Annotated in this window: 47 protein-coding genes and 5 pseudogenes (1 of these 52 running past the window's edge); 50 read left to right on the forward strand and 2 right to left on the reverse strand. The window is 39.5% G+C overall.

The annotated features are described in order from the left end of the window. The 30 genes and pseudogenes from G586_RS26730 to G586_RS24110 form a co-directional block, all read left to right on the forward strand. On the forward strand, positions 1-693 hold a 693-nt coding region (locus tag G586_RS26730; protein WP_026529046.1), incomplete at its 5' end, for a fibronectin type III domain-containing protein. Positions 694-1,013: 320 nt separating this feature from the next. Further along, on the forward strand, positions 1,014-1,457 hold the full coding sequence (locus tag G586_RS0119490) for a type II toxin-antitoxin system VapC family toxin (RefSeq protein ID WP_026529047.1): 444 nt from the start codon (positions 1,014-1,016) through the stop codon (positions 1,455-1,457). Continuing rightward, the gene (locus G586_RS24060; protein WP_035773734.1) at positions 1,457-1,684 is read left to right on the forward strand and encodes a hypothetical protein; all 228 of its coding nucleotides are present in this window, start codon (positions 1,457-1,459) and stop codon (positions 1,682-1,684) included. Before G586_RS0119490 ends, G586_RS24060 begins: the two co-directional genes overlap by 1 nt. A gap of 145 nt (positions 1,685-1,829) precedes the next feature. Beyond that, complete coding sequence (locus G586_RS0119500; protein ID WP_026529048.1) at positions 1,830-2,012, forward strand: hypothetical protein; 183 nt, start codon at positions 1,830-1,832, stop codon at positions 2,010-2,012. A 13-nt stretch (positions 2,013-2,025) separates the two neighbouring features. Beyond that, positions 2,026-2,349 (forward strand): annotated as a pseudogene (locus G586_RS0119505) (glycoside hydrolase family 9 protein); the annotation flags it as partial. A gap of 176 nt (positions 2,350-2,525) precedes the next feature. Beyond that, on the forward strand, positions 2,526-4,925 hold the full coding sequence (locus G586_RS26735; protein ID WP_196811655.1) for a histidine-type phosphatase: 2,400 nt from the start codon (positions 2,526-2,528) through the stop codon (positions 4,923-4,925). Between the two features lie 44 nt (positions 4,926-4,969). Beyond that, positions 4,970-5,245, forward strand: a complete 276-nt coding sequence (locus G586_RS0119515) for an acylphosphatase (protein ID WP_026529050.1) — start codon at positions 4,970-4,972, stop codon at positions 5,243-5,245. A 169-nt stretch (positions 5,246-5,414) separates the two neighbouring features. Next, a pseudogene (locus G586_RS27585) lies at positions 5,415-6,023 on the forward strand (PDDEXK nuclease domain-containing protein); the annotation flags it as partial. A gap of 24 nt (positions 6,024-6,047) precedes the next feature. Next, positions 6,048-6,548, forward strand: a pseudogene (locus G586_RS27590) (GNAT family N-acetyltransferase); the annotation flags it as partial. A 79-nt stretch (positions 6,549-6,627) separates the two neighbouring features. Then, positions 6,628-7,287, forward strand: coding sequence for a flavin reductase family protein (locus G586_RS24075; RefSeq protein ID WP_049946219.1), 660 nt, complete (start codon positions 6,628-6,630; stop codon positions 7,285-7,287). A 463-nt stretch (positions 7,288-7,750) separates the two neighbouring features. Beyond that, positions 7,751-9,325, forward strand: a complete 1,575-nt coding sequence (locus tag G586_RS24080; protein ID WP_051204953.1) for an RNA-binding domain-containing protein — start codon at positions 7,751-7,753, stop codon at positions 9,323-9,325. 116 nt (positions 9,326-9,441) lie between these two features. Next, the gene (locus G586_RS25385) at positions 9,442-9,699 is read left to right on the forward strand and encodes a hypothetical protein (RefSeq protein WP_026529051.1); all 258 of its coding nucleotides are present in this window, start codon (positions 9,442-9,444) and stop codon (positions 9,697-9,699) included. A gap of 60 nt (positions 9,700-9,759) precedes the next feature. Further along, positions 9,760-10,077 (forward strand): annotated as a pseudogene (locus tag G586_RS27140) (Wadjet anti-phage system protein JetA family protein); the annotation flags it as partial. 325 nt (positions 10,078-10,402) lie between these two features. Continuing rightward, positions 10,403-11,401 (forward strand): helix-turn-helix transcriptional regulator, encoded by a 999-nt coding sequence (locus tag G586_RS0119545; protein WP_026529053.1) that lies wholly within the window; start codon positions 10,403-10,405, stop codon positions 11,399-11,401. 105 nt (positions 11,402-11,506) lie between these two features. Next, positions 11,507-12,844 (forward strand): hypothetical protein, encoded by a 1,338-nt coding sequence (locus tag G586_RS0119550; RefSeq protein ID WP_026529054.1) that lies wholly within the window; start codon positions 11,507-11,509, stop codon positions 12,842-12,844. A gap of 152 nt (positions 12,845-12,996) precedes the next feature. Next, complete coding sequence (locus G586_RS0119555; protein WP_026529055.1) at positions 12,997-14,313, forward strand: DDE-type integrase/transposase/recombinase; 1,317 nt, start codon at positions 12,997-12,999, stop codon at positions 14,311-14,313. Continuing rightward, positions 14,306-15,109: an ATP-binding protein gene (locus tag G586_RS24090; RefSeq protein ID WP_196811657.1), complete on the forward strand. Its 804-nt coding sequence runs from the start codon at positions 14,306-14,308 to the stop codon at positions 15,107-15,109. Before G586_RS0119555 ends, G586_RS24090 begins: the two co-directional genes overlap by 8 nt. Positions 15,110-15,241: 132 nt before the next feature. After that, complete coding sequence (locus G586_RS0119565; RefSeq protein WP_026529056.1) at positions 15,242-16,081, forward strand: hypothetical protein; 840 nt, start codon at positions 15,242-15,244, stop codon at positions 16,079-16,081. Next, positions 16,038-17,411: a hypothetical protein gene (locus G586_RS24095; RefSeq protein WP_242832068.1), complete on the forward strand. Its 1,374-nt coding sequence runs from the start codon at positions 16,038-16,040 to the stop codon at positions 17,409-17,411. The genes G586_RS0119565 and G586_RS24095 overlap by 44 nt, the downstream gene beginning before the upstream one ends. 497 nt (positions 17,412-17,908) lie before the next feature. Continuing rightward, positions 17,909-19,177, forward strand: coding sequence for an AAA family ATPase (locus tag G586_RS0119575; RefSeq protein ID WP_026529057.1), 1,269 nt, complete (start codon positions 17,909-17,911; stop codon positions 19,175-19,177). Positions 19,178-19,180: 3 nt separating this feature from the next. Further along, positions 19,181-19,831 carry an RloB family protein gene (locus G586_RS0119580; protein ID WP_026529058.1) on the forward strand — a complete coding sequence of 217 codons (651 nt, stop codon included), beginning with the start codon at positions 19,181-19,183 and terminating at the stop codon, positions 19,829-19,831. Between the two features lie 11 nt (positions 19,832-19,842). Further along, complete coding sequence (locus tag G586_RS0119585) at positions 19,843-20,739, forward strand: nucleotidyltransferase domain-containing protein (RefSeq protein WP_026529059.1); 897 nt, start codon at positions 19,843-19,845, stop codon at positions 20,737-20,739. Between the two features lies 1 nt (position 20,740). Continuing rightward, positions 20,741-21,289, forward strand: a complete 549-nt coding sequence (locus tag G586_RS24100) for a hypothetical protein (protein WP_051204954.1) — start codon at positions 20,741-20,743, stop codon at positions 21,287-21,289. A gap of 240 nt (positions 21,290-21,529) precedes the next feature. After that, on the forward strand, positions 21,530-23,743 hold the full coding sequence (locus tag G586_RS0119595; RefSeq protein WP_026529060.1) for a hypothetical protein: 2,214 nt from the start codon (positions 21,530-21,532) through the stop codon (positions 23,741-23,743). Between the two features lie 766 nt (positions 23,744-24,509). After that, positions 24,510-24,857, forward strand: coding sequence for a plasmid mobilization protein (locus G586_RS0119600; protein ID WP_026529061.1), 348 nt, complete (start codon positions 24,510-24,512; stop codon positions 24,855-24,857). A 181-nt stretch (positions 24,858-25,038) separates the two neighbouring features. Beyond that, positions 25,039-25,455 (forward strand): replication initiator protein A, encoded by a 417-nt coding sequence (locus tag G586_RS24105; protein ID WP_051204955.1) that lies wholly within the window; start codon positions 25,039-25,041, stop codon positions 25,453-25,455. Then, complete coding sequence (locus G586_RS27145; RefSeq protein ID WP_242832069.1) at positions 25,448-25,813, forward strand: excisionase; 366 nt, start codon at positions 25,448-25,450, stop codon at positions 25,811-25,813. Before G586_RS24105 ends, G586_RS27145 begins: the two co-directional genes overlap by 8 nt. 118 nt (positions 25,814-25,931) lie before the next feature. Then, positions 25,932-27,128, forward strand: coding sequence for a site-specific integrase (locus G586_RS0119620; RefSeq protein WP_026529063.1), 1,197 nt, complete (start codon positions 25,932-25,934; stop codon positions 27,126-27,128). Between the two features lie 142 nt (positions 27,129-27,270). Beyond that, entirely contained in the window at positions 27,271-27,870 is a 600-nt protein-coding gene (locus G586_RS0119625) for a low molecular weight protein-tyrosine-phosphatase (protein ID WP_026529064.1), read from the forward strand. 155 nt (positions 27,871-28,025) lie between these two features. Continuing rightward, positions 28,026-28,763, forward strand: a complete 738-nt coding sequence (locus tag G586_RS24110) for a PHP-associated domain-containing protein (RefSeq protein WP_051204956.1) — start codon at positions 28,026-28,028, stop codon at positions 28,761-28,763. Positions 28,764-28,862: 99 nt separating this feature from the next. Here G586_RS24110 and G586_RS0119635 read toward each other — a convergent pair whose 3' ends face one another. Further along, positions 28,863-29,687, reverse strand: a complete 825-nt coding sequence (locus tag G586_RS0119635; protein WP_026529065.1) for a CPBP family intramembrane glutamic endopeptidase — start codon at positions 29,685-29,687, stop codon at positions 28,863-28,865. 229 nt (positions 29,688-29,916) lie between these two features. On the opposite strand from G586_RS0119635, the gene G586_RS24115 reads away from it, so the two are divergent. Further along, positions 29,917-32,466: an ATP-binding protein gene (locus G586_RS24115; protein WP_051204957.1), complete on the forward strand. Its 2,550-nt coding sequence runs from the start codon at positions 29,917-29,919 to the stop codon at positions 32,464-32,466. A gap of 55 nt (positions 32,467-32,521) precedes the next feature. On the opposite strand, the gene G586_RS0119645 is transcribed toward G586_RS24115, so the two are convergent. Further along, positions 32,522-32,815 (reverse strand): hypothetical protein, encoded by a 294-nt coding sequence (locus G586_RS0119645; protein ID WP_026529066.1) that lies wholly within the window; start codon positions 32,813-32,815, stop codon positions 32,522-32,524. Positions 32,816-33,142: 327 nt separating this feature from the next. Between G586_RS0119645 and G586_RS0119650 the strand changes: the two genes are divergently transcribed. The 19 genes and pseudogenes from G586_RS0119650 to G586_RS0119740 all read left to right on the forward strand — a co-directional run. After that, a complete protein-coding gene (locus G586_RS0119650; protein WP_026529067.1) occupies positions 33,143-33,619 on the forward strand; it encodes a DUF2975 domain-containing protein in 477 nt (158 codons plus the stop codon). 109 nt (positions 33,620-33,728) lie between these two features. Beyond that, a complete protein-coding gene (locus G586_RS0119655) occupies positions 33,729-33,944 on the forward strand; it encodes a helix-turn-helix domain-containing protein (RefSeq protein WP_026529068.1) in 216 nt (71 codons plus the stop codon). A gap of 84 nt (positions 33,945-34,028) precedes the next feature. Continuing rightward, a complete protein-coding gene (locus G586_RS0119660) occupies positions 34,029-35,615 on the forward strand; it encodes a DUF4153 domain-containing protein (RefSeq protein ID WP_026529069.1) in 1,587 nt (528 codons plus the stop codon). A gap of 207 nt (positions 35,616-35,822) precedes the next feature. Beyond that, entirely contained in the window at positions 35,823-36,266 is a 444-nt protein-coding gene (locus G586_RS0119665) for a hypothetical protein (protein WP_026529070.1), read from the forward strand. Positions 36,267-36,509: 243 nt separating this feature from the next. Further along, positions 36,510-37,076: a rubrerythrin gene (gene rbr / locus G586_RS0119670; RefSeq protein ID WP_035773736.1), complete on the forward strand. Its 567-nt coding sequence runs from the start codon at positions 36,510-36,512 to the stop codon at positions 37,074-37,076. Between the two features lie 321 nt (positions 37,077-37,397). After that, complete coding sequence (locus G586_RS0119675) at positions 37,398-37,772, forward strand: desulfoferrodoxin family protein (RefSeq protein ID WP_026529072.1); 375 nt, start codon at positions 37,398-37,400, stop codon at positions 37,770-37,772. Between the two features lie 1,125 nt (positions 37,773-38,897). After that, positions 38,898-39,722 (forward strand): hypothetical protein, encoded by an 825-nt coding sequence (locus G586_RS25395; RefSeq protein ID WP_051204958.1) that lies wholly within the window; start codon positions 38,898-38,900, stop codon positions 39,720-39,722. 1,027 nt (positions 39,723-40,749) lie between these two features. After that, positions 40,750-42,744, forward strand: a complete 1,995-nt coding sequence (locus tag G586_RS0119685; protein WP_026529073.1) for a 2-isopropylmalate synthase — start codon at positions 40,750-40,752, stop codon at positions 42,742-42,744. 69 nt (positions 42,745-42,813) lie between these two features. Next, positions 42,814-43,251, forward strand: coding sequence for an SCP2 sterol-binding domain-containing protein (locus G586_RS0119690; RefSeq protein ID WP_026529074.1), 438 nt, complete (start codon positions 42,814-42,816; stop codon positions 43,249-43,251). A 168-nt stretch (positions 43,252-43,419) separates the two neighbouring features. Beyond that, positions 43,420-44,826, forward strand: coding sequence for an NAD(P)/FAD-dependent oxidoreductase (locus G586_RS0119695; protein WP_035773738.1), 1,407 nt, complete (start codon positions 43,420-43,422; stop codon positions 44,824-44,826). A gap of 29 nt (positions 44,827-44,855) precedes the next feature. Next, on the forward strand, positions 44,856-45,929 hold the full coding sequence (locus G586_RS0119700) for a peptidylprolyl isomerase (protein WP_207640732.1): 1,074 nt from the start codon (positions 44,856-44,858) through the stop codon (positions 45,927-45,929). Positions 45,930-45,946: 17 nt separating this feature from the next. After that, positions 45,947-46,990, forward strand: a complete 1,044-nt coding sequence (locus G586_RS0119705) for a right-handed parallel beta-helix repeat-containing protein (RefSeq protein WP_026529077.1) — start codon at positions 45,947-45,949, stop codon at positions 46,988-46,990. 16 nt (positions 46,991-47,006) lie between these two features. Then, entirely contained in the window at positions 47,007-47,750 is a 744-nt protein-coding gene (locus G586_RS0119710; RefSeq protein WP_026529078.1) for a nucleoside/nucleotide kinase family protein, read from the forward strand. A gap of 224 nt (positions 47,751-47,974) precedes the next feature. Further along, a complete protein-coding gene (gene htpG, locus G586_RS0119715; protein WP_026529079.1) occupies positions 47,975-50,092 on the forward strand; it encodes a molecular chaperone HtpG in 2,118 nt (705 codons plus the stop codon). 597 nt (positions 50,093-50,689) lie between these two features. After that, positions 50,690-51,388 (forward strand): annotated as a pseudogene (locus G586_RS24125) (ABC transporter ATP-binding protein); the annotation flags it as partial. Between the two features lie 275 nt (positions 51,389-51,663). After that, complete coding sequence (locus G586_RS0119725) at positions 51,664-53,151, forward strand: efflux RND transporter periplasmic adaptor subunit (protein WP_026529080.1); 1,488 nt, start codon at positions 51,664-51,666, stop codon at positions 53,149-53,151. A 25-nt stretch (positions 53,152-53,176) separates the two neighbouring features. Continuing rightward, positions 53,177-54,394, forward strand: a complete 1,218-nt coding sequence (locus G586_RS0119730; protein WP_026529081.1) for an ABC transporter permease — start codon at positions 53,177-53,179, stop codon at positions 54,392-54,394. A 34-nt stretch (positions 54,395-54,428) separates the two neighbouring features. After that, a complete protein-coding gene (locus G586_RS0119735; RefSeq protein ID WP_035773740.1) occupies positions 54,429-55,646 on the forward strand; it encodes an ABC transporter permease in 1,218 nt (405 codons plus the stop codon). A gap of 197 nt (positions 55,647-55,843) precedes the next feature. Beyond that, positions 55,844-57,671: the 5' portion of a DUF5717 family protein gene (locus tag G586_RS0119740; protein ID WP_026529083.1), read on the forward strand. It continues 1,754 nt past the right edge of the window; the window shows 1,828 of its 3,582 coding nt (coding positions 1-1,828); its start codon is at positions 55,844-55,846; its stop codon lies beyond the right edge, outside the window.

Genomic DNA, 57,671 nt, shown 5'->3' on the forward strand with positions numbered 1-57,671 from the left:
GATATCACTAATCCTACGCAAAATGATACTGAATCTTCTTCAGTAAATACTAGCGAAGAAGATAATAATGATACAACCAATAATGTAGGTTATGTCACCACTGATCCTTCACAAGATGAAACAGAATCATCTACGGTGAACGATAACGAAGATGTTAGTAATAGCGACTCATCTAATGATAACGATAGCGAAAATACTACTAATAATGAGAACATAACTAACAATGCTGAAAGTGCAGATAATAATACTTCGCAGAATGACGCTGTATCTGCTACGGAACCTACTAATCAAAGCAATACTAATACGGGTACTTCAAGTAATGCTACGGAAGATAGCGCCAATTCTACACAGAAGGACGTAACTCCGGATTCAACAACTGCTGAAAAAATAGACAGTAGTTTAAAAACAAGTAAGGTATCAAAGATTTCTGCCGGAAATAAATCAATCACGATTAAATGGAAAAAGCAGACAAAGCAAGTAAGTGGTTACGAGATACAATATAGTACTGATAAGAATTTTGAAAATGATGTAAAGTCTCTGAATGTTAAAAAGAACACAAAAACATCTAAAACAATCAAAAAGCTCAAATCTGGTAAAAAGTATTATGTAAGGATTCGCACTTACAAAAAAGTAGATGGCAAGAAGGTTTATTCCAAGTGGAGTAAAACAAAGAGTGTGAAGACTAAGAAATAATTAAGATTGTGAAATGTGACTTCTCTTTTCGTATCGTGTGGTTGACACCGCTTTTGTAACTCAAATTTATCAGTAATCATAAAAAGTAAAACAAAACATCATCATTATATAGTACAGATAAAGCCTTCCAACATTCTCAATCGTGAGGAGAATGTTGGAAGGTTTTTTTGATCCACCACAACACAAACGATGAAGATATAATATCCTGCATTCCATGGTATCATATAAATGTAATTGCAAATCCTAATTCCAACTGAAAATAATCTGTTATAATATCATTACCAAGAGATGACGATATAAACATATAGAGGTTTAATACATTGAGAATATATTTAGATAATTGCAGCTATAATAGGCCTTATGACGATCAAAGTAATATGCAGGTTCAGCTCGAGGCGCAATCAAAGCTCTTTATTCAGAATAGTATTAAAGATGGTAAATATGACCTCGTGTCATCATATACATTACAGTATGAGATCAGTAAAAATCCATTTGATATGAGGCGAAATGCTATAGAAGAATTCATAGAGCAGAATGCCAAATACTATGTTGATTATAATCGAGAACCCGAGTTAACAGCTATTGCGTCGGAGATCATGGAAACCGGTGTTAAAGAAAAAGATGCATATCATGTTGCATCAGCAATTTTCGGTGGATGTGAGTATTTTATCAGTACAGACAAGAGGCTTTTGAAATACACATCTGAAAAGATAAAACTTGTTACTCCCGTAGAATTTGTGTCAGAAACGGAGGGCGATGAATAATGGCAAGTAGTACAGTAGAACTTATGAACAAAGGTATGGAATGCCTTAAGAATAATCTTGGCGTAGTTGATGCGGAAATGTTTATTTCTCTTATTATCCGAGAAAAATTTGACTATACTCGCTGGCAGCGCGAATATTTTGATAATATGGAGTCTGGCGAGTTTAATGAAAAAGCTGTTGAATACGCTAAAGATCATCCCTTTAAGGGGAACGCACAAAAGCTTTAAATAATTAAGCACTTGATAAAACAATCCCTGACTTTTTTCTGAGCTATAAACAAAATCAGAGTTTTTGTAATGATCTGAAATACTTGTCGACTGATGATGAAGCCGATAGTTGGGAGGCAACACTAAAACCTGTACTTTATAGCAGTTGGCAGATAAACCAAAAATGGCCATTAAAGAGAGCGAGTCACACAATGGTGCGGCCACTCTCTTTAAATTTGTTTTTGAAGGAGGAGTAATGAAACCAATCAGCATTCTTTTTGTCTGCCACGGCAGCATTCCAACAAAAGTGGTAAAATGCAGTGCTTTAGGCACTTGCCAACTTCTTTGATTCTCAGGAAAAGTATAAGAATGTGATTTTCTCCGGAGTTGATTATCTTCTTGGCTGTAACAGTATGGATGTTAGTTATGTGACGGGAAATGGTGAGAAAGCCTACAAGAATACTCATCTTCGCCCGACAGCTATTGATGATATCGAAGAACCCTGGCCGGGACTTGTATCCGGTGGCCCTAATGTGGGATTGCAGGACGAGAGAGATCAGACACTTCCCAAGGATCTGCCGCCTATGAAATTTTATCTGGATCATATAGACTGCTATTCATTAAATGAGATTACAATTTACTGGAATTCACCCCTGGTTTTTGTTATGGCCGGCCTTTTGAAATGATGTGTAAGCACCCAGAAACACAGAAAAAGTGTTTTGGGGTGCTTTTTTATGAAAAGTATAAAATAACAATAAACTGATATTTTATGTGCATTTAATAGTATATTGGTGCCTCTAATGTATAATTTTAGGTGCAGATATATGCATCCTGATGGTTGTATTTAGTAAAAGGGGGCCCTATGAAGAAAAGGATATTTGGCAGCATATTGGTGGTAGCGATTACTGTGTGTTTGATATGCGTTGCATGTGGAAAAAGTAAGACGACGGCTTTATCTGAATATTGGGCTGTGGATTCTGAGGCAGCTGAAAGTCTTCGCAGCTATGTGACGAAGGTTACAAATAAAAATGATACGGCTAATTTTATACCTAAGGAGGATAGAATAGCTGTATTTGATATGGATGGAACGTTGACCTGTGAGACCTTCTATACCTATTATGACACCATGATGTTTATAAACTTTTGCCTTATTGATCACCCTGAACGAGTTTCTGATGAGCTTAAGGCTGCAGCAGCTGAGATAATGCCGGGATACACCGCAGGAGAAGAGCTTGCAAGGAATTTTGCAAAGGCTTATGCCGGAATGACTGTTAAGGAACTCTATGACTATGCGGTGGAATTTGGTCAGAAGCAGACTGACAGCTTTGAAAACATGCGCTATATCGACGGCTTTTATCTGCCAATGGTTGAGGTGGTGAAATACCTCTATGAAAACGATTTTACAATTTATGTGGTAAGCGGTACTGAGCGCACTACCAGTAGAGCGATTGTTGCAAATTCACCTATCTGTGAATACGTTTCGCCTGCCCACGTTATAGGCACCGAGTTTGAAGTGAAAGTAAAGGGAAATGAGGACATCTCTTCAAATATGGACTATAAGTATGCTGATGGCGATGAACTGGTATTTACAGGCGGGTTTATTCAGAAGAACCTTAATGCAAATAAGACAATCTGGATAGAAAGAGAAATTGGACAGTATCCAGTTCTGGCTTTTGGAAACAGCGGCAGCGATACCAGTATGATGAACTATGCTTTGGATAAAAGAAATCCCTATCCTTCAGCAGCTTATATGGTAGTTGCAGATGATGATGTTCGGGAATGGGGAACTCAGGACTGGGAAGAAAAATCAGCAGGCTATAGGGAGGCTGGCTATATCCCTGTTTCCATGAAAAATGATTTCCTTAAGATTTATCCGGATACAATCAAAAGGGCTGACGTGCAGTATGTAGAACCTGAAGCAGATGCTGCCAAAGCTTCGGATACGCCGGATGACAGCGCCGCTTTGGAAACTAATGATGAAAGTGTCGCTTTGGAAGCTTCAGATGAAAGCACCGACTTGGAAATCTATGATGAAAACACAAGAACCACACTTTCAAGGGAAGGCTATACTCTTGAACAAGCAGTTGTTTTAAGCAGGCACAACATCCGGGCACCTCTGTCCGGAGCCGGCTCTGCGCTTGATACAATAACACCCCATAAATGGTTTGACTGGTCCGCACAAGCCAGTCAACTTTCAGTTAGAGGAGGAATTCTCGAGACAGAGATGGGACAGTTTTTCAGAAAATGGTTAGAGGCTGAGGGACTTTTTGAAGAAAACTATCAGCCCTTGGATGGAGCAGTACGCATCTATGCCAATTCCAAGCAAAGAACTATAGCTACGGCACGCTTTTTTGGTGCCGGGCTTTTGCCGGTTTCTGACGCTGACATTGAATATCACAGCGAGTTTGACACAATGGATCCGGTATTCAATCCTGTTTTCACATACATTTCGGAGCCTTACGTGGAAGATGTTGAGGCTGAGATACACGATAAATTTGATTCTGTTATCGAGAGTCTTAGTGATAACTATGCTTTGCTTGAGAATGTGATAGATGTAAAGGATTCGGATGATTATAAGAGTGGCGAATTTTCAGGATTTGCGACGGATGATTCCGAATTTACCCTTGAGGAGGGGAAAGAACCCATTGTGGCAGGCTCTTTAAAGAAAGCCTGCTCGATAAGTGATGCACTGGTTTTGCAGTATTATGAAGAGCCTGATGCAAATAAAGCTGCTTTTGGACATGAGCTTTCAGATAAGGATTGGGAAGCTATATCTGAAATAAAGGATGTTTACGGAGACGTTCTTTTTACTGCTCCTTCCATAGCTACAAATCTGGCACATCCTCTTCTTGAGGAAATCCTAAAAGAGCTTACAACTGATGGAAGACAGTTTATTTTTCTTTGCGGACATGATTCCAATCTGGCAAGTGTCACCGCGGCTCTCGGAGTCGATGAATACAGCCTCCCGGATACAATTGAGAAGAAGACACCTATAGGATCAAAGCTTGTAATCAGCAGATGGAGAGATGACGCCGGAGAAGAGTTTATCAGTATCGATATCGTATATCAGAAAACTGAGCAGCTCCGCGGACTTTCTCTTCTTGGAGCAGATAACCCTCCCGGAATCTACAGCCTTGGGCTTACTGGATTAGAGAAAAATGCAGATGGACTGTACAAGGCAGAAGATGTTCTGAAGCGTTTTTCAGAATCTATAGATGCCTATGATTATTTGGTTGAAGAGTACATGGACAATGCGGCATAATAATTACCGGTACATCAACTGGTAAAAGAACGGGATTAAGATTTATGTCAGAAATAATCAGAGTACATCTGAATTTTAAAGGATATGTGCAGGGAGTTGGTTTTAGATATACTGCGTATCACACTGCAACCATGTACGGCCTTACCGGCTGGGTAAAAAACGAGTGGAACGGCTCTGTTACTGTGGAAGCCCAGGGAGATCCCGCTACCATAGATATGTTTATCCAAAAAGTAAAGGATGGACAATTCATAGAAGTGCTTGATATGACAAAAGCGACTATCCCACCGGAGGATGAAAGCAGTTTTCAGATTAGGTATTAAAGCGAGGTATTAACTTCGTGAAAAACGATCAAGAAAAGCTACTGTCTTCATATATGGAATTATGGATATTATACGTTCTCAGGATGTATTCAGATGATGAGAATCCAATGACAGTTGCACAAATATCTGCTAAAGTGACTGCTTTGACGGGGCTGTTAATGACGATATCAAGCGGGAATTGCCGGATGTAAAATCATTTTCGCCAAGAAACCTATTATACATGCATCAGTTCTATAGGCTTTATTCTGAAGAGACAATCACGCCACAGGTTGTGGCGCAATTAGGTGAGGCTGAAATTACGCCACAGGTTGTGGCGCAAATGAATATCTTTATGATTCCGTGGGGACATCACAGGTTTATTATCGATAAATGTAAAGATGATCGGAACAAAGCGCTTTTCTATGTTGAAAAGACATTGGAGAATAACTGGTCCAGGGCGGTACTTCAGAACTTTCTTGATACTAACCTTTATGAGAGACAGGGAAAGGCAATCTCAAATTTTGAAAAAACATTGCCTGCAACGCAAAGTGACCTTGCACAGGAAATGACAAAAGATCCGTATAATTTTGATTTCCTTACTATGACAGAGGGATATTACGAGAAAGAGTTGAAGGATGCTCTTATGAATAATATATCTCAGTTCCTACTGGAACTGGGCACAGGTTTTGCATTTGTAGGACGAGAGTATCGATTGGAAGTAGGGGATACAGAGCAGTTTATTGATATGCTTTTCTACAATATTACCCTGCACTGCTATGTTGTGATAGAGGTCGTGATAGAGACAAGCAATTTGATCATGAAAAAAGCTGTATTTGGTGACTGGGAGCAGCTGTACCGAAATATAACAAGCCGACCGGAGTCTGCCAAATATATGCTATGGAAGATCGATGATTCTGAGGAAGAATCAAAGGACAGGATGCTTCGGACTCTTGATTTTCAAAGTAAAGAAAAGTATGCGCTTACCGTATATCTGAAAACGGAAAGCGGATTAGAGGCCATTGGATGGGCATCCATGTGTGAGGTCAATCCTGGTGTATATGAGGATATGGGAATCGCCATTGGACCCGACTTTGTCGGAAAAGGATATGGAAAACAGATTCTAAATGCATTGTGCGATGAGGCAAGAAATCAAGGTGCGAAGGAGTTTCACTGTAGTTATCGTGAAAAGAATCTGGCTTCAAAAAGATTGCAGGATGCATGCGGGTTTAAGTTTGACTACAGGTCTGAGGAGAAAACAGACCCCAGAACGGGAGAAATATACGTGGTGGTGAACGCTAAAAAAGATCTTCAGTATGTAGTTTGATCAGCTCGAATAGTCGAAGGTTGTCGATAAGACTGAAGTTAATTCTTATGTTGGCTTTTGTAAGGAGGGAAGGAAAAAGATGAAATACCAATACAAAGAAATGCCTGAATCTATGAGTGGGACATACGGAGAATTTGCAAAAAACTTCGGATTTGATTGGAAAGAATTTATAATGGGAATACCGACACCGATGTTTCTTGTCACAACCTATAAATCTAATGGACAGCCAAATGCTACGATGCAGTCATGGGCAGGGTTTACGAGTGCGAATCATGGAGGCGGGTATTACGTGATTCTATGCAGCGTGAATAAGAGAGGACATCTTTACCAAAGCTTAAATGAAAAGAAGGTAGCAGTGCTAAATTTCATGTCATCTGATTTATACGAAGCCTGCATGAAGACAATACAGAACAATCAGTTCGAGGCGGATGAGATAACTTCGTCAGGGCTTACTGCGGAGAAAGCTTCATGGGTAGAAGCGCCGATGGTCGCTGAATGTTTCATGAACCTTGAGTGTAGGTATTTGTGGGAGAAAGAAATTGTACCGGGTGATGATCATGTTATGATCTGCCTTGAAGTCGTAGGCGGGCATATAGAGAAGGATTATATGGAGGATATGTTTGGAGATAAAGGGGTTCTTTACAATGTCCATTATCCGATAAATCCGGAAGACGTGAAAGAAAAAGGTTGCGATTATGTGGCTGCACTTAGGAAAGTAAATCAATCCTACGAATATTGATGAGATATGAAATATATGCGCAAAATTACGATTGAAAAAAATTCTGAAGTGTAAAGGATACGAAAAATGATAAAGGTACTTTTCGTCTGCCACGGCAGGATTTAATGCCAAATCGAGGAATAGCGGAAATAAGCCATTTGTGGGCGGAGTGGTATCTGATTTACACCTTGCTTACACCTTTTGTTCTGAGGTTATATAGCGTACTGAAAGAGAGAGTATAAGAGATGGTAAAAATACTGTTCGTCTGCTGGTTCAAAAGATTTCAGTAGAGCAGTAAGCATTGAGAATAAGGCGTTTTGAAGATATAACAAACGGATTTACACCCCGCTTACACCTTTTGAGGTGAACTACCCGATGAATGATGAAAGCACTTTGCATAATGCAGGGCGCTTTTTTTCTTTGGATTGATTGACAAAAAACTTTGGTTTGAGATACAATTTCTTTGGATTCGGAGGACAAAACTATGGATTATAGACAGATAAAAAAACAGGCAAATGAAATACTTAAGAACAAAACAGCAGAATGCTCGTATATAGAATACAAGGCATCAGAGCAACAGCTGGATAAAATATTAAAAACCATTTGCGCATACGGAAATAACTATTACAACAATGATATTCAATATATTTTTATTGGTGTCGAAGAGGAAAATAACGAAGAACAGAAAGCGATTCCGGTTCTTCCAATCAAGGGAGTTACTGAAGGACGGCTGGAAAAATGCAAGAATGCCATCAATTCATTGCGCTCTTTTTTATATCCCAATGTTGCGTTTGAAGTAGTAGCAAATGATATGGATGGAATCAGTTATTTGCTTATTATTGTAAAGCGCCAGACCGGAGGTCCTTTCATGGTGGCTGAAAAAGCTGAAAAAGACAAAAAGATTAATCTTAAACCGGGAAGATATGTGAGAATTGAAGCGGAAACACGCCTTGCGAGAGTAGATGAAGAGTATGATCTGCTGCGTAAGTTTTCCAATTTTCATTTTAGTTCGATTGTAAGTTCCGGTGCTTCAATTGATGACTTAAATATTGACTTATTAAGAGAATACTTTTCTATTACAAGCTCAAGACAAATTAGTGATGGAATGGGAAAGAAAGAGCTGGCTAAGGCCTTGGATTTGATTGATAAAAATGATCCAACTGAAAGACGAGTTAAAAATTATGCTGTACTCATGTTTTCTGGGCATCCGGAAGATCGTATTCCATATGCATATACGGAACTAATTGTTGATATGTTTGGCACAAAAAGAAAGATGGAATCCAAAGTATTTAAAGGTGCAGTTTGGAAACAGTATTATGCTGCGTTGGAGTACATCAATAACAATTTCTTAAATGAATTGGTTATACGTGATGATGGCAACTCAGATAATCGTAAAATCGAGAACTTCACGTTTATTGCACTGGAAGAATTGCTTGCAAATGCCATTGTTCATAACAACTATGAAAATGGTAAGCCAATCCAAATATATGTGTCTGAAAAACAGATAAACATTGTGAATTATAACAAGCCGTTACCGCCTATACGCATAAGTGATCTGAATGAGAGAACGTTTTTTAACGAGCGAGACACGGAGAATCCTGAAATCAGGGATATGTTTAAAGCATTAGGCATTATAGAATCTTTCGGAACAGGTATCGGGGAAGCCAAAAGATCAATGCGGGAAAATGGATCTCCGGATCTTTTCTATAAGATTTTTGATGTAAATGACAACGTTACTTCTGTGGTTATACCTGTAAATGAAGAATACTATGAAATAAAAAATGGCTCCAAACCAAAGAAAAAAGTTTGGATTGAGACTGAAACCAAAGATTTCAAGCAGAAAATCTTGGATTCGGGGTATACAAATAAAATAAAACAAAACATATTGAAGTTATATGAGGAAATCGGAACAGAGGTTTTTGGGAATTCTCGAGTAGTCGAAATTCTGGGATGTTCGGAAGTGACAGCAACGTCCTATTTGAAAAGGATGGGGGATGAACTGAAGATCATTGTTCCGGTAGAAGGAATGGGAAAAGGGAAATATAAGTTTTCTGTATAAGTAATAGAAAAGGTTATATGGTGAAATTCTGCTGTTTAGTAGCTGTTTGATCGAAAATGGAGGAAAGGAATGCTCTGTGATGTTGTGAAGCATGATGAGTGAAGGGTGTGGTGTTTATGGTAAAGAAAACAATGAATAGTTTGTTACTGAATTATCTTCTACAAAGCCAGGACAACATCGAAGCAAATGATGAAAAATGGACCAAGGATTTTAATATCGCTGTGAATATAGATGAAATATCTGAAACACTTAATGAACATATGGTGTTTATAATGGCTTGTTGGGGAGAAATAGGATGGTGTTTGCCTAAGTGGAAGGAACAAGAAATAAAACTGGGGAAAGTGCTTAATGATTTGAAAAAAATATTCCTATGATTAATATAGACGAAGGACTATCGGAATCTTCTAAGTCAAGTAGATGCTGTTGAAAAGAGCACTATTTTTGATGTGGCGGAAGAGTACGTCCTCGGTCTCGATGAACAGATAGAGTTGGATGACGATGAGAAAGAGGAACTTGATAACGGTTCTTCTGATGCGCGTATTATCGCGACCGGATTTGTTCGGAGATTAAGGGATACAGGATGGCTTATCGAAAAAGAGGGGGAGTATGAGGAAGAATCTAAGATAGCGATAAATTATAAAGTTGTTCCTATTATAAAATCCTTTCAGGAAATTGTAAGCCCTTCGATCATCACGTATAAAGGAAAACTGTTTAAAATTTATTCGATGTTTGAACATATATCCGAACATTGAAGTCCTTATGAAAGTGTTCTGAAGGAGGCATCGGAGGACTTTGATAATCTTAACTAGGCGCTTCGTATTCTGGCAGCATCGATAGAGGATCATATCAATACATTGACTTTCGGCAAGAAACCGGAGGAGGTGCTGGAATTCTTCGAAAAGTACGAGGAGAAGATATGAGCAAGATAATGCCTTGTTAGGTAAGATTTGATGATTTTTTGTGTGGTTTTGCGGAAATATGTGATTTTGAGATTGAAAAATTGAATAACAAAAAGATTGGAATCTTGATCGTCTGATTCGACATTCAGAGATGATAAAATGTGTAGAGGAGGTTGCTATGAGTGATTTTAGTAAAAACAGAGTACTGGCTTTATATAAAATATTAATTAAAAACACGGATGAGCAGCATCCAATTTCTATGCAGGATATACTAACTTATATGGATTCAGAAGGATATTATTGCAGCGAGGATAGCATACTCAGATATATCAAGCAATTAAGAAATGAACTAGGCGTAGATGTTATTTCTAATCGAGGAAGAAATGCTCGTTATTTTATAGGTAATAGACTATTAGAAAAAGAAGAACTCAAACTTATTATTGACTCTATCAATGCATCTAGTTTTATTGAAAAAAGCATTGCAACCAAAATGATTGATAAACTAAAGTGTACTATGAGTACATATGATTCTGAGGAATTGGACCGAAGCGTGCTGGGTATTAATATTGCAAAAGCTGAGAATAAGAAGATTTTGTATAATGTGAATATAATTCAGGAAGCTTTGTCAAAAGGGGTTCAAATCAGCTTTGATTATATGGGTTGGGATAAACATAAAAAGCTGATAAAAAAGTCAGAGCGAAGATATAACATGAATCCGTGGGCATTGATATGGGCAAATGACCGATATTATCTGTATGGTTATGATGTAAAAAAGACAGGCGATGTATTCACCGAAAGAAATTATAGAGTAGATAAGCTTGATAATATTCAGCTGTCTGATATCCCAAGAGATGGAAAAACACAGCATCGAAGTTTTAATGCAAATACGTATGTTTCAAGACGAATGGGAATGTTTTCAGGAAAAGAGCAAGCAATAACAGTAAGAATTCCAGAATACTTGATTGGAGCGTTTATAGATCAGTTTGGTAAACGAATTGCTATTTCTGAAGAGTCAGAAGATGTGCTGTTGGTTACTTTTTTTGCAGTGCCATCTGTAATTCTACTTGGGTGGTTGGCGGGCTTAAAAGTTGCAGAAGTTGTAGAACCACCGAACGTAAGAGAAGATATAATTAATTTGTTACAACAGAATATGAATTTATATAACAAAAAGAATTGACGCAAATATGCGGCGATTCTTTTTGCGTTTAATGGTAAAATTATAAATAATTTTACTGAATACAATCACATGAGGTATGAGCAAACATGTAGAGGAGGTTTGGATTTGAAAGATTATTTATTAGATATCATGAAAAATAAGGAACATGGTCTATACCTGTGTGAATTGCCAACAGGTAACGGAAAGACTTTTGATTCAGCTCAGGCGATGAAAACATTCGCGGATTCGATTAAGGACAATACCAAAATCATTTACCTAACAACACTGAATAAAAATTTGCCAGAAGAAGCTTTGATGGCAGCATACAGTAGTGAGGAGCTTTATAAGCGCAATGTATTAAGATTGCGTTCGAATTTCGATGAAGTTGTAGAAAAAATACTTGAAATCGACATACCGGAAGAAATGAAAACAGATGCCTATCTTAAATTATGTAATGATGTTTCACTTTATCGTAATGCTGTAGATAAAAGATATTCAGATAAAGAATATATAAAAGAATTGGCTGACAGAATAACAGAAGGAGATAGGCAGCTTCGCTATGAAATAACAAAGCTTTTAAAACGTAGATTTTCAAATAAAAGCCAGCGAAAAAAAGCAATCAGAAATGATTCAAAATATAAATGGATTGGGAAATTGTATCCAGCAGTATTTACGGATGATTACAAAATAATATTGATGAGTGTCAGTAAGTTTATGAAGAGAAACTCTATTCTTATTGATGCAAGTTATGAATTTTTAAATTCGGATTTGATTGAAAATGCCATTATTTTTATTGATGAATTTGATGCAACGAAGGATACAATACAAGGAGAATTGATCGAAAAGTCCTTAGCCATGCAAGAGGATTATATACAATTATTCCGTCAGATTTACCGAACATTAAATCCGAATGACTTTTCATCTAGCATGAGACAAGCAATGGATGAGGTTGCAAAATCAGGAAGTAGAAATACATTTTCTACATTAATGGATGAAGCAAAAAAAATAGCAGAAAACTATCATGTTCGATTAAGCATTAAAACAAAAGAAGAACTGGTGGATCAGAGACAGATTTTCTTGTTTAATGATGGTTCTTTTCATACAGTATTGAAAGAAGGTACTAAGTATATTAGATCAACATTAAATGAAGAAGATAATCGTATAGATGTATTTTTTGAGGGAAAAGAGGAATTCTTTAAGAACAGAAATAAAGAAAAAGATATTGTCCTATATAGTTTACTACGAGAAATAAATGTGTTCCTACTGCATTTTAGGCTGTTTTCTATAGAGTGGGCAAAGAATTATATGGATATTATTAATAGTGCTCGTGATGGAATTGTTGATGCAATGAATCTGGAAAACGCTATTAGCACAATCTTAAAGAGATTAGAATTAACAAATAAGCAAAGAGATCTGCTCATGGGTGAAACCTGCCAGATGATTAGAAATAAGCGAGAATGTTAGCGTCCGGTAGAAATAACCACTGACAGTCGCATAGAAATGACCATTGCGGGACGGGAAGAAATAACCATTTTCAGTCGTTTTAAAATAGCCATTGCATTTTTCTCCGATTTGATAAAGACTGATGTAAGCCAATGCAACAGTAATTATCAATTATGGAGGAAAAACACAATGACCTTAATGAGAGGATAACACAAGTCCTCAACGAAATGAAGTGTGAACTTGGAGAAAGATTTGATCTTGAAACCATCAACCTTGCTGAACTTGGGAGAAGGACAGGTATTACCAGGGCAAAGCTACGTCGGATTAAGGATAATGGGTTTGAAGACAAGCCACACGGCCTTATCGGGCGGAAAGCGGAGGTTACCGTTCTTACAGGATTTACAGGTATTATCGATAATCTCCTGAAAAGCGGTGTTACGAACTCTAGCGTCTGCTTAGATCGACTGAGGGAAAATGGGTATACCGGAGGGCTGACAGCTATAAAGAATTACATAGCTGCCCATCATGACCTCGTTCCCGCAAAACGTCAGATAATAGCTCCTCAGGGAAATCGTGGGCGGAGATACAGATCGGCCCCGGGCGAATCATACCAGATGGATTGGGGATTCGTGGAAGTAGAAGACGAGAATGGCAACAAATACAAAGTGGCCTGCTTTGCCATGATCTGCCACTGCTGCGGTAAACGCTATATAGAATTTTTCCCTAACGCAAGGCAGGAGAACCTTTTCATAGGCATGATACATGCTTTCCTGTACATGGGTGTTCCCGAATACGTTCTTACCGATAACATGAAGAGCGTTGTTGTAAAGCGTGACGATGAAGGGCGCCCTGTCTGGCAGAAGGATTATGAGCTTTTTATGGGAAACATCGGATTCAATACAAAGCTCTGCAAGCCGTGGCATCCGTTTACAAAGGGTGCTGTTGAGCGCTTGGTACGCTTTGTTAAAGATAACTTCCTTCCCGGCAGGATCTTCCATGAGCTTACTGATCTTAATTATGAAGCCAATGGATGGAGCAATCGACAGAACGCAGCTTATCATAGGGCTGTAGATTGCATACCGGATGATAAGCATGAGCAGCTTTGCATGAAAAAAGCAACGGTTCTTGAAAACACGATAGAGCTTTCTTATTATCTCTGCCCGGAAAGGATCATCTCCTTTGATGGATTCGTAAACTATGAAGGACGTCGCTTTGGTGTTCCCTATTGGTATACCGAAAAGACATGCAGAGTAAAGCGTGATGGATATATACTCTATATCTATGACTCACAGATGACAAAGATCCTGACCTCGCATGATGTTACGTGGAGCAGGAAGGACAGCTTCTGTAAAGATCAGTATGCGGCCACACAGCCCGAAGAGGCACCTTCTTCACCTGTCAAAGTAAAGATCCAGCAACTCGCTCCGCCTCAATATGATTCCGGTTTCGAAAAATATAATTTCGAAAAGGAGGGCCTGCCCAATGGATAATTCATTGTTTGAGGCAATCGGTGCAGATGCCAGGTATCTGAAGCTGGACATCTGTTCACAGGAAGTAGCCCAGATCGCACTTGATAACCATATGTCTGAAGAAACAGTGCAGGGAATAACTACCGTTTTCTCATATCTTAGAGATAAAAAGACGGACACTATTATAAATACGCAGTTACGCCTTAGCAGGCTTCCCCTGAAAGAGCCAAAGACCTTTGATAATTTTGATTTTTCACAGATACATGGAAAGCAGCTTGAAGCATTGAAGTCATTATCATCACTATCAGCTCTTCATGCTCGAAAAAATCTTGCTTTTATAGGTCCACAAGGAGTAGGGAAAACGCACCTGGCTATGGCATTTGGCCGCGAATGCTGTCTCAAAGGAATGAAGGCATACTTCTTAAAGGCGACTGAGCTTAACCAAAAGTTTACAGATGCAAGAAAGTATGGCCGAGAAAGCTCTGTGATCAATGCGCTTGTCAAACCGTCTTGTCTTATAATTGATGAAGTGGGACGATGCGTATTTGATAGGGAAAACACACAGATGTTTTTTGATGTTATAGACCGTCGTTACAACAAAGAGGGACCGAATACCCTTATTTTTACCAGCAACAAAGGACCTGATAAATGGGGCGAGTACTTTAGCGAAGACTCATCTCTACTTTGTTCTTTAGATCGGATATTTGATGTAGCAACGGTTTTTATGATCAAGGGAAACAGCTATAGGGGAAAGCATTGTGAAACTATTTCATTGTCGGCCGGGAGTCCTATTTCCCCTGTCGTAGCTAAATCATAGAAAGGAGAAGCTGTTGCATTGGCTTTTTCTTTTTGACTGAGATTGGCGATTTCTAAGCGACTCTGGGTGGCTGATTCCGCCGGACTCTAACAAGAATTGATTTTGGAGGATAGAAGCTTTTATCAGGTTGGTATGGAATATTACGAATTTGAAGATAATGATTCACATCATGATAATACCAATCTGAAGTTTGTTAAGGTTTATGATACTCCTGAAAAAATCATGCTTTATCTTGCAGGAAAAGCAACTGTGTTTGGAATCTCAGCAACAGCGGAGGTAGACACAGTTGTTGGTAATTATGATTTGCGATATCTGAAAGAACAACTAAAGGATAAGTTTCATAATACACCGGGTTATTTGAAGGATAAAACTAGAGTTGCATTAGAAGAAAGATGGAAGTGTTATACAGATGGTGAAATAAGTGTGCATGGAGAAGTTATCAGTAGTAATATCCAAGGATTTAATGCGGAGGTTTATTGCAAAACATTTATGGAGGCAGAATTTGCACGTTATTCAGCAAATGTTATTACTAATATGACTAGTGATGAATATCAGATTATTAGATACTGTAATGTGCTTAAAGCAATGTGCATTTTTAACAGAACTGAAGATATTCAATCAATGTTGTATCTTGGAATGGCGCTCCCAAAGAAAAACAATCCCGGTATGGATGAGGGTGTTTTGCAGCAGTTGTTTGAATACGCACAGCTAACGACAGGACAGAAAGGTGGCAGTGTATGCTTTTTGAAGGGCGATAATTTCGATCAAGATAAAGAAGAATTACAGCAACGCCTGTCATATGGAGAAAAGATATTTGTCATGTCATCTTATCAAACCATTGGTGCTGGACAGAATTTACAATATAGAATTCCGGAAGGAAGAAATGGAACAGTTTCTAAGAGATGTAAAGGATACTCTTTCGAGATATATGACAATAGAACTTGCGGAAAGGGAAGATGCTCAGGAATTTGATATATCTAATCTGGAAAAGAAAGGAATATCAGAACTTGAATATGGTGAAATGTTGCAGAAAAAGGGCGTTGTGATTGTAGATGAGAATAACTCGGAAGACTCAAGAAACATTGTAACAAAGCTTCAGGAGGAGTTGGAGAAGTATTACTATATAGAGGCTACTGTAGGGGCTCTTTCTAAAGAAGCATATAATATTAGGATCATTCATGATGGTGATTATTATGATGAAAATGAACTGCATGATCCTCATAGTGATGACTTAAAGGGATATATAATACAACATATTACAGAAGAGGCGGAGCATTTTACGGGTGCTAAGGGCAGTTCACCAGATATAAAGAAAATCGTTCAGGAACTTATAATTAAGGGAGATGTACGAGAACATATGATTTCTATTTTTGACTGGAATAGGCTAGATTCAGGAAAAGAATGGACCTTTGTTATACGAAAGAAGATTAAAACACAATTTGGAGAGTCTGCTGAACATGTAAATCATGTTAATAAAAAGGCCTACAATTATAATCATTACTATCGTGTAAAAATTGATAGCAATGGTTTGATGAAATTCGATACATTTTGTGATAGTGATCATGAGGAAACCGAAGAGTGGAGCAAAATTTGTTATGCTTTTGATTTTGCAGAAGACAAGCATCGTGGTGCACAGAATCAAGTAGAAGGGATACTATATTCGGATATAGATAATATTCATGTCATATTATTAACTCGCGAAAAAACATTACCTAATATATCAGCTTTAATGGATACACTTGCAGAAACAGATGTTAAAGAAAGAGTTTCGAAGACACTGTTGTTAGATGCCTTAGTTGAATTCGAAAAAGATAATATTGATTCGAGCGAAATTATTGCAGAATGGAAAAATGCATTGTTTGAAGAAACAGAAATGATAACTAAGAAGAATATTAAAAAGATACTGAATATGCGCACAGGAATCGCATCAAAATTTAATAGATTTTTACATGAAAAATATGACATTTGGATTGACGGTGAGCTTAGAAAAGGAGAGTTTGAAGCGACTTATCAAATTGGAAATCTCCTTAATATAAAGTATGAATATAACGATGATGATTTCTTGGATGGACACACTTTTGTGTATTATGTCGGCGCTAAGGGAAAGAACAAGAGAAAGAAATATCCAAATGCTTGTTGTATGAGAAAGGTTATTTCATTTGGAGAAAAGCTTGAGTATGAAGAGATGCTGCCGTTGATGACAGTGGAATTTGTACGCAATAGTCAATATACAGTTTTGCCATTTCCATTTAAGTATTTGAGAGAGTATGTTGAGCAGTGTAAAAATTCGAAAGCTCAATAAGAAAATTGGTGATATTCTAAAGCTTTTATAAGGATATCGATGCCAGATATGTGGTCAGTTAATTGGCGAAGAGTATGGTTCTCATATTGTAGAAGCACATCATATAGATTATTTTGTATACCTTTTGAAAATGGTGCTAAGAGGAGTTGAATATAGGAGTTAATAAAATATGATAAAAGTACTGTTCGTCTGCTGGGGCAAGAGATTTCAGTAAAGCAGAAAGCCTTGAAAATACGGCATTTTGAAGAGCTATCAAACGGATTTACACCCCGTTTACACCTTTTGAAGGTGAACTACCCGATAATTGATGAGAGCACTCTGTGTGATGCAGGGTGCTTTTTCTTTGGCTTGGTGGAGGAAAATTTTGGATTGATTATACAAGATGTTCCATTTTGAAACAAAAACTACATGCGAATGAGAAAAAATCACAAATAGGTGTTGATTTATTTTGAGAATTGCATATAATACATAGTAAGAAGGAAAGGAGGCTTTATATCATGCTGCTTCAATTCAACTATAAGAATTTTAAATCATTCAGGGATGATACAACATTAGATTTAACGGCAACAAAGATTTCTGAATTTAATAACCATGTTGTATCTATTGCAAATGAGAAGGTTTTGCCTGTTGCAGCAATATTTGGTGCAAATGCAAGCGGAAAGTCAAATGTTCAAGAAGCCTTTAGATATATGTCTGCATATGTTATAAATTCACTCGACTATGGAAATGAATCTGAGTCTAAGAAGAATTCCAGGTTTTTCAAGCCGACTCCATTTTTATTTGATAATACAAGTAAGAGCGCAGAGTCCTCATTTGAAGTATATTTTATTGACTCGGAGGAAAATGGCGCGAAAACTTACAATTATGGATTCACTGTTGATAGCAATGGCGTATGCGAGGAATGGCTAAACTATAAGGCTAAGTCATCAAGAGGGGATTTTAAGCGTATTTTCTATCGTAATGGAGATGAATTTGATTTTGTAGGCATTCCAACCAAGAGCCAGGAAAACTTAAAAATTGCATTGGAAAAGGAAACTCTCATTGTATCACTTGGAGCAAAACTCAAAATAGATAAACTGAAACTTATAAGGGATTGGTTTGTTCACAATGACTTTGCTGATTTTGGTAAGCCAATCGAAAACTATTTCTTATCTCAGTTAATTCCGGAAGGGTTTGAAGAGGACGAGAAGGTTCGTCAGAAGGTTGTTGACTACTTCTCGGCATTCGATTCCTCAATAATAGATTTTAAAGTTGAGGTTATAAAGTCAGAAGTCGATGATGCAGATAAGCAATTCAGAATCGATGCTGTGCATAAAATGATAGATTCTGACCAGACAACGTCTATTCCTCTTCAGTATGAATCGGCAGGCACTCTTAGGATGTTTGCATTGTATCCTATGTTGCAGGATGTGTTGTCAACTGGAGGGGTTTTCTTTATTGACGAACTTAATGCTAGACTCCACCCTTTGCTTGTTAGAGCTTTTGTTATTACATTCCTTGATCCTGAGATTAATACAAATCACGCGCAGCTGATTTTTACATCTCATGATTCTTGGCAGCTTAACGGTAATATTCTAAGAAGAGATGAAATCTGGTTCACCGAAAAAGATTCAAATGGAATCTCATACCTTTTTTCATTGGCTGATTTTGTAGATGAGGATGGGGTTAAGATCCGTAAGGATGAAAATTATGAAAAGAACTATTTGTTGGGAAAGTATGGAGCAATACCTACTTTGAAGCATTTCGATATGTTCAAGGGGGAATAATGTATGGCTCATATAGAAAGAAATGGGAAGCGGAAAACTCGTGATCAACTTGCAAAAAGAAGAGTACCCGAATTGGGTTACTACTTCATAGTTACTGATACAGAAGAGACTGAACAGAACTATATGTATGGATTAAGAGACTCTATACCGGAAGAATTACAAGGCAAGTTGGTCATAAAGGTAATTAAGACTAAATCTAGCGACCTAGTTGATGAAGCCAGAAATCTAGCATCTGTCAATGTGCAATATCGCGAGATATGGATCATTTTTGATCGCGATAAGGTCATGAATTTTGACGAGATAATTCGACAGGCCGAAGATAAAGGCATCAGCGTTGGATGGACAAATCCATGTATCGAGGAATGGTTTAATGCTTATTTTGGCTCTATGCCTACATATCAGGATTCTGTTGCTTGTTGTAATGGATTTGCTCAGACATTCAAAAGAATTACTGGACAGAAGTATGTTAAATCAGATAAGGACATTTACGAGAAACTTAATCGTTACGGTGATGAGGAACAAGCCATAAAACTTGCTGACCAGAAATACAATGAGCATATATTGAATGGTAATGAAAAGCCAACAGAAATGTGCCCATGTACGACCGTGCATTGCTTGGTGAGAGAAATAAAATCTAAGATTTCAGTGCTATAAAAGGAGTTACTATGAGATATCCAGAAAACACATTACAATCCTGGACCAATCCGCTTTCAGAAACAGAAGAAAACAGGGTCGATAATACAATTAGAATGATAAGGGATGCAATCCAAAGTAAGGATGAATTATCTAATGTGGAGTTTGAGATTTTTGCTCAAGGGTCATATGCTAATAATACTAATGTTCGACAGAATAGTGATATAGATATTTGTGTAATGCTTAAATCATCATTTTATACGAATTATGAAGAGGGAACGTCTTCGGCTGATTTTGGATACACTGATGGTGAAATGAGTTTTGATGATTTTAGAGAGTATGTTATTGACGCACTTAGGTCGAAGTTTGGATATGCTAGTGTTTCACCCCAAAATAAATGTATTGACATAGATGCAAATAGTTATCATGTAAACGCTGATGTAGTACCTGCATTACAGTATAGAGATTACAAGATTATTCATAGTCGCAATAAAGATAGATTCGTTGAAGGAATAAAATTCTTTTCACAAACAGGTGCCCAGGTTATCAATTATCCCAAAGACCACATTAGTAACGGAAGAAAAAAGAATAACGATACAAATTACAAGTTTAAGAAATTGGTTCGTATAATGAAACGTATCCGTAATGAAATGGTTTTCGATGGCAAACTTAATGGTGAAATAATCACATCATTTTTGGTTGAATGTTTGGTTTGGAATGTTCCTAATTCACATATAACAAAATATGATTCATGGAACGACACATTACAAGATTCTATAGCCTATTTATGGAATGCGATTAATGATGGTAACGCTGATGAGTGGGGTGAAGTGAGCGAACGGTTATATTTATTTAGAGGACGTAAATGGACTATGCAGGACACCAAAGATTTCTTGGGAAAAATGTATAATTATTTGGGGTTTAAATAATATGAAAAACGCATTAGATAAACTTATAAAATTTGGAGTCTGGATTACTGTAATTCTGTTTATTATTCGGTGTATCCCATCAATAGGTGTGTTGATCGCTGCGTGGAGATCAAGAGATTATCTTGGTTTCGCATATAACGTCGCTAGTTATGTAGGAGAAGCAATTGCAGTTGGATTCATCATAATAAAACTATTTGATGTGTGGATTTGGAAATGGAAACCTTTGCGTAAACTGCATGGTATTCCGGTCTTGGCTAAAGATTATAAAGGTAAACTTTCCTCTAGTTTTGATAAGAAAGACTATAAGGGTAACCTAACTATAAAACAGACATTTTCAAGGATAAGCATTAAATTTATGTCGAATGAGAGCTTTAGTTACAGCATTGTTGCCTCAATCATAGATAACAACGATACCAATCAACTAATTTATACTTATCATAATGATCCAAAAGCAACTATACAAGAGAGAAGTCCTATTCATTATGGAACGGCTATTTTATCCATTGACAATGTGGGGAAAATAGAAGGGAACTACTTCACGGGTAGGTGATCTGTTGGCTATATGACATTTACGGCTGTGTCCGATGTTGATAAGAAAAAGTAGTTACAGTAGTCCGTTTGGGCGGTAGTTCCCACTATTGGAGTGCAATTCTTTGCAAATTATGCCGTGAAATGCCATTTCGGACGAAAAAACCGGATAAGTAGCAAGCGTTGAAAAGTAAGGCTAAAACATGGCATTTATACTTATTATCATGGACAATCTCATATTGTTCTCGATAAGGAGGTTCTGATGAAAACCCACGAACAATTCATACAAGAGATGAAACTTAAGCATCCTGGAATCGTAATAGTTGGTACATACCAAGGAACTGCTAATAAAATAGAGTGGATCTGTTCTAATTGTGGAGAACATCAATTTACTCTTCCTCAGAATCTTCTAAAACCTGAAGCAACTGGGCTATGTAGAAAGTGTTTTAATCAACAATTAGCTTCTAGTCGCCAAAAAACTCATGAACAATTTTTGCAAGAACTAGCTGCTGTTCATCCGGATATTATTATTTCTGGAGTATTCCAAGGTAATAACAGAAAGATCGAGTGGGTATGCGGTAACTGCGGGAAAAAGCAATTATCTTTTCCGACCAATTTATTAAAAGCAACCAAAACACCCTACTGCGTCGAATGTAGCAGACAGTTAAAATCTTCAAGAGTAGAAAAAAAGCCAGACGGAGGCGTATATTCAATTAACGAGCTTAATGCCAAGCGGTTCTATGAAGCAGTTAATAATCGCGAACATCCGCCCATTATTCTAGATGAGTATCAAGGCATTAGAGTTAAAATTCGTTTTAAATGCGCTGTATGTGGTCACATATGGTCAACACGCCCGAATGACTTCTTAAAATCTAAACATCCATGTCCCAAATGTGCAGATCGAAGCCATGCAGTAAAAAATGATGAGTTTATTGAGCGTCTGGCTGCAATCAATCCTTACGTCATTCCGCTTGAAGCGTATAAACGCCAAGATCAACATATCCGTTGTAAATGCTCTCGATGCGGTCATATTTGGTCCGTTACTCCCGGGGGGCTTTTTGCGGGAAATGGCTGTCCAAGCTGCAGTCATACCGCAACTTCATATTTTGAACAGTTTCTCCTTCTTTCGTTACGGACTACTCTTGGCGAAGAAAATGTTTTATCCAGAGACAAAAAAGCTATTGGATCCGAATTAGACATTTATATTCCTGAAAAAAATGTAGCTTTTGAATATGGATCATGGTTTTATCATAAAAAACGAATAAATAATGATATTAAGAAAGTAAATAAATGTCGAGAAAAAGGGATACGATTGATTCGAGTTTACGATGGTTGTGGAAAAGAAATACAAAAAGGGAACGATGTATTCTCATTTCCAAAGAACATTGCCTTAGACCTTAGTGATTCAATAGAAACCGTTAAAATACTTTACACTGCTATCAATATTTCATTAGACATTGATGATGCAACGTTCTCATCGATCTCCGACAAAGCCTATCTTCTATCCAGGAAGATGACTACAGATCAGTTTAAAGAAAAAATATCAGCATATCAGCCTAATATTGAAATATTAGGGGAATATAAGAGTTCTTCAAGCAGAATAGCTTGCAAATGTGGAATCTGTGGACATATCTGGCATCCGTATGCACATGGTTTATTGGCTGGATATGGATGTCCAAACTGTTTCCATCAATCTCAAAAAAAAGATGCGCATACATATATTGCGCAAATGCACCAAGCAAATCCGGATTTAGAATTGCAAGAGCCATATATTGCTAGTAATCGTCGAATACTGGTTAAATGTACTAAATGTGGCAGGCAATGGCGTCCATTTGCAAGCACTTTACTTCATGGGTACGGATGTGCACAATGCAAGAAGACTTCTGCAGCTGAAAAAGCGTTATCCGAAATAACTCGCGTCAATCCCCAAATTATTATACTAGGAAAATACCTGGGAACAAATAAAACCATCAAGGTAAAATGTCAAATATGTGGGCAAACTTGGACACCTGTTGTCAATAACCTTATTAATAATACTTCTCACTGCCCAAATTGCAGTAGAAAAGCTGCTAATGACAAAATGCGAATGAGCAATGACGAATTTCTCAAAAGGTTATCTGATGTGTCTTCAAGTATTGAGCCTCTTGAAGAATACACTGGTGCCAACAACAAAATAAACGTTCGTTGTAAGATTTGCGGTTACGAATGGTCCCCGCGAGCAATTGACTTACTTACAGGGAGGGGCTGTAGAAAATGTAAATACAGAATACTTACGGAAAAAATGAGAAGGTCCCCGGAACAGTTTCGAAAAGAAATGCAGGAAATTAATCCGAACATTACTATTATTGGTGAATATACAAGAGCAAATGACCCCATCGAAGTTTCCTGTAAACTCTGTGGGAAAATTTGGAGTCCTCATGCGTCTTCCCTTCTCCGAGGAACTGGATGTCCAAGTTGCTCAAAGAAAAAGAAATAGTGATTCTTATTCAGATATATCTAACGTGGATTAAAGAATAAGAGGTGCATCTAGAGATTTTTCTAAATTACGCTAGATAAGTTATGTCGGAGAAACTGGAGACTCTAATCCGGTTCCTATCGCAAGAATAGAAGACACTTGACAAAAACGAACACATATTCTATATTATTGGTGTGTTTCTTATACCCTAAAATTGAGAAAACGACAATTTTATAAATGCTGCAGAAAGCTCAAACTCCTTGTGGTTTGGGCTTTTTTTGATGCATTGAAAAATGTGGTGGGAATTTGAAACCAGGAAATGCGTGAAATCATGACTACAAAAAGTACTCGATTTTTGTTGTGATATTTCACAAAAGTGACTGTGCAGTATTAACAAAAATTAAATAAGAAAGGCGGTGATACAGAATGATGAAACTTTTGATTCGTGACGCAGGATGTGGATAACTCGGTTTCGTGTGTCCAAATCATACTACATGATCCCATTTTGGACACGCGGGAAGTATGAAAATCAGACTTCAGGAAATGTCCTTTGGAAACGTGAAGAAATGTCAAAAGGACAAAGTAATAAGACTGAGAGAAATAAAACTGACTTTAGTAATACTAATCGTATCCTATCCGTAGTGTGTCAAAACTACACTACGGTGGATCGGATGGGATAAGGATAGGAGGTGGTCATCTTGAGAGGAACATAGAAAAGAATATCGGTAACTATTAACGCAGGCATCCTTAGGGATGTCTTTTTCATTTTATGAAGGAGAAAGAATCAATGTTTAATCAAGAATCTCTTCCGTGTAACAGACAGATCCATATCAAACTTTCGGACAAAGAATTAAAGCTGATCCGGGATAGGATGGAGCAAATGGGTTTCAAGAATATGAGTGCCTATATCAGAAAAATGGCAATCGATGGATATTACATCAATGTAGATTTTACTGCAATTCATGATCTTGCCAAGATGATGTGCATCGACAGCAGAAACATTAATCAGATTGCAAAAGAAGCCAATACCTATGGCTGGGTTGATGAAAATATCATCGCAGAAATGAAAGCTGAGCATGAGAAAGTTCTGGAAACGGTAAAAGAGTATTTTGATAAATTGCTTGAAATCATGTAGTTCCGGATAAGTGTTTTTAGCCTGCTTGCAGGCGTAGCTTGTCGATGAAAAATCGGCAATCGGGGGGATTGGGGCATACTCCCCAACAAGCAAAAATCGCATCAGGTGTACACCGATGCACTGCTTGCCAGTTTATAAACAACAAAATTTTCGATATGGAAAAAGAAAGGAATAAAGAAAAATGACTATGACAGAATATGATGAATTAATGAATGATACAAGATTGTTTTACAGGCTTCCGAAGAGATTGTTTGAGGATCCTGCATTCGAAGAAATGTCGATTGATGCAAAAATGCTATACATGATTTTGCTTGATCGCAGATGTCTCTCGGAGATCAATGGAAGTGATTGGAGAGATGATCACGGGTGCGTGTTTATCTATTTTACCATCGAAGAGATGATGAGACTTATGAACTGTGGGAACAAAAAGATCAATGAGCTTTTGAAGGAATTGGAGAAATATGATCTTGTTCAGAGGAAGCACAGAGGGCTGGGAAAGCCAAACAGGATTTATGTGTATGATCTTCTTTCGCCGTACAATCCAAATTGGAAGCCTGGAGTAAAGAAAACTATGGAAGGAGAGGAAAAATATGCTTAATACAGATCTTGGATGCAACAATGCAAATGGAATAACTCTGATACATGAGATTACAGAGCGTCCCGCTAAAGTTCCGACGATGGTTCCGCTTGCTTATGGGATTCTTTGTGAGCTGAAGAAGACTATGAAAGAAGCGGTTCCTGTAAAAGAGATGAAAGATAGCCCAGCTGTTTCCATTGCGGACAAGTATTCTCTATCGATACAGGAAGCTGCTGAGTATTACGGGATTGGAGAAAAAAGGCTTAGAAGCATTTTATCAGAGCACTATAATGAGCCGTTCGTTCTTGAAATAGGATCGCATCAGCGGATCAAAAGAAGACTCTTCGAAGAGTTTCTTGATCAGGCAACGGCGGTATAATTAAGCACATCAAATAATGAAAAGACAACAAAAAATACGTGGCAGGCGAACAGCCCGATTGATATAATGTCAATGTCGGGTAGTTCGCCTTTTTTAATTGACAAGGAGGACTACTAATATGAGTGAAAAAAGAAAGGATAACAGAGGAAGAGTTTTACACAACGGAGAGATTCAGTGTAAGGACGGAAGGTATCAGTTCAAGTATATAGATGCCAACGGAAAAGAAAAATACGTATACAGTTGGAGGCTTGACCACAATGATGCTACGCCACAGGGAAAAGTCAGAACTTTATCCCTAAGAGAAATGGAACGTCAGATTCAGGCTGATCTGTTTGACAACATCGTTTCAAATGGTGGCAATATGACCGTGCTGGAACTTGTGGAGAAATACATTTCTACGAAGACCGGTGTGAGGCCTACAACGAAAGCGGGTTATAAAACGGTGATCAATTTCCTGAGTAAGGATCCCTTTGGCAGAAAACGCATTGATACAGTGCGCATCTCAGATGCAAAATGCTGGCTTATCAAGCTTCAGGCAGATGGAAAGAGTTATAGCTCAATTCATTCTTTAAGAGGCGTCTTAAGACCGGCTTTTAAGATGGCTGTGGATGATGATCTGATCCGCAAGAGCCCGTTTGATTTCGAATTGGCATCCGTGATCGTAAATGCCAGCCATACAAGGCTTTCGATAACAAGGGACGAAGAGAGAAAATTCCTTAAGTTTGTAAAAGAGGATCCTCATTTTTGCAAATACTATGAAGGAATCTATATTCTTTTCCATACGGGGCTTCGCATCTCGGAGTTTTGCGGACTGACTCTTGGGGATATCGATTTAGAGAATCACAAGATCAATGTGGACCATCAGCTTCAGAAGCGTGCACATATCGGATACTACATCGAGAGCACAAAGACTACTTGCGGAACCAGAGTACTGCCTATGACAGAAGACGTTGAGGCTTGCTTTAGGAAGATCATTTCTGAACGCAACGCACCCAAGGTTGAGCCGATAGTAGACGGGTATACCGGATTTCTGTACTACGACAAGGATGGAAGCATTACATACTCGCTTCATTGGGACCATTACTTTAAGCATATAGTGGAGAAGTATAATTCCATTTACAAGCTTCAGATGCCCGAGATTACACCTCATGTATGCCGCCATACCTACTGTTCCAACATGGCGAAGTCCGGGATGAATCCGAAAACGCTTCAGTATCTCATGGGACATGCAGACATCGGAACCACGCTTAATGTCTATACTCACGTGAATTTTGAGGATGCAAAAGCAGAGATCGAGAAGCTGAACGCTGTGTGATAATCTTAAGGTGTAAACGACAAATAATTACACCTTACTTTACACCTTTTGCCGGTGTAAATATGCCAAAATTTGCATATATTATGCTGGCAAATGAAAATGAAAAAGGTGTCTAAACCCTGATAAAACAAGGAAAAACGATATGATTAAGATACTATTCGTCTGCCACGGCAATATATGTCGTTCAACAATGGCAGAATTTATAATGAAAGATATCGTAAGAAAACAGCACTTAGAGGACTATTTCCATATTGAATCCTCAGCAACTCACACTGATGAAATCTGGAATGGGCAGGGGAGTCCTGTTTATCCGCCGGCTAGGGCTAAGCTTCGCGAGTATGGAATTGGGACGCCGGATAATGAACTTGGAGTGTCGGCAAAAAGAGCAAGGCTGACATCAAGAGCAGATTATGACAAATTTGATTTTATTATTGGCATGGATAGTGCTAATATAAGAGACTTGAAGAGGTTATTTAGCGGAGATCCGGAAAATAAAGTGTATAAGATGCTGGAGTTTACCGACAGAAGCGGTGATGTGGCAGATCCCTGGTACACAGGCAATTTTGATGATACCTGGAGAGATTGTTCGGATGGATGTCATGGACTTTTCAGAGAGATTCTGATGACTCCTGAGTATGCAAAGATACTGGGTGATAGCGCCTATGCAGATGATAGCGAAGGAAGCACCTATGACGAAGAGCGGGATTTAGGTCTCATTCACGATGATTTTCCAAGAGGATGATGTAAAGACATTTTCTCAAGCTAAAATATATTACCGGAATTTTAACTTTGGCTAGGCAACTAAGTACCTTAAAGGCAACTTGTGACAACTGCATTGCCAAGGTAGCAGAAAGGTCTTAAAAGATGAGCTATTTATACGAAACACATTTACATACAATGGAGGCAAGTAAATGCTCCTGCACGCCGGGTGAGGACTACATAGAATACATGCTGGGCCTTGGCTATAGCGGAATAATTGTCACTGATCATTTTTTCAATGGTAACAGCTGTGTTCCGAAGGACCTTCCCTGGGCTGACAGGATAGAGCAGTATTGCTCGGGATATGAGCATGCGCTTGCTGCGTCAAAAGGGACAGACTTGAATGTAATGTTCGGAGTGGAATTCAACTTTGAAGGAGATGAGTATCTTCTCTATGGAATTGATAAAAAGTGGCTTCTGGAAAATGAAGACATCATGGTGATGTCTCGAAAAGAGATTTATGATCTCGTGCATATGGCAGGTGGAATGATGATACATGCCCATCCCTACAGGGAGCGTGGCTATCTTCCTAATATTCACCTTACGCCGTCCGTGTGTGACGGGGCAGAGGTTTACAACTCAGGTAATCCCGACTGGCAGAACGCACTTGGCTATCAATATGCAAAAGAGCATGATTTTCTTATGTCTGCGGGTTCGGATATCCATCAGTTTCCGATGTTATCAATGGGCGGCATGAGCTTCCCGTATAAGATAAACAGTATTCAGGAATATGTTAAGGCATTCCTCGCAGGGGATGGAACTCCGATGTTCAGGATTAATCCTGAGTCAAAAGATACAGAGTTTACGCCTGTTGAAGAATCAGAGCTTCTGACAAAGGTGACAAAGGAGCACACGCTGCCGATAATCATGCACTAAATGCGGTATGTATATATATAAATAAAAGCCTCTATCCATATTTTTTGGATAAAGGCTTTTTCATTTAATAAGAAAATCCTCTAGTCATGTACACTTGGTTTAGCACTCAACACTTTCATTTTGAGGAGTCTTAACTTTAGTTATTACAAAAGCAAGACCAAAGAATGCAACAAGCAGCACGATGTTCTCAACGGTAGTTGTACTTCTGTTGATCAGATATGCAACGATTACAGCAATTGAATTGTTGACGAGATGTGAAAATATAGCAGGAATAACTGAATTATACTTTATTGCAAAATATGAAAACATGAGGCCCATAGGAAGAACATAAAGGCTCTGGAGAGGATTGAGATGCATGATACCAAACATAACCGCACTTATAACAGCACATCCTACAGCTCCAAAAGCAACTTGTGTTTTCTTGAGCACAACACCTCTGAATGCAAGCTCTTCGGCAATAGGTGCCAGAAGCATAACGGAAATAATTCCAAAAAAGTTGTCCTCTCCGATTGCTGTGTTCATGAGGTTGTTAAAGAACTCAGCTGCACTCGGTAACAGCATACTGATCACGTCTGCAAAAATGGTAATTGCAAAATGAGCTCCAAGAGTGAAAAACAGGATAAAACCAATAGTTTTAAAGCTGCCGATTTTTTTAGTCCACGGTACATAGGTTCCGGCATCCTTGTCCTTTTTAACATATCCCTTGTAATACCAAATGCCGAATACAGCAATGCACACAATTTCTGAAATAAATGTGAGCATCGGTCCAATGCTCGCAAGGTATTCCTGCTGGTCGATGCTAGGACCGGCAATTAATACTCCAATGATACCACCGACCATTCCGAGCACTAATTGAATTGCAAGGAATAGTAACATAATTCCGAATGCTACTAATATAGTTTTTAGTTTACTTCCTTTTTTCATACAAATCCCCTTTCTTAAAAACATTACTCTAATAACTATATAAAAATTACTTTCATAAAATCAATATATATTTAAATTTATTTATCAAGGATTTATTAATCTTTTCATCAATACTTTATTAGCAATTTAGCTATAGGGGTGATAATTAAATCATGAAAATAGCAAACAATTCATATCTTTAGTTAAGGATTTACATTCTATTCTGCCTGATGAGAGGATGCAAAACAGTTTGAAGGTTATAAGGGTTTTTGAGAAGGTTATAATAGTTCTTTTTAGCGTGCTTTTTATGTGCTGTTTTCTGTGCACGCCTGTTTTTGCTGCAAAGGATCTTAAGAATAGTGAGACAGTGATTATTGGTGTGCCGGTAGACAGGTGCCCGGTTTTTTACGAGGATGATAAAACCGGTGAGATTGTGGGCATCGGCGTCGAGCTTATGAAAATCGCAGCAGATGAAGTAGGACTAAATGTCGTGTTTAAAAGTATTGGAGATAAAACACTAAAGCAGGCGCTTGATGATAAAGAATTTGATCTTGTAATGCCATTTGGAAGTGCTATTGATAGTGCTGCAGGTGAAGCTTCTGTGGTTACGGACAAACTCACAGAAACTCCGCTTACACTTGTCTCAGTAAATAATCGCGCTCTTCCTCCTCTTAACAAACTGAAGGTTGGAATGCTTTCATCTCAGGCAGGAATTGCGGAAACTGTAGGTAAGCTTTATCCCGGAGTAGAAATTAAGTTTTTTGAGAACATGAACGAGTGCGTGAACGCTCTTGTTACAGGCAAGGTTGATGCCCTTTTACATAATTCTTACGTGTGGAGCTACATCCTTCAAAAACCGGCATACTCCAAGCTGGTGGTGCAGCCTTCAACCATGGTAGCCATGGCGTTCAGGGCAGGGTGTCTTGATACGCCCGAGGGCAGAAAAATTGTGGAAAAGCTGAACACCGGAATAGAGAAGATTACTGATACTCAGAGGCAGGCTATTGTTTTGGATTATACCACACGCAGATTGTACCACTATGATGTGATGGATTATCTGTATGAGTATGGGCTTATACTTGCAGTATTTTTTATTATTCTATTCATTAAATTCCGAGAGGCAAGTCAGTTAAAAAAGGCGAAACAGGAGGTTGAAGAAGCTTTACAGGCAAAGTCAACTTTTCTTGCAAATATGTCCCATGAAATCAGAACACCTATAAATACGATTATGGGTATGGGAGAATTGGTGGCGAGGGAAACTAAGGACTTAAAATTGAGACAATATGCATATAGCATTAACAGTGCAGCAATCTCGCTTCTTAACCTGGTGAATGACATCCTGGATTTTTCCAGAATGGAAGCCGGCAAGCTCAAGCTTAGGAACGAACCTTACCATCTTTCAAAGCTTATTGCTGACGTGAACATAATGATAAGAGCCAGGGCCGAAAAAAAGGGTCTTGTTTATAAAACAGATATCAACTGTGATCTGCCTGACATTCTGATAGGCGATTCCACAAGGTTAAAGCAGGTCCTAATAAACCTCCTGACGAATAGCGTGAAGTACACAGATGAGGGAGAGGTTCTCCTGTCAATAGATTTTAATAAAGCCGGAGATGACGAGGTAAACCTTAAGATAAAGGTTAAGGACACCGGTATTGGAATGAAAAAAGAGGAGATTGACAAGCTTTTTAAAGCATTCGAAAGGCTTGACGAATACAGGAACAGTACAATCGAGGGTACCGGTCTTGGAATGAGCATTGTTAAGGAAATTCTCGATGCTATGGGAACGAAGCTCGACGTTAAAAGCAAGTACGGTGTTGGAAGTGAATTCAATTTTCCTTTGAGACAGAAGGTGTCGGATTGGGAGAAGATAGGTGATTATGAAAAAACGGCAAGTGAAGCTGTGGCAGAACAGGGGGAGTACACTCCGAGTTTTGTGGCGCCTGATGCAAAGATACTTGCTGTAGATGATACTGAAATTAATCTTAAGGTTTTGACAGGACTCCTGGAACAAACGAGGGTAAAGCTGGATACTGCTCTTAGCGGGGAGGAAGCGTTGGAGCTTATGATGAAGACAAGGTATGATGTTCTTCTTATAGATCATCGCATGCCAAAGATGGATGGTGTAGAGCTTTTAAAGCACATCAAATACGATCTTAACAATCGAAATCGTGACAGCATATGCATAGCGTTGACGGCAAATGTGGTTGATGGCAGCAGGATTTTTTATCTTGAAGCAGGATTTGACGATTATCTCGAAAAACCTGTAACAGGTGCAGGATTGGAGGAGATACTGACAAAATATCTCCCTGAAGACAAAGTCGGGAAACCTGAAAAAAGACAGGAATCATCGGCTGTGCCTAAATCCGCTGATGAAACAAAGGAATCATCGGATGCGCCGGAAAACTTTGATGAACCGCAGGAGCAATCGGTTAATATGGAAGCTTTTAAAAAGCTTGAAGAACTGGATGCGCGGGGCTATATAAACATAGATGCAGGAGTAGGGTATGCAGGATCAGAGGAATTGTTCCTGGAAACAGTTGAATTCTTCAGGGATACAATAGATAAAAAGGCAGACGAAATTGAAAAGCTTCTGGAGGACGGGAATATTTCTGATTACACAGACAAGGTTCACGCATTAAAGAGTGCTGCAAGAATAATCGGAGCAAACAGCCTCTCAGAGGATGCAAAGCGCTTAGAAGAAGCCGGTAAGCAAATGGAGATGGAATTCATTAAGGGAAACACCGGCAAGGTACTTGAAACATATCGCTCATATATAAAAATACTTAAGGATATTTAAGAAAGAATTATGTTTACAAAAGAAAAATAAAATCTGCTTAAGAAAAAGAGGGAGCTTAGTTCTCCCTCTTTTCAAGTCTCATCATGAAAATTGAATACTCGTCGTTCTGGAAATCAAGGTCCGGTGAGTTTTCACCTCCACCATTTGTGCTGCGCTTGATCTCGGCGTAGAATTCTTCGCCTTGATTTACTATATCCATAACGGATAAAGCTATTCCGTTTTCTGAAGCGATGGAACAGAAGTCAGAAAGCGGATTTTTTGAGTCTCTTGTCGCGAGAAGCTTTTTCTTAAGATTCTCATCTTTTTCTGCGAGTATTAGTAATTCATCAAGTTTTTCAGTGATTTCCATAAACAACCCTCCTATTCCAAAACAGGCAAAGTACGCCTGTTTTTAGCGTCTTTGCCTATCACAATTATCATAACATATCAGGTATGAATGTTGCCATAATATCATTTGAAAATATGGTATGAAAATATCGTAAAAAATTGTTTTTATTTTTGTAAATCTAATCCGGTTATTATAAAAATCATATTATTAAATCAGTGGAGCATTAGGATATCCTAAAACGAAAAATATTTATTGAAAAACGATAAAAAATTATTGACGCTCAAAAATGGCTGTGATATAAAGAAAATATCTTAAGATTTTATATGCGCATAAAGGAGACTTTAAAGAATGAACAATCGTTTAAACATCTATTTCAAGAGATTTCTGGATATCATTTTTTATCTGGGAATAATTATTGAGATTACTGTTCCGTTCACTTTGAGAAGGGCGGTGGATTTTACGGTGGAGACGTTTGGCAGTGCATCGGAATACGCACCTATTAAGGATCACTTTTTGTTTGCTGTGGTGTCCATTATGCTCGCCGGCCTGTTTGCTCTTTTGATCATCTACGAACTTAGGAAGATGATGAAAACAGTAATCGAGGATAACTGCTTCATTCAGGACAACGTCACAAGCCTTTACAGAATGGGGAATTACGCATTTGCAATTACTGTGGTGAAGTTCATGCGAGTTTTTGTTTACTTCACACTGGCAGGAGTTGTAACAGCAGGAGTTTTCTGCTTTGCGGGAATTCTCAGCAAGGTGCTGGCTAAGGTGTTTGACAGAGCAGTCAGATATAAGGAAGAGAACGACCTGACGATTTGATGCATGAGTGGAGCTGGGGACCGTTAGTGTCTGTCTTTTAGACGGTTACGGACCCCGTATCCGACTGGAATAAGTCAGATATAAACTATGGTTTATAGAGGTGGAAAAGATGGCAATAATTATAAATCTTGATGTGATGATGGCTAAACGTAAAATCGGTCTCACTGAGCTTGCGGGCAAGGTGGATATTACCTTGGCCAATCTATCAATACTGAAAAACAACAAAGCTAAAGCGGTGCGTCTTCAGACACTGGATGCAATCTGTAGGGAACTGGATTGCCAGCCGGGAGATATTCTGGAATACGTACCGGATGAGGAATCTTGAAATGAAAGCATTCCATGCAAGGCTATTGGGGAATGTTTAAAACAAGATATTTCATTATCATTCTAAATGTTAAGGAGGAACGATATGGATAATCAGTTTAATGGGGAAATCATGGGGCAGGATTACTTTTTGGAGGAGCCTGCAGAATCTGAACTAAAGGGTGATGTGACAGCTGTAAAAAAGTTTGGACTTATGGCAATTATCTTTGGAGCTTTGCATACCTTTTGTCTTTACAGAAATACTTCGGGAATCACATATCCTTTCTTTATGGCGGGAACGCTGCTTCTTATAGCCTGGACCAGAAGAAGTGAAGGGCTGTCAATTTTTAGAGATAAAAACGGAAAAATCGGGCTGAATATTTTTTACATAATTTCGTTAATGCTCTTGTCGGTTTCAAAGTTTACAACTGCAAACGGCACGATATTAACGCTTGATGGCTTTGCAATATATCTGCTTGTTTTCAGCTTTTTGCTTCATATGTGCATCGATACCAATGGATGGGATATAATAAGTCAATTTATCGGAATTTTGTTAGCATCACTTAGTCCCATTACAAAGCTTGCGGATCCTATCGTTGATGGGATCACCTGGTTTAAGTCCCGTGGAAAAGCCGTTGATTACGAAAAACGCAGGACTATGGTTGCGGTTTTTGCCGGAATATGCATAGCTATGCCGCTTTTACTAATAGTTATCCAGCTTCTCGCATCGGCTGATGCAATCTTTGAGGACGTACTTGAAAAGATGACGGGGGTTTTTAAGCTTCCCGACAATATACTTGATATTTTTGGAATGGCATTCATGTTTGTGGTAACTTTCTGGCTTTTTTACACTGTAGCCAAAGTGCTCTCGGCAGAAAAGGTTAAAGTCAATAACAAGAACTGTGGCTACAATGCAGTGACAGCCATCACCTTTTCAAGTCTTCTCTGCCTGGTGTATCTGCTCTTTAGTGTGATTCAAATTGTGTTCTTATTCATGGGTAACATGACTCTTCCTGAAAAATACACCTATGCCGAATATGCTCACGAGGGATTTTATCAGCTGCTTGCAGTAAGCGTAATGAACTTTGTAATTGTGACTCTTTGCCAGAAGCTTTTTGCGGAGAGTAAGGTGCTTAAGGTAATTTTGGTGGTGATCGGTTTTTGCACATACATAATGATCACATCAAGTGCATTCAGAATGTTCATGTATATCGAGGCATACAATCTGACATTCCTTAGGGTATTCGTACTGTGGTTTTTAGCTGTTCTTGCAATCTGCCTTGCATATCTGTTGGTGAGTCTTTTTGATAAGAGCTTCCCTGTATATAAGATCAGCATGGTGACTATAACTGTTATGTACATCGTATTTGCTTTTGCTCATCCTGATTACTTTATCGCAAAGTACGATATTGCCAAAATGGGAACGGGCGAAGGAGTGCCTCAAATAAGCGGTGATTTTGAGGAGTATGGGAATTCAATGGCTCGTTATCTTACCTGGGAAATTTCAGAGGATGCGGTTCCTGCATATGTGGGACATCCTACACTTCTTGCCAAGTATTCTACCGATTATTATGGTCGTGGCGGCGTTCCTCTCACAGAAAAATACAAGGAGATTAGGAAATTCAATCTGGCAAGGTATAGAGCCTATAAGCTATGCAGCCCTTACCATCAGGAAAAGGAATCAAGCAACTAAGAGGAATGTAGATAATTACTAAGAGTAATTAAGATTATAACGAAGAGAGATGCAGATAAAAAACTAAGAGGAATTGAGATTCAACGAAGAGAAATGTAAATGACTACTAAGAGAACTGATATTACAACTAAGGGGAATGAGGATAAAAGCTGAGAGTAATTAAGGTTACAACGAGGGGGAATAAAATAATACAAAGAGGGACATACTATGAAAAGAGTGAAAATGTTATTTGCCGCATTATGGGTTGCTGCTGGTGTTTTTATGGCTTCGGGCTGCGCTGATGCGGCCTATCCGAAGGCTCCGGATGACGGAATTGGTTTTAAAGAACCTGTAGTTTATGAAGGAAGAGAGTATAGCTATTATGGCTTGGTTAATAATCTGAAAACCAGTTATATTGATCAGTGCATTGGTTACATTGTGCAGGATGCAACTAATTGCTCTGTTCCTGATCCTGAAAATAGAAACGACAGAGTATATACACTTAGAGATGATTCGGAGCACAACTTTTTATTGGTCTACTATGCGAACTGCGGCATATGCCCGCCGCCTCCGCAGATACTAAGAGCTGACGATACCGATGGGCAGGATATCGCCATACCGGCGTATATCGAGAAGTATGATGAGGATGACGATGACGAGCTGAGTGAGTGATTTTTAACATTGATCTCAATAGTGCTGAGCTTGGCCATTTTTCGGGGGATACTACTTGAAAATCGAGCTGTGCAAACAGACTCAATAGTGAAAACACGATTATAAAAAATACGATATATTGACAGAAAATTTTATAAAAAGCTAATAACTTTTCATCATCCGATATGCTATGATTAGATATATTAGGACATTGAGTCAATAACTAAAAACACTGGATTACTTATATGGAAGGAGATGAAAAAGATGGCAGAAAACAACATTTGGAGATGTAGAGCAGAGGATCTTAAGGGTACCCAGACAGAGAAAAATCTTCAGGCAGCTTTTGCCGGAGAATCAGAGGCTAGAAATAAATACACTTTCTTTGCATCAAAGGCTAAGAAAGATGGATTTGTTCAGATTTCAAATATCTTTGCGGAGACAGCAGCTAACGAGAAGGAGCATGCTGAGATCTGGTACAAGATTTTAACAGGAATCGGAAGCACAATAGAGAACCTTAAGACAGCAGCTGACGGCGAAGGCTACGAGTGGAAAGAGATGTATCCTTCCTTCGCTAAGACCGCCAGAGAAGAGGGCTTTGACGAGATTGCATTCCTCTTTGAGGAGGTTGCTGCAATAGAAAAAGAGCATGAGGAGCGCTACAAGAAGCTTCTTAAGAATATCGAGGACAAGATCGTATTCTCAAGAGATGGTGACTGCGTATGGCAGTGCGGCAACTGCGGCCACATCGTTATCGGACCTGCAGCTCCCGAGGTTTGCCCTGTTTGTAATCACCCGCAGGCTTATTTCCAGATCAAGGCAGAAAATTATTAATTGTAAAAGGTAGAGACCTATTGCTTGTATGGGGTAGAGGCCTGTTGCTTGCAGAGGGTAGAGACCTATTGCTTGTATGGGGTAGAGGTCTGTTGCTTGCAGAGGGTAGAGACCTATTGCTTGTATGGGGTAGAGATCTGTCACTTGCAGAGGGTAGAAAACTGTTGCATGTACAGGTAGAGCCCTGTTTCTTGTATAGGATAGAAACCTATTTACTTTGTATGGCATTGAATATTTATCCCTGCCTTCCCCCCCACCCCTGTGGGGGAAGGTGTCGGCGAAGCCGACGGATGAGGGGTAACAAATATAAGGAGGTTACTTATGAATATTTTCAAGTGTGAAAAGTGCGGTAGCATGGTTGTAAAGATCAACGATGTAGGCTGTTCTCCGGTTTGCTGTGGCGACCCCATGACAGCTCTTGTTCCCGGAACTTCTGACGGTGCTCACGAGAAGCACGTTCCCGTTGTTGAAGTAAACGGCAACAAGGTTATCGTTAAGGTTGGCGAAGTTGAACATCCCATGATGGATGCTCACTACATCCAGTACATCTGGCTTGAGACCGACAAGGGATATCAGCAGAAGAATCTCACACCTTCTGACAAGCCTTGCGCAGAATTTGTTCTTGCTGATGGAGAGAAGGCCATCGCAGCTTATGAATACTGCAACCTTCATGGACTTTGGAAGGCAGATATATAATATTCATTTATGCAAATGGATATCTGGATATTGTATTTATTTGAATGAAGAGGATATCTGGATATTGTTTTTGAATGAATGAAGAGAATATCTGGATATTGTATTTGATTTATATAAAGATGATATCTGCTTTATAGTATTAGATTTGAAGGAAGATGATTATTTTATTTATATTGGACTAAGAGGGATGACGCCTGGCATGGCGTCATCCTTTTTTCATTTGCTTAGTAAATTAGTCAGGATTTCTTATCAAAGAAAAATGTTTTGTATGATTACTCATCTGTGAATTTAATCATTTTTACTAAATCATAGATTTCACATGGTAGGCTATCTATGATAGACATTTTTTCAATGTGTTCATAGATAGAATTTGGCTCATGTATCTATGATTTTCTTGTTTTTCCTTGAATCATAGATTCAAAATTGGCAGGCATCTATGATTTACATTTTTTTTTATGAATTCATAGATGGAATTGGGTTCTTGCATCTATGATTTTCTTGTTATTCCTTGAATCATAGATTCAAAATTGGCAGGTATCTATGATTTACATTTTTTTATGAATTCATAGATAGAATAGGTCTCTTGTATCTATGATTTATCTTTTTTTATTTGAATCATAGATTCCATGTGCATTTGCCTGGAAACTCAATATTTATACTGAGGAAGCATTGGCGTCCTCCGGAGGCTCAGGGCTCCGCCCTAAGAACCTGCAAGAGACCAGTCTCTTGACTCTTTAACTGGGCGCTGCCCAGACTCGTCCTCGCCGGATGCAGGACAGCAAGGATGCTGTCTGTTGATCTAGGATATTCCGTGTTACTTCGTCAAGGGCTGCCCGGGCGCAGGCGCCCAGCTTACTGTCCCTTGACTTCGTTCCCGCTCCATGATGAATTTAATTGTTTATATCCTTTGGGGCAGAGAAGGTTGCTGTTGATATCTTTCTATATATTGTTAGGTGGTTGTTAGGTGGATAAATATACTTCGGGTGATCTTCTTGACAAGAAAAGATAGATATGTTTTAATACATCACGTTGTTTATCGAATATGCAATATGCGTTCGCTATATTGTTTTTCCACAAACTATTACTTAGAAACAAATTATTGAATACGAATAAGCTGAGCGGCTTATGTTAAGGAGGAGCACTATTAATACATTACCTAAGAGTGATTTTATTTCACAGTTACAGAAAAGAGAAAAAGTTTTAAATCAGGAGATAGAAAAGAGAAGAAAGCGGCTAAAGAATGCACCGGAAGGCAGTCTGAGAATTGTGGAGAAGGGAAATACAGCTCAATATTATCTTGGCAATAAGGGAGAGAAGAAAAACACATATATAAAGAGATCTGATGCTGCAACAGTTTTGCAACTTGCCCAAAAGAAATATGATATGAAATTCATAAGGGAAGCTGAGTCGGAGATAAAAAAGATACATAGATTTCTTAACAGTTATGAGGATAATATTACTGAGATTTTCTCAATGTTCCCGCAAGAATTAAAGGATAAAATAGACGGCATAGATATGTCAGATTCTGATTATATGCATTATTGGGAAAAAGTAAGATATGAACCTAAGCCGATAGGAGAAAATGTTCCGTATCATATTACACTTAAAGGTGAGCGGGTTAGATCAAAGTCAGAAGAAATAATAGCGAATGCGCTGTTTTCAAAGAAAATACTTTATAGGTATGAATGTCCTGTAAGGCTAAATAATGGACATATCGTTCATCCAGACTTCAAAATATTAGATATTAGAAATAGGCGGGAAGTCTATTGGGAGCATCTTGGTAAGATTGATGATCCGGATTATGTGAATAGAAACATGTGGAAATTTCGTGAGTATGAGAGCTCTGGAATAAATCTTGGAAGGAATCTTTTGGTGACGTATGAGACTGAAAAAGATCCGATTAATTCAAGAATTGTGGAAGTGTTCATAGAAACACATTTTGGAAGATAAAGCATATTTGATAATATTCGTAGTTAAGTTTAAACAATGGCCTTTGATTTTTGCTTTGCAAATCTAATGACCTTGATATGGATGATACAAAGGAGAATACTTATCGTTATTCTTGACTACATTAAAATATTTGCAGGCTTAGACCCTAAGAAAGTAAAATTACAAATGTCTTGTCTATAGTATCTGTGACTTAAGAAGCAATAAGAAGAAAAAATAAAGTCATAGACGCTTAGTTGAGGGGAATCTATGATTCAGGAAAAAAGGAGAGAATCATAGATGAAAAAGGACTACAGTATCTATGAAAACAAGAAAAAAGAGAAAATCATAGATGCCGGGGTATGAGGAATCTATGATTCAGAAAAAAAGAAGAGAATCATAGATGAAAAAGGACTACAGTATCTATGAAAACAAGAAAAAAGAGAAAATCATAGATGCCGGGGTATGAGGAATCTATGATTCAGAAAAAAAGAAGAGAATCATAGATGAAAAAGGACTACAGTATCTATGAAAACAAGAAAAAAGAGAAAATCATAGATGCCAGGGTATGAAGAATCTATGATTCAGGAAAAAATAAGAAAATCATAGATGCTATAGACCACTCCTATCTATGAAAACAAGAAAAAAGAGAAAATCATAGACGCCAGGGTATGAGGAATCTATGATTCAGGAAAAAATAAGAAAATCATAGATTATGGTAACTACATAGACTTCAAACAGGTCAGCATAATCTCGAAGAAGGTTTACACAAGCTACAAACAGGTTTACATAACACCACAACCGGTTTACATAACTCCAAAAATGGTTTACATAAACCACTCACATTAAAATAAATCAAGAAAACAGATTAAATTTGTCACTACAAAATAATAATAAAAAGACTAAAATAAAAATCATCAACAAACATTGATGATTTTTATTTTTATGTCGATAAGTGTATAGAATACGATTAATTCTGCTCAAACAGAGCATTGCATTAATAATAAATCGACTGAAAAAACTGAAAATTTTTACAACCAGGAGGAGCATTATGAAGAACTACGAGAAGTATCAGAGACAGTATTTCATGCCACCCAAGGTCACATATGACTGGGTGAAAAAAGATTACGTAGACCACCCGCCGATTTGGTGCAGTGTTGACCTTCGCGACGGTAACCAGGCACTTATAGAGCCCATGAGCCTTGATGAGAAACTTGAGTTTTTCACAATGCTTGTAAAACTTGGTTTCAAGGAAATAGAGATAGGTTTCCCGGCAGCATCTGAGACAGAGTTTGAGTTTGCAAGAACTTTGATCGAGAAGAATATGATTCCCGATGATGTAACTGTACAGGTTCTGACACAGGCAAGAGAGCATATTATAAAGAGAACCTTCGAGGCTGTTAAGGGCGCGCCCAAGGCAATCATTCATCTTTACAATTCTACTTCAGTAGCTCAGCGTGAGCAGGTTTTCAAAAAGAACAAAGAGGATGTAAAGCAGATCGCCATTGAAGGAGCAAAGCTCTTAGATAAGCTGGCAAGAGAGACTCAGGGTAATTTCTCATTTGAGTATTCTCCCGAGAGCTTCCCTGGAACAGAGGTTGATTATGCTGTTGAGGTCTGCAATGCAGTTCTTGATGTGTGGAAGCCCAAGAAGGAAAATAAGGTAATTATCAATATTCCCACAACTGTTGAGATCGCAATGCCTCACGTATTCGCAACTCAGGTTGAGTATATCCACAGAAATCTTAAGTATCGTGATGCTGTAACACTTTCACTTCACCCTCACAACGACAGAGGAAGCGGAATAAGCGATGCTGAGCTTGGATGCCTTGCAGGTGCTGACAGAATTGAAGGTACACTGTTTGGAAATGGTGAGAGAACAGGTAACGTTGATATCGTGACTCTTGCACTTAACATGTATTCACACGGAGTTGATCCGAAGCTCGACTTCAGCAATATAAATGAGATTGGTGAGACCTACGAGCGCCTAACAAGAATGCGCATCTTTGAGAGACAGCCCTATGCAGGACAGCTTGTATTTACAGCTTTCTCTGGATCACACCAGGATGCTATCAGCAAGGGATTCTCTTGGCATGAGGCAGGAAAAGATCAGGGAATCTGGTCTGTTCCCTATCTGCCCATTGACCCTAAGGATCTTGGAAGAGAATACGATGGCGACGTTATTCGAATCAATTCTCAGTCCGGAAAGGGCGGCGTAAGCTACATCTTAAAGAACAACTATGGAATGATGGTTCCGAGAGAAATGCAGGCTGATATCAGCTACACAATTAAGGACGTCTCCGACAGAGAGCATGCTGAGCTTGCACCCGGAAGAATCTATCAGATATTTGAAGATAAATATGTACACAACGATTCCGTATTCAGAGTTGCGGATTGCCACTTCAAGCAGATCAATGGAATTCTTGCAGAGGTTACACTTTCACATGCAGGAAAAGATCATATAGTAGAGGCAAACGGAAACGGACGTCTCGATGCTGTGAGCAATGCATTTAAGCAGTACTTCAACATCAGCTATGAGCTTTCAGTTTATGAGGAGCACGCGCTTTCACGTGGATCATCCTCAAAGGCTGTTACCTATGTTGGTATCACCAGCAATGGCAAAAAGTACTGGGGCGTAGGTATTGATGAGGATATCATCAAGTCATCCATCAATGCACTTACAATAGCAGTTAACCAGCTTGATGAAGTAAAAGCAAGCACGGATGCCAAGGATGAGAGAATAAGTGCAATTCTCAATTATATTCAGGAGAACTACCTGACCGTAACACTTGATGATCTCTCCAAGGAGTTCTATTTATCAAAGCCGTATCTGTCCAAATATATAAAGGAAAAGTCAGGCATGACCTTCGGTGAGAATGTGAAAAAGATTCGTCTCAAGAAGGCAAGTATCTTATTAAAGAACGGCAACATGAAAGTAGAGAGAGTCGCTGAGGCAGCAGGTTATCAGAATGTTGAGCACTTCAACAGACTCTTTAAGAAAAAGTATGGAATGACCCCTGTGCAGTACAGAAGTAATAGCAGGTGAGTATTATTAAATTTTGTGATATAATATAGAAGATTTTTGAAAAAAGTAACTTATGAATGGGAGGATAAAATGACTTACGAAGAAGTAGTAGCAAAGGTAAAAGACGCACTCAAGGATGTTGATGTCAGCGGTGTTAAGGAGCATGCGGCTTACCAGTTCAATATTACAGGCGAAGGCGAAGGTGCCTTCTATGTTGAGATAGACGATGGCAAGCTTAATGTTGAGCCTTATGAGTACTTTGACCGTGATATTCTTGTTTACACATCAGCAGAGGATCTCATGGATATTCTTGATGGCAAAACAGATTTCGTAAATGCTCATCTTTCAGGTAAGATTAATGCAGAGGGTGACCTTAGAAAAGCAGAGCTTTTAAAGGACTTCGGTAAGAAGGCTCCTGAGAAGAAGGCTCCCGCTAAGAAGGCGCCTGCAAAGAAGGCAGCTGCTAAGAAGCCTGCAGCAAAGAAAACTACAGCTAAGAAGGCTCCGGCTAAAAAAGCTACTAAATAATAGCTACCGGAATGTAACGTATCAGTTACACATTTTTGATCAAGCGGACTCATGGCTGTCACAGTTTTGTGGCAGCCATGTTTTTCTCTCTGGATTTCACCTTCACCCACAGGGGGAAGGTGTCGCGAAGCGACGGATGAGGGGTAATTTAAGTAAAAGAGGTAAATCATGGCAACAAACAAAAACGTAGACGTACTAATAATCGGTGCTGGTCCTGGCGGCATTTTCTGTGCTTACGAGCTTATAGAAAAACGCCCGGACTTAAAGGTAATGATTATAGAAAAGGGCAGATCTATTGAAAAAAGAGAGTGTCCCAAGAGAAGAACAGGAAAGTGCATGGGATGTAAGCCCTGCTCAATTACAACCGGCTTTGCGGGAGCAGGTGCTTTTTCTGATGGAAAACTTTCCTTATCCCCCGATGTTGGAGGAACACTTCCTGATATCTTAGGATATGATGAGGCAACATCTCTTATTAAAGAATCTGATAACATATATCTGAAATTCGGTGCAGATGAGAGTGTATACGGAATCGACAAGGCTGAGGAGCTTCGCGAGATCAGAAGAAAAGCTATCAATGCGAACTTAAAGCTTGTTGAATGTCCTATAAGACATCTTGGCACTGAGGAAGGCTATAAGATTTATAAGAAGCTTCAGGAGCACCTTGAGGAAAAGGGCGTGGAGCTTATGTTCAATACAATGGTAGAGGAAATCCTTGTAGAGGATGGAATCTGCACAGGTGTTAAGACCAATAAAGGGGACACTGTTTTAGCTAAGGAGATTGTATCAGCAGTAGGCCGTGAGGGTGCTGACTGGTTCCATTCACAGTGCGACAAGATCGGAATTGAGACAAAGCCCGGAACAGTTGATGTCGGTGTCCGAGTTGAGGTAAGAGATGAGGTTATGCAGTTTTTAAATGAAAACCTCTATGAAGCTAAGCTCATTTACCACACACCTACATTTGACGATAAGGTCAGAACCTTCTGTACAAATCCTTCGGGAGAGGTAGCTACTGAGTACTACGAGGGCGGCCTTGCGGTTGTTAACGGACATGCCTACAAGAGTCAGGATTTCAAGACAGACAATACCAACTTTGCACTTCTTGTGTCTAAGAACTTCACCAAGCCCTTCAAGACACCTATTGAATATGGTAGGAAAATTGCGGAGCTTGCAAATATGCTTTGCGACGGAAAGATACTGGTGCAGACCTACGGAGATTTCAGAAGAGGCCGCAGAACTACTGATGAGAGACTTGCGAGAAATAACCTCATTCCTACACTTAAGGACGCTGTGCCCGGAGATCTTTCACTTGTGTTCCCTCACAGAATAATGGTTGATCTTGATGAGATGATCCAGGCACTTGATAAAGTGACACCCGGAATCGCATCTGAAGAAACTCTTCTTTACGGTGTTGAGGTAAAGTTCTATTCTAATAAGGTAATAGTTAATAAGGACTTTGAGACTAGCATCGGACATCTTCGCGCTATAGGCGACGGAGCAGGAATAACCAGAGGCCTTCAGCAGGCTAGTGCGAACGGACTCAAGGTGGCAAGGAGTATACTGGAAAAACTTTCATGATGAAAAATGTCACTGCCGGGGAAAAACAATTGATTAAAAACAGTATGAACGGAATCCGAAAAGTCGGAGCAGTACTTGCGCTTACGATATTTTTATCGACTTCAATCACAGGCTGCGCTGCTATAGAGAATACCAGAGTAGTCTTTACAACAGGTTTTCAGGAAAATGAACTTTTCAGGATAGAGGACCGATCATGTCTTGAATCAGAGTTTATGGTCTATCTTGTGAATTCTAAAAACACCTACGAGGATGGTTTTGGAAGCGAGATATGGGATGTGAATGTCGGCAATGATAGCATGGAGAGCTATGTAAAGGACAAGTGCCTTTCGACTATCTCTCAGGTAAAGGCGATGAATCTTCTGGCTGCCGAAACCGGGATAGAGCTTACGGAAGCAGAGATAAGTACTGCAACGGATGCCGCTAAGGAATATTTTTCTTCCTTAAATGATGATGAAAAAAAGGCTATGGGGAATATCGATGAGGAGACACTTTCCCTGATGTATCAGGAGTATGCTACTGCCGATAAGCTCTATAACTACATCATCAGAGATATCAATCCTGAGATCAGTGATGATGAGGCCAGAACCATTACAGTTGAGCAGATAGTTTTAAATACATGGACCCTTGATTCTAATGGAGATAGGGTTATGCTTGAGGGTTCCGATAAGGAAGCTGTTAGAAATAAGGCCTTGCAAATCCAGAGAGAAATAGGTGAAGGCACAGACTTTAGCGTCCTTATGGAACAATATAACGAGGCGGAGGAAGGCACAGTTTCAATCGGTAAGGGAGACAGAGATTCTGAGATTGAGACAGCTGCATTCAATCTGGATAACGGTGAGATAAGCGGAATTATCGAATCTGAGGATGCTTATGTTATCTTAAAGTGCATCAGCACTTTCAACAGAGAGGAGACAGAGGCTAACAAGATAAGAATTGTTGAGGAAAAAAAGAGAGAGGTTTTTGGGAAACAATATGATGCATTTGCGTCAGAACTTTCCAGAATTCTGAATCAGGGACTGTATGATAAAATACATATAACGGGGACGGAAAACGTTAAAAACAGCAGCTTTTTCGAGATATACAAAAACTACTTCAATGAATGATATTTATGGAGGTGCTTATGAGGGCTAAAGCAAAAATGTTATCTATGGTAGTTGCGATGGCAGTAACGATTCCTGTACTTGCAGTGGGTATGCCGGGTGGGGGCACGGTAAAGGCAGCGGGAACTTTTAAACCCGAGGACTTTGGCGCAGTCGTAAATGACGGCAATGGCGACAGACAGGCTATAAAGGATGCTCTGGAGGAAGCTGCCAAAACAGGTGGCGGAACGGTTGTGTTTAGCGCCGGAACCTATGATATTGATATACTTGATTTTAGCGGCTCCGGAATAGGAATTTATGTAGATAAGCCTGATATTACGTTTCAGTTCGATCCCGGGACAACACTTAAGGCTATGCATACTAAATTTGATGAATATCGGATTATAGATGTAAGAGCCGATGGCTTTACTTTGAACGGGAATGGCGGATCCGTAATCGGAGAAAGAAGTGGTCATACAAAAGTAAATTCTGATGAAGGCCATGGAATCGGGGTTATAGATTGCAATAATGCTTCCATCTCGAATGTGACAATCGCTGACAACTGGGGCGACGGAATTTATCTTGGCGCTGCAGGAAGTGATGGCACGCACCCCGGCTGTAAAAATGTAAAGATTACAAAATGCACTATTAAGAATAATAGGCGCAACAACATAGCAATTGTCGATGCGGATAATGTTACAATTGATGGCTGTAAAATCAGCAATGCCAATGGAGCAGCACCTCAATGCGGTATTTTGATCGAGCCTAATACCAATGGCGGTAATGTTCCTAAGAACTCTGTCTGCAAGAATATTACCATCAAAAATACCACAGTAAAGTGCAAGAAGAAGGGTGATAAAAACGGACAGTTCTTTGCGTTTAATATCCTGAATCCCTACTTCAATTCCAATAATAAGGTTGTTGCAAAGAACGTTAAAATAACCAATTGCACATTTAAAGGTGACTGCGGCAATTATTCGGGAAAAAGTGTCACTCTTAAAAAGTGTAAGATCAAAGGGACTTTTTACGAACATAAAAAGACTACGAAAAAGAATTGCACTATAAAGAATAACTACAAATTCTAAGGCGCAAGGAGTCTTGATGAAATCGTTTGATGTTAACATAAATGGAATAGAAGTTAATGCTGTATATAGTGATACTGCGGTAAACGATATCTTTCTTCCACTACTTAAGAGTCTTTCGGAATTGCAGAGGAAAAAGGGTTCTCGCATTCTGGTGATGCTTGCTGCGCCGCCGGGTGCAGGAAAGAGCACGCTGGCAAGTTTTTTGGAGAAGCTCTCAAAAGAACATGATGAACTCGTAGATGTTCAGGCAATAGGAATGGACGGTTTTCACAGAAGACAGGAATACCTTCTTGAGCATTTTGCCGAGCGGGATGGTGAAAAGGTTCGCATGGTAGACATCAAGGGAGCTCCGGTTACCTTTGATCTTGAGAAGCTGACAGCAGAGGTAAAAAGAGTTGCAGCGGGTGAAAAGTGCGGATGGCCTTCCTATGACAGACACCTTCACAATCCTGTTGAGGATACTTATCATGTGGAAGCGGACATAGTTATTCTTGAAGGGAATTATCTCCTTCTTGATGAGGATGGATGGCGGGACCTTAAGAACTACGCGGATTACACTATAAAAGTAACAGCAGACGAGAACTTCCTTAGAGACAGGCTCATCGACAGGAAAATAAAGAGCGGGAACACTGAGGAAAAGGCAATCCATTTTGTGGATTACAGCGATATGGCCAATGTGAGGATTTGCCTTGATAATTCTGCAGAGGCGGATATGACGCTTGTCGTAAGTAATGATGGAGAATATTTGATCGCGCAATAAATTATAGAAGCTTCGCTATGAATGCGAAGCTTCTTTTATAATGATTTAAACCCTTGTGTTAGCACTCGTTTTTAGTGAGTGCTAATTTTTTATTGACTTTTGCTCCGTAGGGTTTTAAACTCATATTTGTGGGTATTCTATACTATGTAGAACACAGCACCACATTTATATGTAAAAAACGCGGACTGCATTTCGATTCCGCGATAGTTATGGAGGCTTTTACAATGGCAAAAAAAGGTAATCTTTCAATCAATTCAGAGAATATGTTTCCTATTATCAAGAAGTGGCTTTATTCTGACCACGACATATTCTATCGTGAGGTTATTTCAAACGCTTGTGATGCTATCACCAAGATCAAGAAGATGGACATGATGGGAGAGTACGAACTTCCTGAAGGCTACAAGCCCCGTGTTGACATCGTTCTTAATGATAAGGATAAGACTATAAAGATCATCGATAACGGTATCGGTATGACAGCTGAGGAGGTTGAGGAGTACATCAACCAGGTGGCATTTTCAGGTGCTACAGACTTCCTTAATAAGTACAAGGATAAGGCTAATGCTGACCAGATTATCGGACATTTCGGACTTGGATTCTACTCAACATTCATGGTATCCGATTATGTAGATATCGACACTCTTTCATATAAATCAGACGCAGCTTCTGTTCACTGGACCTGCGATGGTGGCTCAGACTTCGAGATGGATGACGGCGATAAGAAGGAAATCGGAACAACCATCACACTTCATTTATCAGAGGACTGCCTTGAGTTCTGCAACGAGTACAAGGCTCGCGAAGTAGTTGAGAAATACTGCTCATTCATGCCTTACGAGATTTACATCTCAAGAGAGAATGAAGAAGGAACAGAGACAATCAAGGAATCCGAGAAGCGCGATGATGACGTAGTTATCGAAGTTATCGAGCCTGAGAAGAAGGACGACACCAAGGCTGAGGGAGATTCCTCTGAGGCTAAGGAAGATGAGAAAAAGCTCAAGATCAAGAGACGTCCCCAGCTCATTAACGATATTCATCCCCTTTGGGCTAAGACACCCAAGGATTGCACAGACGAGGAGTACAAGGAGTTTTACAGAAAGGTATTCCGTGATTACAAGGAGCCTCTCTTCTGGATACACCTCAACATGGATTATCCTTTCAACTTAAAGGGTATCCTTTACTTCCCTAAGATCAACATGGAGTTTGAGTCTGCTGAGGGAACAATCAAGCTTTACAATAACCAGGTATTCATCGCTGACAATATTAAGGAAGTAATTCCTGAGTATCTCATGCTCCTTAAGGGTGTGATCGATTGTCCTGATCTGCCGCTTAACGTATCAAGAAGCGCACTTCAGAATGATGGCTTCGTTAAGAAGATTTCCGATTACATCTCAAAGAAGGTTGCTGAGAAGCTTGCAGGTCTTTGCAAGACAGACAAGGAAAACTACGACAAATACTGGGAGGATATTTCACCCTTCATCAAGTATGGTTGCCTTAAGGACGACAAGTTCTGCGAGAAGATGAATGACTACATTCTCTTTAAAAACCTTGACGGAAAATACTTAACACTTCCCGAAGCTCTTCAGATCAATAAGGAAGCAGAGGAAGCAGCTGCAGCTGAGGAAGCTAAGGATGAGAACGGCAACAAGGTTGAGGCTGAGGTTGTAGATGAGAACGGTAATACAGTAAGTGGTGACGGAGCTAAAACTGATGATAAGAAGGACGAGGAAAAAGAGCCCCGCACTATCTACTATGTAACAGATGAGCAGCAGCAGAGTCAGTACATCAATATGTTCAAGGCTCAGAAGATGGAAGCATTCATCCTTAACCACAACATCGATGTTCCTTTCATTCAGCAGCTTGAGTCCAAGAATCAGGACATCCGCTTCCAGAGAATCGATGCGGATCTTACAGATACATTTAAGAGCAGAACTTCTAAGAAGGCTGAGAAGGAATTCGAGGAGATCGAGAAGACCATCGGCGAGAAGATGAAGAAGGCTCTTAAGAATGATAAGCTTGTTGTTAAGGTTGAGAAGCTTAAAGATAAGAAGATTTCCTCAATGCTTACAGTATCTGAGGATACACGCCGCATGCAGGATATGATGAAGATGTATGCAGCAAACGGCATGATGATGGGCGATCTTGGTCTAGGCGGCCAGACACTTATTCTCAACGCAAATCATCCTCTTGTTAAGTACGTTATGGAGAACGAGGAAGGTGAGAATGTAAGCACAATCTGCGAGCAGCTCTATGACCTTGCCCGCATCCAGAATGCACCTCTTGATGCTGACTCCATGACTAAGTTCATCCAGCGCAGTAACGACATCATGATGCTCCTTGCAAAGTAAAAATTGACGGTCTGTCCTGTGGGGACACCGGTAATATGTGCAATATATGCTCGCATCGAACCGGGAACTTCACTGAGCCCTGGTCATCCATCCATTCGCGCAAAGGCGCTTTGGATGGATAGGGCTCAGTTCCGTGGTTCGCATCTCGCATAGTATTGCACATATTACCTAAAACCCATTAGGCAGACCGTTTTCTGTTTATGCAATTCAGTGCAATTTAAATTGAATTCCGTGTATGAAGAGGGCCGTCTTGGTATCAAGGTATAGTATAGGGACGGTCGATGGACTTGAACTGCAAGAAACGAATTCTTGCTTCGAATGATAGAGCTATGTTTTATGAAGCTATAAAGGAAACTTAAGCAATCTTATTTGATTATGAATACATCTTGTTTTCTAATTCGTTATATAATATGGTAAGTATCAGTTAGTAATAAACGGGTCAGTTTTTGCTGACGAAAAGACGAAATAGTGCCTCAACTGAATGATCATTCGAGGTGCCATGACGTCAAGGAAGGTCAAGGATGATGCTTTGGATTTCACCGCAGCGGTATCTAAAGCATTATCCTTGACCGCTAATATCTATTTTGGGAGGAATTTATGTCTGCACTTGTAGAAGTTAGGGACATTTGCAAGGTTTATAATCCGGGGGAAAATGAAGTCAGGGCTCTTGATCATGTGAGCCTAACTATTGATGAGGGCGAATTTGTTGCCATCATTGGACAATCCGGTTCCGGAAAATCTACCCTAATGAATATGCTGGGATGCCTCGATACACCCACAAGTGGTAAGTATCTGCTTCATGGCATCGATGTATCTCACATGACAGACGATGAACAATCAGATGTCAGAAACAGGGAAATCGGATTTATTTTTCAGGGATTCAATTTAATACAGTCGCTTACAGCGCTTGAAAACGTTGAATTGCCTCTTATGTACAGAGGTGTCTCCAAGAAAAAGAGGAGAGAGTTATCAATTGCGGCTTTGGAACACGTAGGGCTTGGAAAGCGAATGACCCATAAGCCAACGGAGCTTTCGGGAGGTCAGCAGCAGAGAGTTGCCATTGCGAGAGCAATTGCGCAGGCTCCGCCGATACTGCTTGCTGATGAGCCTACAGGTAACCTGGATAGCGGCTCCAGCAGAGAAATCATTGCTACGATTAAAAATCTGCATGCAGAAGGAAGAACGGTTATTCTTATTACCCATGATCCCGGCATTGCTAAGCAGGCAAAGCGAATCATAACAATCAGTGATGGCAGGATAGCAAATGATGAGATTAATCCAGACTTTACGAGTGATGTACCTGTCAAAATAGAAAAGGCTATCGAAGCAAGTGCTTCCAGTGAAGAGAATGAGGCCAGTGAAACAAATACTGCCGTTAAAGAGAACACATCTAACGAAGAAAATAAAGATACAGAAGTAAATACAGCCAGCGAAGCAGAAACTGAAGAGAAAGCTGTTGAAGCAAATACAGGCATCGACGCAAATACGGAAGGAAAAGCTGAAGAAAAAGCTGAAGAATAATTGTCTTCACATTGAAGGAATATATCGGAAGAGTTGAAACAGGAGGAAGTATGGAGTTATTCAAGAAGAAAAAGCAGGAATTGGCAACAGGGGAAGAGACAGACAGCTATACACCCAAAAAGAAAAAGGGTTATATAAAGTTTATAATTCTTGGAGTTATTGTGCTGGCAATAGGGGGATATGTTTATTCAACTATTAAAGCTAAGAACGCACCTATGCCTGTGACAACCCAGGCGGTAGGAAAGGGAAGCGTAGAGGTTATTGTTTCAATAAGCGGTAATGTTGCTTCTGATGAGACAAAGACTTATTATGCAGGCATTCAGGCCCCCATTGAAAAGCTTGAACTGTCACAGGGTGACAGAGTTGAGAAGGGCGAACTTCTTTACCAGTATGATGAGACAGAGCTTGAAAAGATGAAGAAGCAGGCTGAGCTTAGCCTCCAGCAGGCAAATGGCAACTACAGCGGAAGCATTGAGAAAAACAACAAGGCTACAGATGTTCTTGAAGGCAGAAGCATTCATGATATTAACAATCGTCTCGATGCCATTACAGCTGAGATCGACGCACTGAATGACAAGATCAATGAGAAGACATCCAGAATGAATCAGACACTTACCGATCTTCAGAAGGTTAGTGCCGATGTAAATGAAAATGGTTACATGGACAGCTACGACGCTGCTCACAAAAATGATGCTCCTGAAGAGAGAACTACTGAGGAAGGCGGAAGACAGATGGCACTTGAGATTCAGGATGCCATTGCCGATGTTCAGTATGCTATTTCAAACGATGAAGAAATCAAGGAATGGAACAGACAGATTACAGCTCTCAATGAGGAGAAGCAGGATCTTGGCGAACAGTCATCTGCCGAGATGAGTGCTCTTACATCAGGTGAAAAGAGTGCTCTTTTGGCACAGAAGGAGCTTACAGAGCTTGAGAGTAACGATACAATTCAGGATATTGATGAGGCTATGGGCGGCGTTAAGGCTGATTTTGCCGGAGTTGTAACAGAGCTTGCCGCAGACAAGGGCGCTACAGTTGCTCCCGGAACCAAGATAATGACAATTCAGAGTACTGATGATGTCAGGGTTGATATTCAGATTTCAAAGTCTGATCTTGGAAAGGTTAAGGTTGGACAGCTTGTAGATGTGACTATAAGCGGTAACACCTATGAGGGAGAAGTGACTCACATTTCCGGTACTGCTGTCAACAATTCAAGCGGAGTACCTGTAGTTGATGCAAAGATTAAAATCAAGAATCCTGATTCCGGAATCATCCTTGGAGTTGAAGCAGGAAACAAGATTCATACAGATAAGGCTGAAGGCGTCATAGTAGTTCCTTATGAGTATATCGGAACTGATTCGGAAGGCGATTATGTATTTGTTATAGAGAATGGATTACTTGTGAGAAGGCCTGTAACTATCGGACTTTCAACAAGTACCGATGCAGAGATAACAGAAGGACTTAAAGATGGTGAAGTGATAGTTACTAACGATCCTGCGACTCTTACAGAAGGAACTAAGGTTATTGAAGCCAACTGATATAGTCAGCTGACAGATGAGGAATATGGATACATTACTTGAATACTTAGAAAGTGCAATTAAAAATATCATAAGTAACAAGATGCGCACCGGCCTTACCATGCTTGGCATCATTATCGGAATCGCCTCCGTTATTGCGGCTCTAACCATTGGTAACGGAATGGCAGCCTATGTGGCTAATGAGGTCAATTCCCTTGGTGGTAATGTGGCTATTGTATACCTTGACGGCACTGTGGCTGAAAGAGGATTCAACAATGATGATATAGCAGCTATAAAGGAAAACTTTCCCGGAATTAAGGGCGCCGCTTTTCAGGATGCCTCTATGGGAATAGTAAGCGGAAATAAAGGAAGCTATGACTGTTATATCTATGGCGCAAGCTCGGATTATCAATATACCAGCGGAACGCCTATGGGGACCGGAAGTTACTTTAGTGAAACACAGGTTGATCAGGGAGCGAGAGTTTGCGTCATCATGGAGAATGATGCAAAGCACCTTTTTGGAACAACGGATGCTATCGGTAAAACAGTGGAGGTGAATGTAGCCGGTAATACCGTTGAACTTGAGGTCATCGGTATTAAAGAGAACTGGAGCGAAATGATCACCAAGATGATGGAATTCGAGGGTGAAGATTACACGGTTATATTGGAAATGCCTCTTACTACCTATGCAAAAGCATTTAAAATGGATGTTTCCGAATTTTCAAGTATGGAGGTTTATTGGAAATCCGATGAGACAGATGAAATAGTTAAAAACGTGTCCAGATTTCTGGAGAACAGAATGGGGCTACGCGGGAAGGATGCTGTAAATTTTGAGAGTATGGCAGACATCACAAGCAGCGTTGATCAAATTATGAGTGCCATAACTGCATTCCTTTCATTGGTTGCAGCTATATCGCTTCTGGTTGGTGGTATAGGAGTTATGAATATTATGCTTGTATCCGTAACCGAGAGAACCAGAGAAATTGGAATACGTAAATCAATCGGGGCAAGAACCAGAGCTATTCTGATTCAGTTTCTTGCTGAGTCCGCAATCATATCACTAATGGGTGGAATAGTGGGTATCATCGTCGGGATAGGCGGGGCAGTAATCGGTTGTATTCTTCTTGATCTTACACCTGTGATTGACCCTGCGACAGTTGTGGGAGCTACACTATTTTCAATGATGATAGGAATATTTTTTGGAATCTATCCTGCCAGAAAAGCCGCAAAGCTTAAACCGATAGATGCTCTTGCAAGAAATTAAAGCGGAGCGAAAAAACTATGCGAATGAGGACATAATGGAATACTTAAGAAGCGCAATAGCAAGCATAAAACAGAATAAAGGCCGTACACTTCTTACAATGCTGGGCATTATTATTGGTATAGCTTCTGTTATCACGATTTTGTCCATAGGTAATGGAATGAAGGCTTATGTCAACAGCAGTCTTGATGACATGGCCGGAGGCGGCATTACGATAAATATAGATCCGAAAAAAACTGACAGATATCTTGAGGTTGATCAGCTTTTGAGGATAAAAGAGGCTGTTCCTGATGTTCTTGGAATTACTATATCAATAGGCACAAGCGGGTCAATCCTTACCGGAAGAGATGAGCTTTTTACCGGAATAACAGGCGGAATGCCAGATATGATAAACGAGTTTAAGGATGGTATGCATGCCGGAAGATTCTTAAGAGAGGATGATGTGGAATCTGCCTCAGCGGTTTGTGTTATTTCGCAGAGGGATGCAATTCTTCTCTTCAAAACGGATGATGTTCTCGGCAAGAATTTTACTCTTTATATCGGGCCAAAGAGTGCTGAAATGACTGTAACCGGAGTGCTGAAGAGTTCCCCGCAGGAAGTTGAGAGTGCAAAACGTGTTCTGAAGGAGCAGGAAGCTGCGTATTACTGGAGCGAAATGTATGTTCCGTACACATTACTTACCAGTAAGTTCGGACTTTCCGGTGATAAGATTACATCCTTTAAGTTTTACACAAGTCCGGGAATAGCTGATGAAACTGCTCTTAAGGTAAAAAGTGTTACAGAGAACATTCTTGATATAAGAGGCGAAAGTGCTGTTAAAATTCAGTCATTTGCAAGCATCGCAGGGACCTATACAAGCGTCCTTAATGTTGTGACACTTGTTGTTGCCATGATTGCCGCAATTTCACTGGTTGTTGGTGGTATAGGCGTTATGAACATCATGACTGTAACAGTAACTGAGAGAACCAGGGAAATCGGTATAAGAAAATCTCTGGGTGCAAGAACCTCATATATTCTGCTGCAGTTCCTGACAGAGTCAGCTCTTATTACGCTGATAGGCGGAATGATAGGAATGCTGATGGGATTTTTGTTTACGAGAATAGTGGGCAATTTTATGTCTTTCCCGCCGGTAATAAGCCCGGAGAATGTTCTGATGGTTGTTACCATTTCAGTTGTTGACGGACTATTCTTTGGAATTTATCCCGCAAGAAGGGCGGCGAAGCTTGATCCGATTGAGGCATTGCGACAGGAGTGATTAAGATTTATAAGATCGGTTGCCAAAGGCAATATAACAGATGAACCAAAGTGATAAAAAACATAACATATTCAGAGTCACTCAAAAAAAATGAGTGACTCTAATTTTTTGAAGAAAATCTATGCTATAATACAAAAGAATATGACTTCTTGGATAACATATTCAAGAATAAATGTTTTCTTCTGGGGAACTTCTACGTGAATAGTGTTATTGACCGATTATTAAATGGACAATTTGATAATATAGAAAGAACGCTCAGCTTCTCTTTGCCGCGTCTGGAGCTTAACATCAAGCCGGGCGAGGTTTTTGAAGGGAGCTTTACTATCTATGGACCTAAGGACAGAGCAGTGCAGGGATTAATCTCTACATCTGAGCTCCGTATGCAGGTTCTTACAGCTGATTTTTCCGGATATGAATATGAAGTTGGATTCAGGTTTGATGGCACGGGCTTAAGCGCCGGTGATGTCATCAAGGGTGAGTTTGGCGTCATTTCAAATCAGGGCGAATATCAGCTTCCTTTTGTTGTGAACGTGGAGATAAGCCACGTAATGTCCAGTATGGGACCTATCCGCAACATGTTTCATTTCGTGAACCTTGCTAAAACCGATTGGGATGAAGCAAGAAAGCTTTTTTATTCTGATGAATTCATAGATGTTTTTCAGGAAAGTGACAGTAGCTTTGAGAGTCTATACAGGGGACTTTCAGCTGTTCCTATGTCCGAAGCGAATATGGAGGAGTTTCTGATTGCAATTAAAAAGAAGCAGCCTGTCGCTTATATTCCTGACAGAACGGAGATAGTGATAGATAACCCCACAGCTGTATCCGAGCATACAATAATGATAGCCAGGAACGGATGGGGATATACTCATCTTGAGGTGGAGTTTGACGGGAAATTCCTTGAGGCTGATTCCATAGACCTTACAGATAGCGATTTTCTTGGGAACAACTGCTTCTTTAAGTTCAGGGTTGATGCAAGTAAGCTGCATGACGGTAATAACTTCGGTGCCATTACTTTCAGGACACCCTACATCGAGGTGAAGATTCCGGTAACCGCCAAGGTTAACCTCGGCATAGAGCATCTCTCAACCATAGAGATGGAAAAGAAGAAGCTCACCGTGGAGCTTGTGAAGCTGTATGAGAATTTCAGATGTAAGAAGATCGGATCAAGAGAGTGGCTTTCCGAGAGCGGACGTCTTGTGAACAGAATGAATGCAGTGGATGCAATGGATCCTGCGTTCAGACTTTATACAGCACAGTATCTGATCACAGCTTCAAGAGTATCTGAGGGCAAATGGATACTTGAGCAGATGAAGAATATTCTTGAAGAAGAGTATCCTGATGATGATACGCTTTATTGCTATTATCTCTATCTCACGACACTGGTTGAGAGAGATGAATACTCAACCAATGAAGTGTCTCGTATGATGGAAGGAATTTTCTCAAGAAATTCCGATAATTGGAGAATCGCATGGCTCCTACTTTTCATCTCGGAAGAATATGCCTCAAGCCCTACCAGCAGATGGGTGCTTTTAGAGCAGCAATTCCAGGATGGATGCAGAAGTCCGATCATTTATATTGAAGCCATTAATCTTATGACAGAGTCACCTGTAATGCTTTCCAAGATGGGTGAGTTCGAGCTTCAGACACTGAGATATGGCGTGAAAAAGGGAATACTTCAGCAGAATCTTGTGGATCACATTATTTATCTTGGTTCAAAAGAGCGATACTACAATGATAAGCTCGCTAAGATTCTGATGGCGTGCTATGAACTCAGGAAGGATAAGGAGAGCCTTGATGCAATCTGTTCACTTTTGATAAAAGGAAACAGAACAGATCCTGAAGCCTTTAACTGGTATGCCCTTGGTGTTGAGGAAGAACTGCATATCACAAGGCTTTATGAGTACTATATGGCATCTATTTATCTCGATGAGGATGGAATGCTTCCATGCGAGATTTCAAAAATGGTGCTCATGTTCTTTTCATACCAGAGTGATCTCGACTATGAAAAGAATGCAATCCTCTACA

This window comes from Butyrivibrio sp. VCD2006, from assembly GCF_000423925.1.
Lineage (GTDB): Bacteria > Bacillota > Clostridia > Lachnospirales > Lachnospiraceae > Butyrivibrio.

What these genes read in the sequence shown, in the direction of transcription:
- G586_RS24060 (WP_035773734.1), top strand. Translation starts at nt 1,457, where the DNA reads ATGGCAAGTAGTACAGTAGAACTTATGAACAAAGGTATGGAATGCCTT.
- G586_RS26735 (WP_196811655.1), top strand. Translation starts at nt 2,526, where the DNA reads ATGAAGAAAAGGATATTTGGCAGCATATTGGTGGTAGCGATTACTGTG.
- G586_RS0119515 (WP_026529050.1), top strand. Translation starts at nt 4,970, where the DNA reads ATGTCAGAAATAATCAGAGTACATCTGAATTTTAAAGGATATGTGCAG.
- G586_RS24075 (WP_049946219.1), top strand. Translation starts at nt 6,628, where the DNA reads ATGAAATACCAATACAAAGAAATGCCTGAATCTATGAGTGGGACATAC.
- G586_RS24080 (WP_051204953.1), top strand. Translation starts at nt 7,751, where the DNA reads ATGGATTATAGACAGATAAAAAAACAGGCAAATGAAATACTTAAGAAC.
- G586_RS25385 (WP_026529051.1), top strand. Translation starts at nt 9,442, where the DNA reads ATGGTAAAGAAAACAATGAATAGTTTGTTACTGAATTATCTTCTACAA.
- G586_RS0119545 (WP_026529053.1), top strand. Translation starts at nt 10,403, where the DNA reads ATGAGTGATTTTAGTAAAAACAGAGTACTGGCTTTATATAAAATATTA.
- G586_RS0119555 (WP_026529055.1), top strand. Translation starts at nt 12,997, where the DNA reads ATGGAGGAAAAACACAATGACCTTAATGAGAGGATAACACAAGTCCTC.
- G586_RS24090 (WP_196811657.1), top strand. Translation starts at nt 14,306, where the DNA reads ATGGATAATTCATTGTTTGAGGCAATCGGTGCAGATGCCAGGTATCTG.
- G586_RS0119565 (WP_026529056.1), top strand. Translation starts at nt 15,242, where the DNA reads ATGGAATATTACGAATTTGAAGATAATGATTCACATCATGATAATACC.
- G586_RS24095 (WP_242832068.1), top strand. Translation starts at nt 16,038, where the DNA reads ATGACAATAGAACTTGCGGAAAGGGAAGATGCTCAGGAATTTGATATA.
- G586_RS0119575 (WP_026529057.1), top strand. Translation starts at nt 17,909, where the DNA reads ATGCTGCTTCAATTCAACTATAAGAATTTTAAATCATTCAGGGATGAT.
- G586_RS0119580 (WP_026529058.1), top strand. Translation starts at nt 19,181, where the DNA reads ATGGCTCATATAGAAAGAAATGGGAAGCGGAAAACTCGTGATCAACTT.
- G586_RS0119585 (WP_026529059.1), top strand. Translation starts at nt 19,843, where the DNA reads ATGAGATATCCAGAAAACACATTACAATCCTGGACCAATCCGCTTTCA.
- G586_RS24100 (WP_051204954.1), top strand. Translation starts at nt 20,741, where the DNA reads ATGAAAAACGCATTAGATAAACTTATAAAATTTGGAGTCTGGATTACT.
- G586_RS0119595 (WP_026529060.1), top strand. Translation starts at nt 21,530, where the DNA reads ATGAAAACCCACGAACAATTCATACAAGAGATGAAACTTAAGCATCCT.
- G586_RS0119600 (WP_026529061.1), top strand. Translation starts at nt 24,510, where the DNA reads ATGTTTAATCAAGAATCTCTTCCGTGTAACAGACAGATCCATATCAAA.
- G586_RS24105 (WP_051204955.1), top strand. Translation starts at nt 25,039, where the DNA reads ATGACTATGACAGAATATGATGAATTAATGAATGATACAAGATTGTTT.
- G586_RS27145 (WP_242832069.1), top strand. Translation starts at nt 25,448, where the DNA reads ATGCTTAATACAGATCTTGGATGCAACAATGCAAATGGAATAACTCTG.
- G586_RS0119620 (WP_026529063.1), top strand. Translation starts at nt 25,932, where the DNA reads ATGAGTGAAAAAAGAAAGGATAACAGAGGAAGAGTTTTACACAACGGA.
- G586_RS0119625 (WP_026529064.1), top strand. Translation starts at nt 27,271, where the DNA reads ATGATTAAGATACTATTCGTCTGCCACGGCAATATATGTCGTTCAACA.
- G586_RS24110 (WP_051204956.1), top strand. Translation starts at nt 28,026, where the DNA reads ATGGAGGCAAGTAAATGCTCCTGCACGCCGGGTGAGGACTACATAGAA.
- G586_RS0119635 (WP_026529065.1), bottom strand. Translation starts at nt 29,687, where the DNA reads ATGAAAAAAGGAAGTAAACTAAAAACTATATTAGTAGCATTCGGAATT.
- G586_RS0119645 (WP_026529066.1), bottom strand. Translation starts at nt 32,815, where the DNA reads ATGGAAATCACTGAAAAACTTGATGAATTACTAATACTCGCAGAAAAA.
- G586_RS0119650 (WP_026529067.1), top strand. Translation starts at nt 33,143, where the DNA reads ATGAACAATCGTTTAAACATCTATTTCAAGAGATTTCTGGATATCATT.
- G586_RS0119655 (WP_026529068.1), top strand. Translation starts at nt 33,729, where the DNA reads ATGGCAATAATTATAAATCTTGATGTGATGATGGCTAAACGTAAAATC.
- G586_RS0119660 (WP_026529069.1), top strand. Translation starts at nt 34,029, where the DNA reads ATGGATAATCAGTTTAATGGGGAAATCATGGGGCAGGATTACTTTTTG.
- G586_RS0119665 (WP_026529070.1), top strand. Translation starts at nt 35,823, where the DNA reads ATGAAAAGAGTGAAAATGTTATTTGCCGCATTATGGGTTGCTGCTGGT.
- rbr (WP_035773736.1), top strand. Translation starts at nt 36,510, where the DNA reads ATGGCAGAAAACAACATTTGGAGATGTAGAGCAGAGGATCTTAAGGGT.
- G586_RS0119675 (WP_026529072.1), top strand. Translation starts at nt 37,398, where the DNA reads ATGAATATTTTCAAGTGTGAAAAGTGCGGTAGCATGGTTGTAAAGATC.
- G586_RS25395 (WP_051204958.1), top strand. Translation starts at nt 38,898, where the DNA reads ATGTTAAGGAGGAGCACTATTAATACATTACCTAAGAGTGATTTTATT.
- G586_RS0119685 (WP_026529073.1), top strand. Translation starts at nt 40,750, where the DNA reads ATGAAGAACTACGAGAAGTATCAGAGACAGTATTTCATGCCACCCAAG.
- G586_RS0119690 (WP_026529074.1), top strand. Translation starts at nt 42,814, where the DNA reads ATGACTTACGAAGAAGTAGTAGCAAAGGTAAAAGACGCACTCAAGGAT.
- G586_RS0119695 (WP_035773738.1), top strand. Translation starts at nt 43,420, where the DNA reads ATGGCAACAAACAAAAACGTAGACGTACTAATAATCGGTGCTGGTCCT.
- G586_RS0119705 (WP_026529077.1), top strand. Translation starts at nt 45,947, where the DNA reads ATGAGGGCTAAAGCAAAAATGTTATCTATGGTAGTTGCGATGGCAGTA.
- G586_RS0119710 (WP_026529078.1), top strand. Translation starts at nt 47,007, where the DNA reads ATGAAATCGTTTGATGTTAACATAAATGGAATAGAAGTTAATGCTGTA.
- htpG (WP_026529079.1), top strand. Translation starts at nt 47,975, where the DNA reads ATGGCAAAAAAAGGTAATCTTTCAATCAATTCAGAGAATATGTTTCCT.
- G586_RS0119725 (WP_026529080.1), top strand. Translation starts at nt 51,664, where the DNA reads ATGGAGTTATTCAAGAAGAAAAAGCAGGAATTGGCAACAGGGGAAGAG.
- G586_RS0119730 (WP_026529081.1), top strand. Translation starts at nt 53,177, where the DNA reads ATGGATACATTACTTGAATACTTAGAAAGTGCAATTAAAAATATCATA.
- G586_RS0119735 (WP_035773740.1), top strand. Translation starts at nt 54,429, where the DNA reads ATGGAATACTTAAGAAGCGCAATAGCAAGCATAAAACAGAATAAAGGC.